This window comes from Symbioplanes lichenis (genome assembly GCF_030709675.1).
GTDB classification, from domain to species: Bacteria; Actinomycetota; Actinomycetes; order Mycobacteriales; family Micromonosporaceae; genus Actinoplanes; species Actinoplanes lichenis.
Window position 1 is genome coordinate 57672 of record NZ_JAUZQD010000006.1, and the last position, 57671, is coordinate 115342.

Annotated in this window: 47 protein-coding genes (2 of these 47 cut by a window edge); 27 read left to right on the forward strand and 20 right to left on the reverse strand. The window is 72.2% G+C overall.

The genetic code is table 11. From position 1 onward, the window contains the following. The 3 genes from RAN62_RS15605 to RAN62_RS15615 form a co-directional block, all read left to right on the forward strand. A protein-coding gene (locus tag RAN62_RS15605; protein ID WP_305785360.1) for a GlxA family transcriptional regulator crosses the window boundary here: on the forward strand, positions 1 to 881 show its 3' portion. Its footprint begins 73 nt before the window's first position; only the last 881 of its 954 coding nucleotides appear in the window; the start codon falls outside the window, past its left edge; it ends in the stop codon at positions 879 to 881. Positions 882 to 944: 63 nt separating this feature from the next. After that, entirely contained in the window at positions 945 to 1940 is a 996-nt protein-coding gene (gene gap, locus RAN62_RS15610; protein WP_305785361.1) for a type I glyceraldehyde-3-phosphate dehydrogenase, read from the forward strand. A gap of 126 nt (positions 1941 to 2066) precedes the next feature. Next, positions 2067 to 3158, forward strand: a complete 1092-nt coding sequence (locus tag RAN62_RS15615) for a hypothetical protein (RefSeq protein ID WP_305785362.1) — start codon at positions 2067 to 2069, stop codon at positions 3156 to 3158. Here RAN62_RS15615 and RAN62_RS15620 read toward each other — a convergent pair. Continuing rightward, positions 3145 to 4059, reverse strand: coding sequence for an SDR family oxidoreductase (locus tag RAN62_RS15620; protein WP_305785363.1), 915 nt, complete (start codon positions 4057 to 4059; stop codon positions 3145 to 3147). The genes RAN62_RS15615 and RAN62_RS15620 overlap by 14 nt on opposite strands. Before the next feature lie 80 nt (positions 4060 to 4139). Between RAN62_RS15620 and RAN62_RS15625 the strand changes: the two genes are divergently transcribed. Beyond that, entirely contained in the window at positions 4140 to 4706 is a 567-nt protein-coding gene (locus RAN62_RS15625; RefSeq protein WP_305785364.1) for a TetR/AcrR family transcriptional regulator, read from the forward strand. A gap of 24 nt (positions 4707 to 4730) precedes the next feature. Then, positions 4731 to 4922, forward strand: coding sequence for a hypothetical protein (locus tag RAN62_RS15630; protein WP_305785365.1), 192 nt, complete (start codon positions 4731 to 4733; stop codon positions 4920 to 4922). Positions 4923 to 4955: 33 nt separating this feature from the next. Here RAN62_RS15630 and RAN62_RS15635 read toward each other — a convergent pair whose 3' ends face one another. Beyond that, positions 4956 to 8069 carry a S8 family peptidase gene (locus RAN62_RS15635; protein ID WP_305785366.1) on the reverse strand — a complete coding sequence of 1038 codons (3114 nt, stop codon included), beginning with the start codon at positions 8067 to 8069 and terminating at the stop codon, positions 4956 to 4958. 204 nt (positions 8070 to 8273) lie between these two features. On the opposite strand from RAN62_RS15635, the gene RAN62_RS15640 reads away from it, so the two are divergent. The 5 genes from RAN62_RS15640 to RAN62_RS15660 are packed head-to-tail and all read left to right on the forward strand — an operon-like array spanning position 8274 to position 12235. After that, positions 8274 to 9170, forward strand: a complete 897-nt coding sequence (locus RAN62_RS15640) for a DMT family transporter (protein ID WP_305785367.1) — start codon at positions 8274 to 8276, stop codon at positions 9168 to 9170. 4 nt (positions 9171 to 9174) lie between these two features. After that, positions 9175 to 10179: an SMP-30/gluconolactonase/LRE family protein gene (locus RAN62_RS15645; protein ID WP_305785368.1), complete on the forward strand. Its 1005-nt coding sequence runs from the start codon at positions 9175 to 9177 to the stop codon at positions 10177 to 10179. A gap of 36 nt (positions 10180 to 10215) precedes the next feature. Then, positions 10216 to 10830 (forward strand): TetR/AcrR family transcriptional regulator, encoded by a 615-nt coding sequence (locus tag RAN62_RS15650; RefSeq protein ID WP_305785369.1) that lies wholly within the window; start codon positions 10216 to 10218, stop codon positions 10828 to 10830. Further along, positions 10827 to 11486, forward strand: a complete 660-nt coding sequence (gene lexA / locus RAN62_RS15655) for a transcriptional repressor LexA (RefSeq protein WP_305785370.1) — start codon at positions 10827 to 10829, stop codon at positions 11484 to 11486. Before RAN62_RS15650 ends, lexA begins: the two co-directional genes overlap by 4 nt. 44 nt (positions 11487 to 11530) lie before the next feature. Continuing rightward, a complete protein-coding gene (locus RAN62_RS15660) occupies positions 11531 to 12235 on the forward strand; it encodes a hypothetical protein (protein WP_305785371.1) in 705 nt (234 codons plus the stop codon). An 18-nt stretch (positions 12236 to 12253) separates the two neighbouring features. Here the strand turns inward: RAN62_RS15660 and RAN62_RS15665 are convergent, their stop codons facing one another. Together RAN62_RS15665 and RAN62_RS15670 are read right to left on the reverse strand one after the other, a co-directional pair. Then, positions 12254 to 13654 carry an RICIN domain-containing protein gene (locus RAN62_RS15665; RefSeq protein WP_305785372.1) on the reverse strand — a complete coding sequence of 467 codons (1401 nt, stop codon included), beginning with the start codon at positions 13652 to 13654 and terminating at the stop codon, positions 12254 to 12256. Further along, complete coding sequence (locus RAN62_RS15670) at positions 13651 to 14976, reverse strand: pectinesterase family protein (RefSeq protein WP_305785373.1); 1326 nt, start codon at positions 14974 to 14976, stop codon at positions 13651 to 13653. The genes RAN62_RS15665 and RAN62_RS15670 overlap by 4 nt, the downstream gene beginning before the upstream one ends. Positions 14977 to 15175: 199 nt before the next feature. Here RAN62_RS15670 and RAN62_RS15675 point away from each other — a divergent pair, with 199 nt between their 5' ends. The 3 genes from RAN62_RS15675 to RAN62_RS15685 all read left to right on the forward strand — a co-directional run bounded on the left by RAN62_RS15675 (position 15176) and on the right by RAN62_RS15685 (position 19281). After that, positions 15176 to 16183: a hypothetical protein gene (locus RAN62_RS15675; RefSeq protein WP_305785374.1), complete on the forward strand. Its 1008-nt coding sequence runs from the start codon at positions 15176 to 15178 to the stop codon at positions 16181 to 16183. A 73-nt stretch (positions 16184 to 16256) separates the two neighbouring features. After that, a complete protein-coding gene (locus RAN62_RS15680) occupies positions 16257 to 18011 on the forward strand; it encodes a hypothetical protein (RefSeq protein ID WP_305785375.1) in 1755 nt (584 codons plus the stop codon). Positions 18012 to 18264: 253 nt separating this feature from the next. Then, positions 18265 to 19281 (forward strand): alpha/beta hydrolase, encoded by a 1017-nt coding sequence (locus tag RAN62_RS15685; protein ID WP_305785376.1) that lies wholly within the window; start codon positions 18265 to 18267, stop codon positions 19279 to 19281. Between the two features lie 34 nt (positions 19282 to 19315). On the opposite strand, the gene RAN62_RS15690 is transcribed toward RAN62_RS15685, so the two are convergent. Then, positions 19316 to 19690 (reverse strand): hypothetical protein, encoded by a 375-nt coding sequence (locus RAN62_RS15690; RefSeq protein WP_305785377.1) that lies wholly within the window; start codon positions 19688 to 19690, stop codon positions 19316 to 19318. A 207-nt stretch (positions 19691 to 19897) separates the two neighbouring features. Here RAN62_RS15690 and RAN62_RS15695 point away from each other — a divergent pair, with 207 nt between their 5' ends. Further along, positions 19898 to 20599, forward strand: a complete 702-nt coding sequence (locus RAN62_RS15695; protein WP_305785378.1) for a GTP pyrophosphokinase — start codon at positions 19898 to 19900, stop codon at positions 20597 to 20599. Positions 20600 to 20722: 123 nt separating this feature from the next. Here the strand turns inward: RAN62_RS15695 and RAN62_RS15700 are convergent, their stop codons facing one another. The 12 genes from RAN62_RS15700 to RAN62_RS15755 all read right to left on the reverse strand — a co-directional run bounded on the left by RAN62_RS15700 (position 20723) and on the right by RAN62_RS15755 (position 34348). Further along, the gene (locus RAN62_RS15700; RefSeq protein WP_305785379.1) at positions 20723 to 21115 is read right to left on the reverse strand and encodes an MmcQ/YjbR family DNA-binding protein; all 393 of its coding nucleotides are present in this window, start codon (positions 21113 to 21115) and stop codon (positions 20723 to 20725) included. 157 nt (positions 21116 to 21272) lie between these two features. Beyond that, complete coding sequence (locus tag RAN62_RS15705) at positions 21273 to 21683, reverse strand: rhodanese-like domain-containing protein (protein WP_305785380.1); 411 nt, start codon at positions 21681 to 21683, stop codon at positions 21273 to 21275. Positions 21684 to 21744: 61 nt separating this feature from the next. After that, a complete protein-coding gene (locus tag RAN62_RS15710; RefSeq protein WP_305785381.1) occupies positions 21745 to 22755 on the reverse strand; it encodes a helix-turn-helix transcriptional regulator in 1011 nt (336 codons plus the stop codon). A 9-nt stretch (positions 22756 to 22764) separates the two neighbouring features. After that, positions 22765 to 23682: a hypothetical protein gene (locus tag RAN62_RS15715; RefSeq protein ID WP_305785382.1), complete on the reverse strand. Its 918-nt coding sequence runs from the start codon at positions 23680 to 23682 to the stop codon at positions 22765 to 22767. Further along, on the reverse strand, positions 23679 to 25307 hold the full coding sequence (locus RAN62_RS15720) for an ABC transporter ATP-binding protein (RefSeq protein ID WP_305785383.1): 1629 nt from the start codon (positions 25305 to 25307) through the stop codon (positions 23679 to 23681). The genes RAN62_RS15715 and RAN62_RS15720 overlap by 4 nt, the downstream gene beginning before the upstream one ends. Next, entirely contained in the window at positions 25297 to 26946 is a 1650-nt protein-coding gene (locus tag RAN62_RS15725; RefSeq protein ID WP_305785384.1) for an ABC transporter ATP-binding protein, read from the reverse strand. The genes RAN62_RS15720 and RAN62_RS15725 overlap by 11 nt, the downstream gene beginning before the upstream one ends. Further along, positions 26939 to 28552, reverse strand: a complete 1614-nt coding sequence (nikE, locus tag RAN62_RS15730; protein ID WP_305785385.1) for a nickel ABC transporter ATP-binding protein NikE — start codon at positions 28550 to 28552, stop codon at positions 26939 to 26941. The genes RAN62_RS15725 and nikE overlap by 8 nt, the downstream gene beginning before the upstream one ends. Further along, positions 28549 to 29427, reverse strand: a complete 879-nt coding sequence (locus RAN62_RS15735) for an ABC transporter permease (protein ID WP_305785386.1) — start codon at positions 29425 to 29427, stop codon at positions 28549 to 28551. Before RAN62_RS15735 ends, nikE begins: the two co-directional genes overlap by 4 nt. Continuing rightward, on the reverse strand, positions 29424 to 30380 hold the full coding sequence (locus RAN62_RS15740; RefSeq protein WP_305785387.1) for an ABC transporter permease: 957 nt from the start codon (positions 30378 to 30380) through the stop codon (positions 29424 to 29426). The genes RAN62_RS15735 and RAN62_RS15740 overlap by 4 nt, the downstream gene beginning before the upstream one ends. Before the next feature lie 7 nt (positions 30381 to 30387). Further along, on the reverse strand, positions 30388 to 32025 hold the full coding sequence (locus RAN62_RS15745) for an ABC transporter substrate-binding protein (RefSeq protein ID WP_305785388.1): 1638 nt from the start codon (positions 32023 to 32025) through the stop codon (positions 30388 to 30390). An 8-nt stretch (positions 32026 to 32033) separates the two neighbouring features. Beyond that, positions 32034 to 33170, reverse strand: a complete 1137-nt coding sequence (locus RAN62_RS15750) for an acyl-CoA dehydrogenase family protein (RefSeq protein WP_305785389.1) — start codon at positions 33168 to 33170, stop codon at positions 32034 to 32036. Beyond that, complete coding sequence (locus RAN62_RS15755) at positions 33167 to 34348, reverse strand: LLM class flavin-dependent oxidoreductase (protein ID WP_305785390.1); 1182 nt, start codon at positions 34346 to 34348, stop codon at positions 33167 to 33169. Before RAN62_RS15755 ends, RAN62_RS15750 begins: the two co-directional genes overlap by 4 nt. Positions 34349 to 34505: 157 nt before the next feature. On the opposite strand from RAN62_RS15755, the gene RAN62_RS15760 reads away from it, so the two are divergent. The 3 genes from RAN62_RS15760 (at position 34506) to RAN62_RS15770 (ending at position 35771) form a co-directional block, all read left to right on the forward strand. Then, positions 34506 to 34985, forward strand: coding sequence for a DUF7919 family protein (locus RAN62_RS15760; RefSeq protein ID WP_305785391.1), 480 nt, complete (start codon positions 34506 to 34508; stop codon positions 34983 to 34985). Between the two features lie 79 nt (positions 34986 to 35064). After that, the gene (locus RAN62_RS15765) at positions 35065 to 35541 is read left to right on the forward strand and encodes a hypothetical protein (RefSeq protein ID WP_305785392.1); all 477 of its coding nucleotides are present in this window, start codon (positions 35065 to 35067) and stop codon (positions 35539 to 35541) included. Positions 35542 to 35621: 80 nt separating this feature from the next. After that, positions 35622 to 35771, forward strand: coding sequence for a hypothetical protein (locus RAN62_RS15770; RefSeq protein WP_305785393.1), 150 nt, complete (start codon positions 35622 to 35624; stop codon positions 35769 to 35771). Positions 35772 to 35807: 36 nt separating this feature from the next. Here the strand turns inward: RAN62_RS15770 and RAN62_RS15775 are convergent, their stop codons facing one another. Then, entirely contained in the window at positions 35808 to 40358 is a 4551-nt protein-coding gene (locus RAN62_RS15775; RefSeq protein ID WP_305785394.1) for a glycoside hydrolase family 2 TIM barrel-domain containing protein, read from the reverse strand. Positions 40359 to 41143: 785 nt separating this feature from the next. Beyond that, positions 41144 to 41602 (reverse strand): MarR family winged helix-turn-helix transcriptional regulator, encoded by a 459-nt coding sequence (locus RAN62_RS15780; RefSeq protein ID WP_305785395.1) that lies wholly within the window; start codon positions 41600 to 41602, stop codon positions 41144 to 41146. Positions 41603 to 41712: 110 nt separating this feature from the next. Between RAN62_RS15780 and RAN62_RS15785 the strand changes: the two genes are divergently transcribed. Next, on the forward strand, positions 41713 to 42780 hold the full coding sequence (locus RAN62_RS15785) for an alkene reductase (RefSeq protein ID WP_305785396.1): 1068 nt from the start codon (positions 41713 to 41715) through the stop codon (positions 42778 to 42780). On the opposite strand, the gene RAN62_RS15790 is transcribed toward RAN62_RS15785, so the two are convergent. Further along, complete coding sequence (locus RAN62_RS15790) at positions 42762 to 43439, reverse strand: copper resistance CopC family protein (protein WP_305785397.1); 678 nt, start codon at positions 43437 to 43439, stop codon at positions 42762 to 42764. The genes RAN62_RS15785 and RAN62_RS15790 overlap by 19 nt on opposite strands. 140 nt (positions 43440 to 43579) lie before the next feature. Here RAN62_RS15790 and RAN62_RS15795 point away from each other — a divergent pair, with 140 nt between their 5' ends. From RAN62_RS15795 to RAN62_RS15835, 9 genes are all read left to right on the forward strand, one after another. Further along, positions 43580 to 44452: a dioxygenase family protein gene (locus RAN62_RS15795; protein ID WP_305785398.1), complete on the forward strand. Its 873-nt coding sequence runs from the start codon at positions 43580 to 43582 to the stop codon at positions 44450 to 44452. 54 nt (positions 44453 to 44506) lie between these two features. Then, complete coding sequence (locus tag RAN62_RS15800; RefSeq protein WP_305785399.1) at positions 44507 to 46693, forward strand: PEP/pyruvate-binding domain-containing protein; 2187 nt, start codon at positions 44507 to 44509, stop codon at positions 46691 to 46693. 71 nt (positions 46694 to 46764) lie between these two features. Continuing rightward, the gene (locus RAN62_RS15805) at positions 46765 to 47757 is read left to right on the forward strand and encodes a LacI family DNA-binding transcriptional regulator (protein ID WP_305785400.1); all 993 of its coding nucleotides are present in this window, start codon (positions 46765 to 46767) and stop codon (positions 47755 to 47757) included. An 18-nt stretch (positions 47758 to 47775) separates the two neighbouring features. Next, positions 47776 to 48972: an MFS transporter gene (locus tag RAN62_RS15810; RefSeq protein WP_305785401.1), complete on the forward strand. Its 1197-nt coding sequence runs from the start codon at positions 47776 to 47778 to the stop codon at positions 48970 to 48972. Continuing rightward, positions 48969 to 51839, forward strand: coding sequence for a glycoside hydrolase family 2 TIM barrel-domain containing protein (locus tag RAN62_RS15815; RefSeq protein WP_305785402.1), 2871 nt, complete (start codon positions 48969 to 48971; stop codon positions 51837 to 51839). Before RAN62_RS15810 ends, RAN62_RS15815 begins: the two co-directional genes overlap by 4 nt. Before the next feature lie 131 nt (positions 51840 to 51970). Continuing rightward, positions 51971 to 53170, forward strand: a complete 1200-nt coding sequence (locus tag RAN62_RS15820) for an MFS transporter (protein ID WP_305785403.1) — start codon at positions 51971 to 51973, stop codon at positions 53168 to 53170. An 11-nt stretch (positions 53171 to 53181) separates the two neighbouring features. Then, a complete protein-coding gene (locus RAN62_RS15825; protein ID WP_305785404.1) occupies positions 53182 to 53577 on the forward strand; it encodes a hypothetical protein in 396 nt (131 codons plus the stop codon). A 70-nt stretch (positions 53578 to 53647) separates the two neighbouring features. Beyond that, entirely contained in the window at positions 53648 to 55891 is a 2244-nt protein-coding gene (locus tag RAN62_RS15830) for a glycoside hydrolase family 15 protein (RefSeq protein ID WP_305785405.1), read from the forward strand. 258 nt (positions 55892 to 56149) lie between these two features. After that, positions 56150 to 57671, forward strand: partial view of an NAD(+) synthase gene (locus tag RAN62_RS15835; RefSeq protein ID WP_305785406.1) — the 5' portion only. The gene runs 518 nt beyond the window's last position; 1522 of the gene's 2040 nt are visible here — the first part of the coding sequence; its start codon is at positions 56150 to 56152; the stop codon falls past the right edge of the window.

Genomic DNA, 57671 nt, shown 5'->3' on the forward strand with positions numbered 1-57671 from the left:
CGGCTCAGGTGTTCACCACGCGCGCCAGCATGCCGTACGAGGTCCGCGTCTGCGGCGCCGCGCCGGGCCCCGTGACGGGCGGTGACGGCCTGTCCTACCACGTGGCGCACGGGCTGGACGCGCTCGACTGGGCGGACATCGTGTTCCTGCCCGGATATCGCTTCCCCGATCGGGAGGACCCGCCGCCGGCCGTGGTGGACGCCTTGCGGGCGGCGCACGACCGGGGCACCCGCCTGGCGGCGATCTCCACGGGCGCCTTCGCGCTCGCGGCGACCGGGCTCCTCGACGGGCGGCGCGCCACGACACACTGGCACTACACGCGGGCGTTGCAAGCAAAGCATCCGCTGGTACGGGTGGACGAGAACGTCCTGTTCGTCGACGAAGGCCGGGTGCTCACGTCGGCCGGCGCCGCCTCGGGCATCGACTTGTGTCTGCACATCCTGCGCGGCGACCTGGGCGTGGCGGCCTCCAACCATGCGGCGCGGCGGCTCGTCGCGGCCCCGTACCGCAGCGGTGGCCAGGCCCAGTACGTGCCGCGCAGCGTGCCGGAGCCGCTGGGTGAGCGCTTCGCGGCGACCCGCGAGTGGGCGCTGCACCGCCTCGGCAAGCCGCTGACGCTGGAGATGCTCGCCGAGCACGCGGCGGTCTCCGCCCGGACCTTCTCGCGGCGCTTCGCCGAGGACACCGGCTACACCCCGATGCAGTGGATCCTGCGCGCCCGCGTCGACATGGCCCGCGAGCTGCTCGAACGCTCCGAGCGCAGCATCGAGCAGATCGCCGCCGACGTGGGGCTGGGCACCGGCGCCAACCTGCGGCTGCACTTCCAGCGGGTGCTCGGCACGACCCCGAGCCAGTACCGCCGCACCTTCAAGCTGGCGTGATCCTTGCGAACCGTGGCGCTCGCGCCGCTGTCCGCCCGGCCCGCCGGCCCGCAGGCTGGTGACATGACTCGCATCGCCGTCAACGGATTCGGCCGGATCGGGCGCAACGTCCTGCGGGCCCTGCTCGACCGGGACAGCAAGCTCGACCTCGTCGCCGTCAACGATCTCATGGACATCACCACGATGGCGCGCCTGCTCGCCTTCGACTCCACCGCGGGCCGCCTCGGCCGCCCGGTGTCGGTGGACGGGGACACCCTCGTGGTGGACGGGCGCCGCATCAAGGTGCCGGCCGAGCGCGACCCCGCCGACCTGCCCTGGTCCGAGCTGGGTGTCGACATCGTCCTCGAGGCCACCGGCCGCTTCACCGCCGCGAAGGCCGCCCGCGCGCACCTCACCGCCGGCGCCCGCCAAGTGCTGGTCGGCGCCCCGTCCGACGGCGCCGACGTGACGATCGCGCCCGGCATCAACACCGAGGCCTACGATCCGTCCGCCCACACGATCATTTCCAACGCCTCCTGTACGACCAACGCCCTCGCGCCCCTCGCCAAGGTCCTCGACGACCTCGCCGGCATCGAGCACGCGTTCATGACGACGGTGCACGCCTACACCCAGGAGCAGAACCTCCAGGACGGCCCGCACCGGGACCCGCGCCGCGCCCGGGCCGCCGGCGTCAACATCGTCCCGACCACCACGGGCGCCGCCAAGGCAATCGGCCTCGTCCTGCCCGCGCTGGCCGGCAAGCTCTCCGGCGACTCGATCCGCGTCCCGGTCCCGGTCGGCTCGATCGTCGAGCTCAACGCCACGGTCGCCCGCGAGGTGACCCGCGACGACGTCCTGGCCGCCTACCGGGCCGCCGCCGACGGTCCCCTGGCGGGCATCCTCGAGTACTCCGACGATCCGCTGGTCTCCTCCGACATCACCGGCAACCCGGCCTCGTCCATCTTCGACTCCCTCCTGACCCGCGCCGACGGCCGCCACGTCAAGGTGGTCGCCTGGTACGACAACGAGTGGGGCTTCTCGAACCGCGTCGTCGACACCCTGGAACTCCTCGCGGCATAACCACTTCCGAGGTACGCCGTCCCGCCCGTCAGGAACAGCCGGACGACGCGGGACGGCATCCGCGTTTGCCATCCGTTTTGTCCGATAATGAGAGGGTTGAATCCACCCCTCCCCAGGAGCCCGTACGTGTCCGTCAGGCGCATCAGCAACGCAGCCGCCGGTTGCCTCCTCGTCCTCGCCACCACAACCGCCTGCCGCGCAGAAGACGCAGCTCCCCAGGAGGCACCGCCGGCCGCCGGCACGCCCAGCACCGGGATCGACGGCTCCGGGCTCCTGATGGCCTCGTGCGACACCGACGGGGTCCAGCTCACCCTGCTCGATCCCGGCACAGGGTCGCCCAGCGCCCGGCTCGCCGTGCCCCGGGCGATGAACTCGGACACCGCGGGCATCGTCAGCAGCGCCCTCACCTGCAAGCGCGACACTGCCGGCACTTACTCGGACGACTGGCGCTACGTCGTGGCCCAGGGGCAGGACAACTTCGGCACCAGTCACCACGTCGGCGTCATGGACCTGCGGGACGGCGGCTTCCTCGACGTGACCGCGCTGACCGAGCCGACCGGGTTCTCCGCCGTGTCCGCGTACGACCAGGAGCCCTGGCTCAACGGCACGGTGCTGTCCTGGGTGCGCAACCGCTCCGAGATATGGCGCTACGACCTCGCCTCGGGCCGGGCCGAACAGCTGCCCGGCGTGCCGGATCTGGAGCCGAAGACCAGCGACCAGGTCATCGAGTACTCCGCCGACGGCACGCACGGCGCCTCCGCCCGTTGCCCGGTCGGAGACTGCGACACCGGCGGCAACCTGTTCGTCTTCCCCGCCATGCCCCCGGACGACTCGGTGGTCCAAGCGCTGGAGCTGACCGGGCACGAGGGCACCACCGTGTCCGTCGGCCCGTGGGTCGACGACCGGCGCCTCATCCTGGGCGACGGCAGCGGCCAGGTCATCGAGATCACCGACCTGGCCGAGCACCTGAGCCCGGCCGGCTCCAACGTGGCCGCGACGGACGTCACGCCGCTGATCCCGCCGAACAACCACCTCAACTACGACGTCACCCCGGCCCCGGACGGATCGGCGGTCGCCTTCCTGTCCCGCGACGACACGGGCACCGTCACCGCCTACCAGGCCCCCACCGACGGAAGCCGCCGGCTGACGGAAGTCCCCGTGGGCGCCGCCGTGGCCGCCGGGGCCACCGGAATGCCGCGCCTGGTCAGCTGGCGTTAGCAAGGGCGGCGGCCATGGCCTCTCGATAGCCGATCGGCGGGCGGGACAGCAGCGACCGGATCGGTGACGCGTCGCCGACCAGGTCGGCGTCGGAGCCGGGGCCGACGAAGCCCGCGACCGCACCCTTGGGCATGCCGGCCGCCCGCTCCAGCACCGGCGCCAGGGCGGCGACGGCCCGGCGCGGGAGGTAGAGCTTGAGGGGCGGGCGGCGGCCCAGGTGGGCGGCGGCCTCGTCGATCATCTGGCCGACGGTGAGGATGTCGTCGGAGCCGACGTCGAAGTGCCGCCCGTGCGCGCGGGGCTCGTCCATCAGCTGCACCAGCGCGCCCGCCAGGTCGTCGACGGCGACGGTGCGGAAGCGGGTGCGGCGGCCGGCCATGATCATGGCGACGGGGGTGCGGGCGCCGCGTTCGATCATGCCGAAGCCGTCGCCGCCGTGGCCCACGATCATGCCGGGGCGCAGGACGGTGACGTCGAGGCCGCTGGCGAAGAGCATCTGCTCGGTGCGGGCCCGGCCGCGGCCCCAGCTGCTGGCGGCGTCCGGGGCGGTGCCGATCGCGGTGAGATAGAGCAAGCGGCGCACCCCGTGGCGGCGGGCGGCGTCGACCACGTTGCGCAGGCCGGCCTGCTCGACCTCCATGAAGTCGACGTCGCGCCGGGACTGCCGGGACAGCGTGTGCACCAGGAAGTGGACCGCGTGCACCGACTCCGCCGCCTGCTCCACCGCAGCCGCGTCGAGCATGTCGCCCTGGACCAGCTCGACCCGGTCACCGGCCAGGTCCCGCGCGCGCTGTGGGTCGCGGACCAGGCAGCGCACCCGGTGATCGGCCGCCAGCAGCGCCGCGACCAGCCGCCGGCCCACGAATCCGGTCGCTCCCAGCACCAGCACCGGTTGTTCCATGACAGACCCCAAACGCTTGACGACATTGCGTGTCGTCACTCTGCCTGATGACACTACATGTCGTCAACTAGACTGGGGGCATGAGCCGATGGGAGCCCGGAGCGGCGGAACGACTGCAGGCCGCGGCGCTGGAGCTGTTCGTCGAGCATGGCTTCGCGGCCGTCACGGTGCCGCAGATCACGGCCCGGGCCGGGCTGACCACGCGGACGTTCTTCCGGCACTTCGCCGACAAGCGCGAGGTGCTCTTCGCGGGCGAGGACGCCGTGCCGCCGGTCATCACGCGGTTCTTCGCCGAGGCGCCGGCCGGCCTGAGCACGATGCAGCTGATCGAGCGCGGGCTGTGCGAGGTCGTCGCGCCGCGCTTCGCGGGGATGCGCGACCAGCTCCGCGTACGCCGGGAAGTGGTCCGCTCCGACGAAGGCCTGCGCGAGCGGGAGCTGCGCAAAGGGGCGCTCGTGGCGGAGGCCGGCGCCGCGGGCTTCCGGGCGCGGGGGCTGGGCGAGCTCGAGGCGGCCGTCGCCGCGCAGCTCGCCGCCACGATCATCGGCACGGCCGTCGCCCGCTGGCTCGACGAGCCCGAGGAGCGGCCCCTGACCGACATCGTCCGGGAGACGATCGCGGCGCTGAAGGATGTGGTGCAACACTGACGCCGCGGGCAGCGTCCAAGAGGTATGGGCGACGAGCAGCACCACCTCGCGGAAGCACTGCGCACCGCGGTGCCGTTACGGCAGGCGCCGACCCGCGGCCAGCTGGAGTTCTTCGTCGCCGCCGGGCGCCGGCGGGTGCGGCGGCGCCGCGCGTGGTTCGCACTGCTGCTCGTCGCGGCGGCCCTGAGCGGCCTGGTGCTGGGGACGACGCTGTGAGGCCCCCCGCACAAGCGAGGGGCCTCACAAGCGTCAGCGCAGCGGGATCAGCTGCGCCTCGTCCTTGCTGCGGTTGTCCGGCGTGACGACCATCCAGCCCCGGGCCGGGCTCTTCGCCAGCTCGGCCTTCGAGACGGTCACCGTCGTGGTGGCCCGCCGGTTCGGGGCGACCGGGACGACGGCGCCGGTGTTGACGGCCGGCGTGAACGCGTTGAAGGACGCGGTCCCGGCGATCTCGTCGTCCTGACCGTCGATGATGCCGAACGTCGCGGCGTGATACGTGAACCGCGGGTTCGTGGCCGACAGGCACGGCGACCCCGGCTGACACAGCTGCGAGACCAGCACGGGCAAGGTCACGGTGCTGCTGTCGTACGGAGCCTCGGCGAAGAACTCCAGCGTCATGTCCTCCGTCCGCAGGTCCACCACGGCCGTCACCAGCTGCCCGGTGAGGTCACCGGTGGTCAGCAGCCCGTAGTCGACGCCGACGACGTTGTAGTCGTCCACCTTGTCGCCGTCGACGTCCACGTAGACGTCCCACTCGTTGCGGGCCGCGTTGCCGAAGCGCCCGTGGGTGTTGAGCGCGAAGGCCAGCGTCCCGTCCGGGCGGCGCTGCGCCCCGACGGCGCGCAGGTCGGCGGCGCCGGCCCCGGCGTCCTTGGCGTCGCTGAGACCCCACGCGAAGATCTCGGCCGTACCGCTGATGGCGCCCTTGACGTTGGTGAGCGTGGCCGTGGCCTTGCCCGACTTCTGCAGCGCCCGCCGGTCGAGCTGGGTGCTGACCTTCGAGACCGACTGCGGCACCAGATAGTACGGAACCCGCAGCGCGACGCCCTTGTTGCTGCCCGCCACAGGGGCGAGCTTGATCAGGCCGGCCACGTCGTGGAAGGCGCTCGCGTCCCCGGCCGTCGCCGCCGGCACCGCGAGGGTGACGGCGACCGAGACCGATTTCCGCGCCGGGACGGTGATCTTCTTGGTCGACGGCTTGACGGTGTGCGGGCTGCCGGCCGCGCGCTCGGTGCCGACGGTGAAGGTCGCGGCCTTGGCGCCGAGGTTCTTCACCGTGACGGTCTTCGTCGTGCGGTAGTTCTTGTCCAGCTCGCTGAAGCCGTAGTTGAGCGTCGCGGTTCCGCTGTCACCGAGCGCGACGACCTGCGTGTCCACCGCGCCGGGCGCCTGGATCAGGCCGGCGCCGTTGACCCGGGTGGTGTAGCCGGTGACCCGGGCCGGGTCGGACGTGTTGACCATGGCGGCCTTCAGGTCGGCCACCTTGGACCAGCCCTTGTGCGCCTGCTTGACCAGTGCGGCCTGCCCGGCGGTCATGGGCGCGGCCATCGAGGTGCCGGACATGGCGACCGGGGCGGTGCCCGTGCCGACGGCGGCGGAGAAGATGCTGACGCCCGGGGCGGTGACGTCCGGCTTGAGCCAGCTGTCACCGGTGCGCGGGCCGCCGGAGGAGAAGCTGGCCGTACCCAGGAAGTTGGGGTTGGTCAGGTTCTTGTTCGTCAGCGTGACCGTCGAGCCGTCCGCCGCCAGCCACGTGGCAGCCGAGGTGTTGGGCGTGCCGAGGAACGGGATGGTGACGTTCGCCGGGGCGCCCGTGTCGGGGTTGCTGGTGATCGGACCCTCGTAGGGCGGGTAGTTGGCGTCGTTGTTGACCTGCACGACCGCGGCGGCGCCGGCCTCCTGGCCGTAGATCGCCTTGGCCACGCGGCCGCAGGTGCCGCGGGCGACCACAGCGAGCTTGCCCTGCACGCCGGCCGCCTGGAACTCGGCGGTGCTGCAGCCGAGCCCGATGCCCCCGGCGCCGTTGCCGACCACCTTGATCGGCAGCGTCGTCCCGTCGGTGAAGGTCGCGCCGTTGGCGTTGATCGCGTCCAGCGTGGCCCCCGTGCCCAGCGCGAGCGACGCACCCGGGAAGGCGGACGTCGGGTCGCTGGCGGCGACGCTGATCGTGCTGGTCGCGGTGGAGGGGCTGCCCACCAGGTACGGGGCCGGGCCCGAGTTGCCCGCGGAGGCGACCACGATCGTGCCGTCCTTCGACGCGTTGTCGGCGGCGACCGACTCGGGCGCGTCCTTGGTGCCGAACGGCGAGCCGAGCGACATGTTGATGACGTCCATGTCGTGCTCGACGGCCCAGTCGATGGCGTCGACGGTCATGTCCGTCGAGCCCTCGCAGCCGAAGACGCGCACCGCGTACAAGTCCGCCTTCGGCGCGACGCCCGGGCCCACGAGCCACTTCCCGGAAGCGATCGTCTTGCTGTCGTACGCGCCGCTGTAGGTCTTGCCGTCCGCAGTGACGCCGTAGCCGGCCGTCGTGCCGGCGACGTGCGTGCCGTGGCCGCCGCAGTCCAGCGGGTTGCTGTCGGGGTGAGGCACGGGCTGGTAGTCCGCGCTGGCGGGGTCGGCGTTGTAGCTGTCGCCGACCAGGTCCACGCCGCCCTTCACCTTGGCCGCCTTCGGGCCGAAGAGCGCCGGGTCGGCCGCCGTCGTCTCCGCGGCGTGCGCCTTCTCGTACGCCGCCGGGGTGCCCGGCCCGCCGAAGTCCGCGTGCGTGTAGTCGATGCCGGTGTCGATGACGGCGACCTTGACGCCCTCGCCGTGCAGCTTGTCCGAGCCGCCCCACACCGCGGGAGCGCCGATCAGCGGGACGCCGTTGGTGTTGTCGGGCTCGACGGCGCGGACCGGGTGCACCGCGACCACGGCGGGCTGCGCCGCGAGCGTGTCCACCTGGCTGCGCTTGATGCGCACTTTGACGCCGTTGTAGGCGTGCTGGTACGAGCCGAGCACCGTGCCGCCGAGCTGCCGGGCCTTCTGCTCGACGGGCGCCTGCGCCTGGTCCAGGGCCGCCGCCTTCTGCTTCTTCTGCGTGCTGGTCAGCGGGGTCGCGGCGGCGACGTCGGCCACCGCGACGGGGTCGCCGCCGAGCTCCAGCAGCACGGTGACGGGCTCGTCCGCCATGCTGGGCGGCAGGTTGACGGCCTTCGAGCCGGCCGGGACGGGCGTGAAGCCGTGGCCCGCGCCCGCCGGGGCGGCCGACGCCGCGGACGGGACGGCGACCGCGCCCAGCGCGGTCAGCAGGATGCCTATGCCGGCTGCCCGGGTGAGCCGTGTACGGCTGCCCCCGGTCCGGCCCATGGTGTCGCCCACGAGGGCTGCCTCCTTGTTGTCACAGTGCCGCGCGTCCCGCGCCGGGCCGCCACTGTGGAGGCGGGCACGAACACATCGTCGGCGGCCGATCAACAAGGGATCTTGCAGCAGCCGTGTTTCCGGCACCATCCCCTACGGGCATCAATTTCCACTCCTGAACACATGCGCTTACGTGCATGACTTGTGAAAGTTAAGATCATCGCTGTGAGAGCGCGCCTGGCCGCCGAGTCGGCCGCCCAGGTCCTGCTGCTGACCGCGACCTGGCTGGTCGTCGACAGCGCGCTGCGCGGGGCGAGCAGCGGGATCGTGTCGGCTGGCCGGACGGCGTTCACGGTGATCGGGCTGCTCGTGCTGACGCGCTTCTCCCGGTCGCCGGCGGCCGGTGGCTATCGGTGGGGGCAGGTCGTGCTGCTCGCGGGGACGGGCGTCACCGCGTACACCATGCTGTCGACAGTGGCCATCGCCCAGGCCGGACCGGCGCTGCCCAGCCTGGTGCTCGCGCTGGCCCCGGCCGTGGTCCTGGCCGCCGAGAGCGTGCTGGGCCGCACCTGGCCCCCGCTCGCCACGATCGCCGGCACGGCCGTGGCGATCATCGGCGCCATCCTGTACGTGCTCCCGCGGCTGGCCGGCTCCCTCGGCGGCGGCGTGGTCCTGGGCACGGTGTGCGCGGTCGCGGCGATGCTGTCCATGGCGTGCTACGGGCTGGCGTTCGCCCGCGTGAACAGGGGTTACTCCGGACCGACGGCGCCGCGGATCCTGCCCGTCTTCGCGTGGGGCACGGTGCCGCTCGCCCTCTGGGCCGGCGGGGACGTGACGACGGGCGAGCGCGCCGGCTGGGCCGCGATCGGGCTGCTCGCCTTTCTCGGCATCGTGATCTACGTGCCGGCGTACCTGGTGCAGCACCGCATCATCCTGGCGGCCGGGGCGGCGTACTCGGCGCTGCTCGGCCTGGCCGTGCCACCCCTGGTCGGCGTGTCCTCGGCGGCGCTCGGGCTCGGGCCGTGGCCCACATCGCCGCAGGTCGTGGGCATGATCCTCACGCTGGGCGGAATGGCGCCGGTGATCCTGCGCCGCTCGCGTGGCGTGCGGATGCGAGACTGATCGGGTGGGAGCGGCGATCATCGTGAGTACGGTCGCCGCGCTCCTGCTGCCGGCGGCACCCGCCGCCCCTTCCCCGGCCACGGTCTGCACCATCGACGACGACCGGCTCGACGAGCTGTCCGGGCTGGCGGTCACCGCCGACGGTTACGTGGCGGCCAACGACGGCAGCGACCACCCCTCGCACCGGCGCATCTTCTTCCTCGACCGCGAGTGCGCGGTGGAGCGTACGGTCAAGTTCCCGGACGAGCCCACGGACACCGAGGACCTCGCCGTCGCCCCGGACGGGACCGTCTGGATCGGGGACATCGGCGACAACGGCTCGGCGCGCAAGTCGATCGGGCTGTGGCGGCTGGCGCCCGGCGCGAAGAAACCGGTCTACTGCAAGCTGTCGTACCCGGACGGGGCCCACAACGCCGAGACGCTCGTCCTCGACGGCGACGGCACCCCGATCGTGATCACCAAGGATCCGTTCGCGGGCGACCTCTACGTGCCCGCCGGCGAGCTGTGCACGGGCAGGACGACCCCGTTGCGCGCCGCCGGGTCCGTGCGGATCCCGGTCACGACCACCCCCAATCCGTACGACCTGGCGGGCCACTTCGTCCTGACCGGCGGCACGAACGCGCCCGACGGCACCAAGGTCGCGATCCGGACGTACGCCGACGCGTTCGAGTTCCCGGTCGTCAACGGGGACGTGATCGGCGCGCTGACGTCCGGGTCGCCGCGGTCCGTGGCTCTGCCGGACGAGCCGCAGGGGGAGGCGATCGCGTACAGCCGGGACGGGTCTGCCCTGCTCACCGCGTCGGAGGGGACCAGGCCGGAGGTCCTGCGCTACCCGTCGGCCCTCCGGACCACCACCCCTCCGCCCTCACCTGCTCCTGTGTCGCCTTCTCCTGCGCCGCTCTCTGGTCATGATCGTTCCCGGGGTCTTGCCGTGCCCGCCGTCGCGGCTCTCCTCGTCGCCGCGCTTGCCGCCGCGGGCGTCGTCATCGCTCGTCGTCGCCGCACCTGAGCGCCCCGCCGCATCGCCCGGCCGTAAGCTCGGGGCATGGCGTGGGACACCGAGGCGACCCGGCGGCGGCTCAAGGAGGCGGCGGTCGCCGAGTTCGCCGAGCGGGGGCCGGACGGCACGACCATGGCGCGCATCGCCGAGCGGGCCGGCATCAACAAGGAGCGCCTCTACAAGTACTTCGGCGACAAGCAGCAGCTCTTCGCCACCGTCCTGACCGAGGCGCTGGACAACCTCGCGGCGGGCGTCGCCCTGCACCCGGTCGGGCTGCACGACATCGGCGAGTTCGCGGCGCGCACCTTCGACTACCACGCCGAGCACCCGCACCTGTCGCGGCTGCTGCAGTGGGAGGGCATCCAGGCCGGGTTCATCGCCGACGAGGCAAGCCGGACGAAGCATTATCGGGAGAAGGTCGAGGCCATCCGCGAGGCCCAGCGCCAGGGCCTGATCGATCCGGACGTCGACCCCGCGTACCTGACGTTCACGCTGATCGCGCTGGCCGCCTGGTGGCACGGGCTCCCCCAGCTCGCCTTCATGCTGACCGGCGCCGACCCGGCGTCGCCCGGCGAGCGGGCCCGGCGCCGCGCGTTCGTGGCCCAGGCGGCGTCGCGACTGGCCGCCCCGCGCGCCTCCCCCCACTCTGACCTGGAATGAGTCAAGATCTGGAGATGATGCCCGAGGATCTCGACACGTCCACGCTGACCGACCGCCAGCGGAAGATCCTCACCGTCATCCGCGACTGGGCGGTCCGGTACGGCTACTCGCCGTCCACCCGCGAGCTGGGCGACGCCCTCGGCCTCTCCCCCTCGACGGTCGGCCGGCACCTGCGCGTGCTCGAGGAGTGGGGCTTCCTGCGCCGCGGCCGGACGGCGTCGCGCCCGGTGGACGTCCGCATGTTCCTGGGCACCGACGGCGACGGCGAGAAGAGCGCGCCCGACACGGTCGGCGTCCCGCTGGTCGGCACGATCGCCGCCGGCACGCCCATCCTCGCCGAGGAGACGGACGTCGAGACCCTGCACCTGCCGCGCGAGCTGGTCGGCCGGGGCACCGTCTTCTGCCTGCGCGTCCAGGGCGACTCGATGATCGACGCGGCCATCTGCGACGGCGACACCGTGGTGGTCCGCCAGCAGCAGGACGCCTACAACGGCGACATCGTGGCCGCTTTGCTCGACGACGAGGCGACCGTCAAGGTCTACCGCCGCCGCGGCGGCCACGTGCTCCTCGAGCCGCGCAACCCGGCGTACGAGCCCATCGACGGCGACCACGCGGTGATCTTGGGCAAGGTGGTCTCGGTGCTTCGGCGCATCTGAATTAGCATGGCCGGGTCCTGGATTCGGCGGCGAGACGAGGCGGCATGCGGTTCTTCGGGCTGGGGTCGCGCAAGCGGCAGGTCGAGCACGATCCCGATCGGCAGCGGGCGCTGCTCGCGGAGGCCCGGCAGCGCTTCGGCCGCCAGGCGCGCGTGCCCTTCCCCGACCAGTCGGCGGAGCTCCAGCGGCTGCTCACCGGCGACGACGGGCTCGCGGTGGCGGCGCACATCATCCACGAGGCGGCCGACACCGCCCACGCCGACCTGCGCAGTCAGGTCGCGGAGCTGCACCGGCGCACCGGGCACGCGCTGACCGTCGACCGTCGCAACTACCGTCCGTTGTGGTCGGCCGCCGGGGGTTACTTGCGCTGGTCGCTGTTCGAGCTGCCCCTGCATCCGTACGCCCAGATCGCCGCGAGCGTCGCGGTGCTCGACGCGGACGCCAAGCGGGCGGTCCGCCTGGCCGACCCGGAGCCGCTGCTCGCGCGCATGTTCGAGCTGCTCGACCTGACGATCGCCGGCTGGGAGTTCGGGCGGGTGCGCGTCGACACCGATGCCGCGTCGCTGGCCGAGGGGCTCATCTTCGCGACCCGCACCCTGCGCGACGCGATCGACCCGCCGCCGCTGCCGCCGCCGGTGCGCGAGCTGATGCGCCGCAACAACACCGTCACCGTGTACGACACCACCTCCGAACGGGTCGCCGGCGGCTTCAACCCCGGCAAGACGATGCGGGAGTGCCTGCTGGCCTGATCCCCTTCCCGTTCCCGGTCAGCTGGTGCGGGTCCATTGCTGATTGGTGCCGCTGCCGCACGTGTACTGCTGCACGTCGGCGCCGTCGGCCGTGGACGCGTTCACCACGTCGAGGCACTTGCCGCTGTGCCGGGCGCGCAGCTGGTAATAGCTTCCGGTGGCGACCCATTGCCATTGCTGATTGGTGCCGGTGCCACACGCGTACTGGATGATGTTCGCGCCGTCCGCTGTCGAACTGCCCGCAACGTCGAGGCATTTGCCACTGTGCTGGGCGACGATCTGGACGTAGCCGCCGCCGGCGTCCCGGAACTCGAAGCGCTGGTTCCCGCCGCTGTTCCAGGCGTACTGCTTGACCTCGGCATTGTCGGCCATCGACGCGCTGACCACATCCAGCACCTTGCCGCTGCCGCGGTTGGTGACGCGGTAATAGGTGGCCGGATTGCCGGTGACCGTGCCCGCGGCGGCGTCGATCGTGATGGTGGGATACCACGTCAGCGACATCGACGTGCTGCTCGGGAAGCCCATCGGCAGCCAGACGTAGCGCGAATCGTTGACCGGACCCGACCACGCCCCGGCCCACCGGTCGCCCATGTAGAGAAACGCGTTGCCCACCTGCAGCACATAGGCCGGCTGGGAGCCGAACGTGGTCGAGTCGCCGACGTTGGTCCAGCCCGACCAGGGCCCGCCGATGCTGGTGGCGGTCGCGTACCTGGCCTGGTTCGGGTTCCAGCCGGAGGTCCCCGACGTCAGCATGAAATAGACGCCGTTGCGCTTGAACAACGCCGGCGCCTCGCGGGTCGCGTTGTCCCAGAAATTGCCGACCAGCGCGGCGATCTGGAGATAGTCGGCGGTCAGGCGATAGATCTGCAGGTCCCGGTTCTCGTCGGCCGCCGAGATCATGTAGGCGGTGCCGCCCTCCTCGTACAGCGTGATGTCCCGCGACATGTGCTGATTCAAAGGCCGGAAACTGCCGTGGTACGTGTAAGCGCCGTCGATGGTCGCCGACGACGCGACCGCCGCCCGGGCCTCGCCGTAGTCGGTGCCGTTCTCCTTGTGCATCCACATGACGTACCGGCCGGTCGCCGCGTTCCAGACCACCTTCGGCCGCTCGATCTTCGCACTCGCCAGCTCGCCCGCCGAGGACGACGTCAGCACGTTGTTCCGGAACTCCCACGTCCGCAGATCGCTGGAACGGTAGACGGAAACGGCCCGGAACGTGTCATCGGCGTTCCGGTTCTCCCCGAACCAGTACCAGTAGGCGCCGGCCTTGAGCACCCCGCCCCCGTGCGCGTGGACCCCGGCGCCGGTCGTGTCCGTGAACTGCACGCCGTTCGTGATCGTGACCGGCGCCGCCTGAGCCGGGGCCGGCAGCAGCGCCACGATCAGGGCCGTCACCACGGCCGTCACAAGTGTCTTCACGGGTGCACCTTTCCTGCCGGGCGCGTCGCGTACTCCCAGAGGCGGTTGTGGGTGGGGTCGTCGAGGTCACGGCCGGGCTCGATCGGCGCGGCGAAGGGGCGGCCCGTCGTGGCGGCCGGGGCCCACGGCGCGTCGGCCACGAAGCCCGGGCCGATGCGGCTGTCGCGGAGGACGAGCTGGCCGTTCGGGCTCGTTCCGGGAACGTAGCCAGTTGTGCCCGCGCCCTGGTCCCACGCCCGGCCGAGGAAACCGGTCGGTGCGGCCTGATAGCCCGCGTCGGCCGTGATGAGCGAGCGCGTGACCAGGAACCCGAAGCGCCACTGCGGGAGTGTGCTCGGGGCGAAGATGATGCCGCCGCTGTCCTTGCGCGTGGAAACGAGGTGGAATCGGTTCCGGTCGAACACCGCGCTCGCCCGCCCGAAGACGAAGTCGGTGTCCCCCTCGAGGTAGCTGTCCCGCACCACGACCCGGGCGATCCGCGTGGCGTCCTCGGCGTTCGCGTAGAAGGTGTCCTGCCGCCCGATGAGCCGCACGCCCTCGAGCAGCGTGCGGTCGGCATCGGTCCGCACCGCGAGCGCCTGGTGCGTGCCCCGGTCCACCGTGTCGAGCAGCGTGTTGACGACGGTGAGGTTCTTGAGCTGCAGGTCGGGGGCCTGCGACCAGAGCACGGTGGCGCAGAGCCCGGCCGTCGCACTGGTGCGGGTGGCACACGACTGGAACATGGTCCAGGCCGGGTCGCCCTCGGCATAGCGCCCACCGGCATTGACCAGCGCCGCCCAGGCCGCCGGGCTGATCGTGGCGTCCACGCTGAACTCCAGTCGCACCTGCCCCGGCGCCCCGGCCCCGTAGACGGTCAGCGGCGGCGAGCCGGCCGGGATGAAAACGGTTCCAGTGTACGTACCAGGCAGCACGGCGATGGTCCGGCGAGCGGTGCCGCCCTGCTGGTAGGCGCGGTTGACCGCCTCCTGGATCGTGCGGAAACCGATTCCAGCTCCCGTCCCACCGCTGCCCGCGCCCACCCCTCCGGTCCCCGCGCCCACCACGAAGTCCGGCCGCCCGGTCCGGATCGGTCCGGGCCGCCAGGGATTCTCGACGGGCGCCGCGTACGTACCCGACCACCGCAGATAGTTCTCCGCCACATAGGGCGCCGCCTCGGCCGCCGACAACACCGGCCGCGTCACCGTCCCCGGCGGCGGCCCGGGAACCGATTCCACCGCCGACCCGGCACCGACCGCCGCCGGCACGGGTGCGGCTGCGACCGGCGCAGCCACGGACAGGGCCAGCGCGGCCGCAGCGGGGGCCGTCCAGCGTATGAGCCTCATCGTCGCTCCTCGGCGAGCCTGGTAAGCGCTTACCCGCCGCATCCTACGATCGACGAACATCAATAACAACAGGCTGTTCCTCAGCCGAAGTAGCGGCGATCCGACTGCGTAGAAACGACACACCGATCTCGTCAGAGCCGGTGACACTTCGTCCTTCCGGGGTATCCCTTCCGGCCGCAGCCCCGAGTAGCCAGGAATGATGACCGACCGCACGGGCATGCGCGACACCGGAGAGTCACGGCGCACTGCCATCCTGCTGGTGGCTCTGGCCTTCGTCTTCGTTCCGATCGCGTTCAGCGACGACTTCGTCGAGGCCGCGACCGAGGACACCTCCCTCCGCTACTCCTACCTCGTCCCGATCGACGCAGGCGGCATGATCCTGCTCTTGGGCGTGTCCCTTCTCGTCCACGGGTTCCGGTTGCGCCGAGTGTCGTACCTGTCGTGGGCGGCAGCAACGGTCCTCACCGTGGCATTGGATACTTTCCTCGTCCTCGGACCACACTCCCCGGCCATCGACATCTCTCTGGCATCCTCTTACATCGTCGCGCAGGCACTGGCGCTGAGCGCCGTGGTGCAAGCGAGCCCGGCTCTGTACTGCTCAGGACGGCGCCGCTCAGCCCAGCGTCCCGAATGGCGGCGACTCCGCGGCGGGCTACCTATTCTCGCCGGTACCTTCGCCGCTTATCTCGGTGGTGTCTATTGGGACTGGGGGCTGAGTCAGGGGGCGGTTCGGAGCTGGGAGGACGCCACCAGGGAATACGCCAAGGTGCTCGGACGGCTCACGGGCGGCGACATCAGCACCGTACCGATCGATGCCGAGGTCTTGGGCGTCATCGGCTCGATGTGCGGCGGAGCGATCTCCCAGGAGTACTTCGCGCAGGTCAGCCAGATTATTCCATTGCTCCTCATCGCTCTCGGAGTCGACGCGAAGTTCTTCCAGCGGGCGAAGGATCCCACGGAGCGCGCGATGACGATCGTGGCCGTCGTGGCCCTCTGTGTCGCGGAGGCCATAGCGATTTCCGCGCTACCCACCCCGAACGACCAATGCGACGGCGTGCTGTCCGAGTGGCACGAATACGCCGCCTTCGGGCTCACCATCGCGGCCTGCGTCATTGCACTCGCCACTCTCGGCTGGGCACTGCTGGTGCGGGATGACGCTCCTCGCCGCCGCGCCGGCGACGTACACCGCGGGCGCCCGCGCGAATAGGGGTATGGGGCACGGTCGGCCGCTCGGAGCGGCCCGATAGCCTCGCGGTGCGCACACGAGAGGACCCCGCACCTTGAGCCACACCGACGACCTCGCCCTTCTGCGTGCGTACGAGCCGGCCATTCGTTACACCGACGGCGAGTTCTTCTTTCCGGTGTCGGCCGAGCGTTACGTCGCGTGTGCGAGCCTGTGGCGCGACGAGCCGGGCGGGCCGTCCGCCGAGGTTGTCGCCGCGCAGGAGCTCGATCTGGCCGCGCTCGCCAAGGCGGGCGGCGCCGAGCACGGCCTGCACCATTCGCTGTCGGCCGTCGCGCGCAGCGAGGGCCCGGCACTCATTCCCCTGCGGGAGCGCCCGCCGCACCTGCACGGCGCCAGCCGGTTGGCTTCGGTCGGGCTGACGGCGCGGTTTGTGGACACGCTCAACCGGGCGTCATTGATCGTGCGGGGCAGCGTACCCGGCGGCAGCGCGGCACGGTCTTTCCTGATGCAACGGGACCATCTGGCGCCGGAGCGGCCGACGTATCACGGGCGGGTGCTGCGGGACAGCCCGTGGATCGTCCTGCAGTACTGGTTCTTCTACAGTTTCAACAATTGGCGCTCGGCCTTCGGCGGGGTCAACGAGCACGAGGGCGACTGGGAGCAGGTGACCGTCTATCTCGACGGGACCGGCGTGCGCGACGAGACGGGGCTGCCGCCGGCGCGCTGGGTCGTCTACTCCGCGCACGACGAGACCGGCGACGATCTGCGGCGGCGCTGGGACGACCCGGATCTGACGCTGGTCGGCGGGCGGCACCCCGTGGTGTTCGCGGGGGCGGGTTCCCACTCCGGCGCCTATCTTCCGGGCGACTACCTGATCACCGTACGCCCCCAGCGCCTCAGTGGTCTCGTGACCGTTCTGCGTACGCCCGCCCGCTGGCTCGCCCCCTGGTCGGCGCACGAGGCGGAGGGGCTCGGCATCCCGTACGTCGACTACGCCCGCGGTGACGGCCGCACGATCGGCCCGGGGCAGCCGGAGGGGTGGGACGCCGTCGTGATCGGTGACGACACCGCCTGGGTCCGCGACTACCGTGGCTTGTGGGGCCACGACACCCGCGACCGGCTCGGCGGCGAGCGCGGTCCCGCCGGTCCTCGTTACGAGCGCGACGGCACCGTACGCAAGTCGTGGGCCGACCCGGTCAGCTGGGCCGGCCTCGCGAAGGTCGCCCCCAACCCGGCCGCCGCCAAGGCCCTGATCGCCGTCCGGGCCGACCGCGCCGCCGCCCGCCTCGCCGAGCTCGACACCGAGATCGACGCCCTCGCCGACGATCTGCGCGTCACCGCGGCGGGCCTCGCGTCGTCGGCCCCGGAAGTACGCGCCCTGGCCGGCCGCGAGCAGCACCTGCTCCAACTCCGGATGGAACGGACCCGCCTCGCCGACGAGCAACTGCGTCTCGCCGAAGCACCCGAGCCGGAGCACCCGCACGCCCATCTGCTGCACCGCCGCGTACCCCTGCAGCAGTCCACCGGTCTCCGCGGCCGCCTCATCTCGTGGTGGTCGGTCATCAGCACCCCGCTGATCCTGTGGGCGATCGGCGCGGCGTTCTCCCCGTTCAACCACAAGCTGTCGCCGGCTGACGTCGCCGGCATCTGGCTCGTCCTGCTGCTGACGGTCGAGGGCCTGATCCGCGGCAAGCTCGTCGCGGTCGCCCTCCGCCTGGCCGCGGCCGCCGCCCTGGTCGCCATCCTGATCCTCCTCTGGTTCACCGGCCGCTACGTCTTCACGGTCGGCTTCTTCGCCGCCGCCCTCCTCGTCCTGATCGTCAACCTCCGCGAAGCCCTGCGCCGCTGACCCGACGCGCCGCGATCGCCAACCTCCGAAAAACCGTGCGCGGTCGAGAGAACGAACTGCGAAACGCGGTGCCGCGGAAAGAGCTCGGCGAAGCCCTGCGGCGCCGGCCACGACGCGCCCTCACCGTCGAGCTGGGCGAAGCTCAGCCCTTGAGCACGGCGCCCTCCGAAGCGGCGCGAGACGAGGCGACGCGTGGCGAGGAAGGCGACGCGAGAGGGGGCGGGACGAGGCGCGGGTGGATACCGTGGCGACCATGACTTGGGAGCTTGCGGGACAGCTGCACGAGGCGACGATCGAATCGGAACTGCTGCGGGGCAATCCGCTCGGCGACCCCCATGTGCGGCCGCTGTGGGTCTACACCCCGCCCGGGTACGACGAATCCGACGAGCGTTGTCCCGCGATCTACGTGATCCAGGGCTACTCCGGCGAGCTGGCGATGTGGGGCAACAAGACGCCTTTCCGCACGCCGTTCCCCGCGACCGCGGACCAGGTGTTCGCCGAGGGGCGGGCGCCGGGGTGCATCGTCGTCTACGTGGACGCGTTCACCGCGTACGGCGGCTCGCAATTCGTGGACTCGCCGGGCACGGGGGCCTATCACTCGTACCTCTGCAATGAGGTTGTCCCCTGGGTGGACGCGCGTTTCCGCACCATTCCGGCGGCGGCCTCGCGGGCGATCTCCGGGAAGTCGTCCGGTGGTTTCGGGGCGATGATCACGCCGATGCTGCGCCCGGATCTGTTCGGCGCGCTCGCCACTCACGCCGGCGACGCCCTGTACGAGTACTGCTATCTCCACGAGTTCGCCAAGGCGGCCCGGGCGTTGCGCGAGTACGACCACGACATTCTCGCGTGGTGGAAGCAGTTCCGGGAGCGTGTGGCGTTCACCGAGGACAACGACATGCTGCTGTTGCTCATTCTCGGCTGCACGGCGGCGTTCTCGCCCGGCGCGGACGGCACGCCGCAACTGCCGTTCGACCCGCGCTCGGGCCGGCTGATCCCTTCGCTGTGGGAGCGCTGGCTCGACTGGGATCCCGTACGCATGGTCGAGCGCCACGCCGACGCACTGCGCAACCTGTCCGCGGTGTGGATCGACGCCGGCACGCGCGACGAATGGTTCCTCGACCTGGGCGCCCAAGCGTTCCGCGACGAGCTGGCCCGCATCGGGCTGCCCGACGAGCGCGTCCACTTCGAGCTCTTCAAGGCGGGCCACGGCGGCATCGACTACCGCTACCCCCTGGCCGTCGAATGGCTGGCCCACCGCCTGGCCCGCTGAAGCTGGCACGCCGCCCGGCCGCGCCACGAACCCGTCAGATGTCGAGCGACGCCTCGATGCGGCGCAGCTGGTGGCGCGCCAGGCCCAGGTTCGCCCGGCTCTTCACCAGGGCCACGTAGAGGAACAGGGAGTCGCCACCGCGGGTCGAGCGCAGCGGCCGCAGCAGGTGGTACTCGGTGCTCAGCGTCATGAGGATGTCCTCGATGCCGTCCTCGAGGCCGATCATCTCCAGCGTCCGGAGCTTCGCGCGGACGACGTCGGTGTTGCCCGCCGCGGCGACGGTCATGTCGCGGTCCGGGCCGCCGCCGGCGATGCCGAGCGTGAGGCCGCTGCTCACGTCGACCAGGGCGACGCCGATCGCGCCGTCGATGGTCATCGCGTCGCGCAGGGCGGTGTCGATGTCAGCCATGGTGGTCCTCCCCCGTCTGTTGCAAGATCAGGACCATAGCAGGCCGAAAATGCATCCTTTGATCGAGGTGAGAGAATAACCGCAGCTCACGACCCGTGGTCATGGGGCGCTTACGGGGAGGCGGCACGGCGGGGTGCACCATGCGCATACGGTATGGCGGGGACTGCGCCGTCCCGACACCGACGAACGATCCTGGAGACACGCACCGTGACGACCGAGGACCCCGGGGCCGAGCGGCCCGGGACCGGCGACCGGCAGCTCGCCCGGCAGTTCACCCCGCAGGAGACCCGCGCGTTCCTCTACCCGGGCGACGATCTGACGCACTTCATGATGGTCTACAAGTTCGGGCTGGCCGAGATCCAGACGAAGATCACGATCCTGGCGGAGGAGCTCGCCCACAAGGGCCGGGGCAACCCCATCGAGCACGTCAGCCCCCGGCTCAAGACGGCGTCCAGCATCGCGGCCAAGGCGCAGCGCATCGGCTGCCCGCTGACCTACGACGACGTCCGGTCCCGGATCCGCGACATCGCCGGCATCCGGATCGTGTGCAGCTTCGTCTCCGACGTCTACACGGTCGCCGACATGCTGACCCGCCAGCCGGACATCAACCTGGTCGTCACCAAGGACTACATCGCCGAGCCCAAGCCCAACGGCTACCGCAGCCTGCACCTGATCGTCGAGATCCCGGTCTTCCTCTCCGACCGCGTCGTCGCGGTGCCGGTCGAGGTGCAGCTGCGCACGGTGGCCATGGACTTCTGGGCCAGCCTCGAACACAAGATCTACTACAAGTACGACCCCGACATCCCCGCCGCCCTCCGCGAGGAGCTGGCCGAAGCCGCCGAGGACGCCGCCCGCCTCGACAAACGCATGGAGCGCCTGCACGCCGAAATCCACGGCCCCCGACGCTGAAGCGGCCCGCGCTGAAGCGGCCCAGCACCGCGGCGGCCCAGCGCTGAAACGGCCCAGCACCGCGGCGGCCCAGCGCTGAAACGGCCCAGCACCGCGGCGGCCCAGCGCTGAAGCGGCCCGGCGCTAAGCCTTGTCCAACCTGGCCACTCGCCGCGGCCCGGCCGTGCGGCGGTAACTCGCGTCGAGCAACTCGCCGATCTCACCCCAGTCGGTGCCGTCGCTCAGGTCGACCCCGATCCACCCCGCATGCCCCACGTACGCGGGCACGAAGCACCGCCCCTCCTCCAGCAGCGCCGCCCGCTCGTCCTCGCCGGGCAGCACGAGCAGCGCGCAATCGTGCCGCTCCAACCCGTCCGGCGTCTTGCGCGAGCCGCCGTAGTGCGCGAACACCTTCGTGGTGTAGAACGACGGCCGCCCGTGCGAGATCTTCTCGGCCGCGTCGGGGAACGCCAGCGCGAGCTCCCGCACCCGGCCCAGCAACGGATCGGCGTCGTCGAACATCACCGGGTGGCCCATGCGGGAATCCTACGGCGCGTCTGGCGGATCACGGCGTCGCCGAGGCGAGGCCCAGGTTTCGCGTGGTCCGATACCGGGGTTGTATCGGGCCGCCCGCACCGCGCAGCGAGGCGGAAGCTGGGTCCGCCGCAGGCCGTCGTGATCCGCCAGACGTGCCCTAACGGCGGATGTCGGCCGGTTCGTGGCTGACGGGCAGCCCGGCGGCGAGCCACGCCTCCACGCCGCCGATCATGTCGGTGGCCGCGTGCAGCCCGACCGCTTGCAGGCTGGCCGCGGCGAGGCTCGAGCTGTAGCCCTGGCGGCACACCACGATGACCTGCCGGTCGTACCCGGTCGCCTCGGGAATCCGGTTCGGCGAGGCCGGGTCGAGCCGCCACTCCAGGACCGTCCGGTCGATGACGAGCGCCCCCGGCAGCTCCCCCTGCTCACCGCGCTGCACGTCGGTGCGCGTGTCGACGAGCAGCGCCCCGGCCCGGACAGCCGCCGCGACCTCGTGCGGGCCGAGCCGCCGCAGGCCCTCGCGGGCCCGGCCCAGAACGTCGTCGACCCCGCGCGTCTCCATGATCATGACGCCATGATCGCACGGCGGTGGATGGGGAAACGGTTGTGCCATCTACGGCCGGGAAACACTATTCGGGGGAGAGGGCGGCACAGCGGGCCAGCCGCGCGGCCAGCTCGCGGACATGGTCACGCAACTCGTCCGGCCGCTCCACCGTGAACGGCAGGTCGAGCCCGGCGAGCACGGCCGGCACCCAGTCGAGCCGCTCGGCCCGCAGCTGCACGCGGGTCCGGCCCTCGCCCGCCTCGGACGCGGTGGCCACGCTCCCCGGCAACCGCCGCCGGACCACCTCCACCGGCCCGTCGACCAGGACCGACACCTCGTGGCGGTAGCTCGCCCCGGACGTCACCTGCTCGATCGCGGAGAAGCCGTCCGGCACCGAGAAGCTGCCAGCGACCGCCGACGCCGAGGACACCCGGTCCAGCCGGAACGTGCGTACCTCGCCGCTGGCCGAGTCGGCGCCGGTCACGTACCAATGGCGGTTGTGCGCGACGATCCCGTACGGATGCAGCGTGCGCACCCGCCCGTTGTACTGCATCTCCACGGGCTGCCGGTCGCGCGCCGCCGCGGCGAAGGTGAGCAGCAGCGCGGGCGCCCCGGCCGGAGGCGCCGTGAACTCCATGGCCGCGAGCAGCCCCTCGAGCCGACCGGCGAGCGCCCGCGGCAGCACCCGACGCACCTTCGCCGCCGCCGAAGCAGCCGCCGGCAAAGAAGCCGAAGCAGCCGCGGGCAAAGGTGCCGAAGCAGCCGCCGGCGAAGGAGACGAATCAGCCGCCGGCGAAGGAGACGAATCAGCCGCCGGCGAAGAAAGAAAAGGCGGCGCGAGGCTGACCAGCACGGCCAGCGCCTCCTCGTCGGTCAGCATCAGCGGCGGCATCCGGAACCCCGGCGCCAGCCGATACCCGCCGTACCGCCCGCGTACCGACTCGACCGGCACCTCCAGATCGATCAGGTGCGCGATATAGCGGCGCAGGGTCCGCTCGTCGACGCCCACCCGCGCCGCCAGGTCAGCCGCGGTCCGCGTGCCCCCGGACTGCAGAACCTCCAGCACGGTCAGCACGCGCGCCGTCGGACGAGTCACTACCCCACCCTAGAGGCGACGATCGGAACCCGAGGCAGAGGCGGCGATCGGGAACTCGAGCCGCGTGCTTCCGGAACGCACGGCGATCACGTCGACGCCGAGGTAGCGCTCGTGCGGGCGCGTGACCACCTCGTCGATCCGGGCGCACGGCAGCACCGTACGGGCCATGGAGATGTCGTCGGCGTCGCGGGTGAACCACTCCCGCCGGTGGACGAGCACGATCTCCCGCTCGTCGGTGACCGCGATCCCGGCCTGCAGGTGCAACGGCCGCGCCTTGCGATAGAGCCGTTCCCAGGCCGAGGCCGGGGTCACGACCTGGCGCGAACCCACGTTGAGCAGCCGCATCCGGGGCTCCTGCCGCACCAGGTCGTCGTAGTCGTTGAGCAGCCCGGTGTCCTCGCGGCCGAGCCCCGGCGCCGCGGCCGGTCCCGGCTCCCCGGCGGCGAGCGGCGACCCGGCGGCGGGCGGCGACCCGGCGGCGGGCGGCGACCCGGCGGCGGGCGGCGACTCGGGCAGGTAGGACTCGCGGAGCAGCCCGATCAGCCGCTGCACGGGCGCGCCCGCCGAGCCGTTGTACGGAACCACGACGGCCGGCGCGTCCACGAGGTGCACGGTGAGCCGGCCGTCGAGCAGCCGGGTGCTGTCGGCGAGGGCGGCGATCCGGTCGAGCGGCACCCGGATCGTCTCGTACGCGTCGTCCTGCCGCCGCAGCACGGTCAGCGTCTCGTCGTCCAGGGCGATCAGGTGGTCGTACAGGTGCATGCCGGGGTGGGCGTTGCGCCGCTCGATGTTGCGCGGCACCTTGAGCACCAGGCGGCACGCGGCGGGGTCGATGCCCGCGTCCCGATAGAGCCGGGGCAGGTCGTCGACGGTGCGAACCTCGTCGATCCAGGGCCCGAACGCGTCGAACTCCGCGGTGCTGATCATGGTGAAGAGTATTCGCTTGAAGAGTCAACCTGGTCAACCGCCCGGCCGTCGGCGAACGTCAGGATCCGGTCCGCCGCGGCCGCGGTGGCCGGTCGGTGGGCGATCGCGATCGTCGTGCGGCCCCGCGTGAGCACGGCGAGCGCCCGCTGCACCGCCGCGTCCGTCACCGGGTCGATGCCGGACGTGGCCTCGTCGAGGACGATCAGGTCGGGGTCGGCGAGAGCGGTCCGGGCCAGGGCCACCAGCTGCCGCTCCCCCACCGACAGCCGCTCGCCGCGCTGCCCCGCCGGGGTCTCCAGCCCCCGGGGCAACGCCGTGAACCACTCGTGCAGGCCGAGCCGGTCGAGGACGCCGATCAGGTCCTCGTCGGTGGCGGCCGGGCGGCCCAGGCGGATGTTCGCGCCGATCGTGGCGTCGAAGAGGAACGGGTCCTGCGGCACGCTGACGACCCGCCCGGCCAGCGACGCCGGCGCGAGGGCGGACAGCGGGACGCCGCCGAGCGCCACGACACCGGCGGCGGGCTCGAGGCGGCGGGTGATCAGCTTGGCGAAGGTCGACTTCCCCGATCCCGTACGCCCCACGACCGCCACGTGCTCGCCCGGAGCCACGTCCACGGTCACGTCGTGCAGGACGAGCGGCCCGTCGTAGCGCGCGGACACCCCGGTGAGCCGCACGCCGACGGGACCCTCCGGCAACGACACATCCCCCGACGACGGCGCCGGGGCCGCCAGCGCGCGGGCCCGCCGCCACCCGGTCAGCGCGTTCTGCGCCTCGCCGAGGCTCTGCACCAGGAATTGCAGCGGCCGCACGAAGAACGTCACCAGGAACACCATCGCCAAGATCTGCCCCGCGCTCAGCCGCGGCCGCGCCGGATCGCCGAGGACGGCCCACCACACCCCGCCGACCAGCACCGCCACGGTCATCGTGGAGATGGCCAGCTCCCCGAGCGACGTGTTCGCGTGCAGCGGCACGAGCGTGCGGACCAGGCTGTCCCGCGCGCGGTCGACGGCGGCGTCCAGCTTTTCCCGCGTACGCGGCTCCGAGCCGGTCGATCGGATCACCGCCGCCCCGGCCAGCGACTCCGCCACGGCCGACTGCAGCCGGGACAGGTCCTGACGCGCCCGGCCGAAGCGGCGCGCGATGAGCCGTTGCAGCGCCGCCATGCCCACGAGCAGCAGCGCGGTGATGACGAGGACGGGCAGCGCGAGCTGCCAGCTGTACGCCGCCAGGATCACCGTGGCGATCACCAGTTGCGCCGCGTTCGTGAGGAACTGGATCCCGCCGCCCTGCAGGAAGGTCGTCACCTGGTCGACGTCGCTGGTGAGCCGGGTGACCAGGTCGGCGCTGGGCGTCCGGTCGAAGGTGGCGGCGGGCATGGCGTGCACCTGGCGCAGCCCGGCCCGGCGCAGGTCGGCGAGCGCCTGTTCCACCTGTCCGTGCAGCCGCCGGTTGAGCACCGACGAGGACACTCCCGCGACCACGACGGCCCCGGCGCCCACAGAAACAGCCACCCCGGCGGTACGCAACCCCGAGTCGACCGCGTACTGGATCGTCATGGGCGCGACGATCCGCCCGGCGCCCGCGATCAGGGCCAGCAGCCCTGTCAACCACGTCCTACGCGGCACGGACACCACCGGACAGCTCGACGGCCTGATCGGCGAAGTGCACAGCATCCGGCCGGCTCGTGGCGAGCAGCAAGGTGGGCCCGCCGTCGTGCACCAGGGCGGCCAGATTGCCGAGCACCTGCCGCTCCACCCCCGGGTCCAGCGCGGACGTGGCGTCGTCGAGCACCAGCAAACGCGGCGCCCGCAGGATCGCCCGGGCCAGGCAGATCCGCTGCCGCTGCCCGCCCGACATGGTCGCCCCGCGCTCGCCCACGACCGTATCGAGCCCGTCGGGCAGCCCGCGCACGATCTCGTCGGCCACCGCGACGCGCAGCGCCCGCCAGATGCTCAGCTCGTCGCGGGCCCCGGACAGCGTCAGGTTGTCCCGGATCGACTCGGCGAACAGGAACGGGCTCTGCGACACCACCGCCACGGTCGCCGGCACCACTCCTCGCGCCAGCTCGCGCACGTCCACACCGTCGAAGAGCACAGTGCCCTCGGTCGGCGTGGCCTGGCCCCCGGCGAGGTCGAGCAGCGTCGACTTGCCCGCGCCGACCAGGCCGGTGACCACGGTGATCGAGCCGGGTTCGAGCACCAGGCCGGTCGCCGGAAGCCGGCCGGCCACTCCGGCGCCGCGCAGTTCCACCCGCAGCGGGTCGCCGGAGCTCAACGTCGCCGGGCCGAAACGACCGACTGCCTCGGACAGCACCGCCTGCACCCGCGCGAGCCCGGCCGAGGACATCGGCAGCATCGAGAGGAAGCGGCTGATCACGTTGAGCGGGATGGCGATGGTGATGAGCAGGTAGACCACGCCGACCAGGTCGCCCACGCCGAGCGCCCCGGAAGCCACGCGCGGGGCGCCGACGGCCAGCACGGCGAGGACGGCGACGGTGGGCAGCAGCTCGAGCATCGGGTCGAAGACCGAGCTGACCCGGGCCATCCGCAGATCCGCCGTGCGCAGGCGCTCGACGACGGCGCCGAACCGCGCGTCCTCCACCGCCGCGAGCCCGAGGCTGCGGACGACCGCGCCGCCCTCGACCGACTCGTGCGCGACCGCGCCGACGGCCCCGCGCGCCGCCTGCGCTTCTCGTGCCCGGGGGGCGAGCTTGCGCTGGTACGCGACGTTGAGCGCGAGCACCCCGGCGACCAGCACCGCCCCGACCACCCCGAGCAGCGCGTCGCGCAGCGCCAGTTGCGTGAGCGCCAGCAGCAGCATGAAGACCATGCCCAGCGCGAAGTAGGCGAACTGCATGGGTGACCACAGCGCGTCGACGTCCGAGACGGCGTGGGCGAGCAGCCGGCCCGGCGACCGGCTGCGGTGCCAGTCGAGGTCCAGATCGAGATAGCGGCGGACGACGGCGCGCCGGGTCTCGGCCTGCGCCCGGTACTGCACGCGGCCGGTTGCCACGCCGCGCACGAAGATGGTGCTCCACCGGACGGCCGAGATGCCCAGGACCAGCCCGGCGCTCAGCCACCACGCGCGGCCCGGCACCGCCTCCCCGGCCAGCGCGGGCACCACGAGGTGGTCGGTGGCCCACCCGACCGCCTCGGCGCCGGCCACCATCGTGGCGCCGTTGAGCAGTCCGGTGACGGTGGCGAGCGTGGCCGGGCCGGGATGGGCGCGGGCGGCGGAGAACTGGGCGGCCAGCGCCTCACGCACCGGCGTCCCCCGCGGGGACGGCCCGGCGGCCGGGGATCGCGTCGATCAGCTCCCGCGTGTAAGCGCTCGCCGGCGCGGTGAAGACCGACGCGACCGGCCCCTCCTCGACGACCTGGCCCCGGCTCAGCACCGAGACGGTGTGCGAGATCTCGGCAACCACGGCGAGGTCGTGCGAGACGAAGAGGTACGACAGCCCGAGCTCGCGTTGCAACTCGGCCAGCAGCCGCAGGATCTGCTCCTGGACCAGCACGTCGAGCGCGGACACCGGCTCGTCGAGCATGATGAGGTCCGGGCGCAGGGCGAGGGCCCGGGCGATCGCGACGCGCTGCCGCTGGCCGCCCGACAGCTCCGCGGGCAGCCGATCGAGGTACGCGGCGGGCAGCGCGACCTGATCGAGCAGCTCCTTCGCCCGGGCCTGGCGCCCGCGCCGGTCGCCGAGGCCGAAGGACACGAGCGGCTCGGTGATCGACTGGCCGACGGTGAACTTCGGGTCGAGCGTGGCGAACGGGTCCTGATGCACGAGCTGGACCTTGCGCCGCAACGGCCGCATCCTGCCCCAGCTCAGGCCCGCGATCTCGGTGCCGTCGAGCCGGATCGAGCCCGCCGTCGCCGGTTCGAGCCCGAGCGCCACCCGCAGCGCGGTCGTCTTGCCGCTGCCCGACTCGCCGACCAGCGCGTGCGTCCAGCCCCGGGGCACGGTCAGGCTGACGCCGTCCAGCGCGGTGAAACCCCCGGGAAACGTTTTCCGTACGTCGGTCAGTTCCAGGATCGGTGCGGGCACTGCCTTGTCGCGTACGTCGTGCCGGGGCACCACGTGACCCGCGTGCGCGAGCCTCGGCGCCGCCGCGATGAGCTGCCGGGTGTAGGGCTGCCGCGGCGTGCTCAGGATCGTGGCCGGATCGCCCTCCTCGACCTTGCGGCCGTGCTGCAGGACGACGACGCGGTCCGCCCGGTCCGCGGCGACGGCGAGGTCGTGCGTGATGACGAGCAGCGAGATGCCCTGGTCCCGGACGAGCCCGCCGAGATGGTCGAGGATCCGCTTCTGCACGGTCACGTCGAGCGCGCTGGTCGGCTCGTCGGCGATGATGAGCTTCGGGCGCCCGGCCAGCGCGATCGCGATGAGCACCCGTTGCCGCAGGCCGCCCGAGAGCTCGTGCGGATACTGGCGGGCCCGGGCCGCCGCGTCCGGCACGCCCGCCTGGTCGAGGAAGCCGACTGCTTCGGCGTACGCGGATCGCTTGGGGATGCCCCGCAGGCGCACGGCCTCCGCGATCTGCTCGCCCACCCGCTTGGTCGGGTTGAGGCCCACCATCGGGTCCTGCGGGATCAGGCCGACCACCGAGCCCCGCAGCCGGCGCAGCGTGCGCTCCTTGGCGCCGGCCGTCTCCACGCCGTCGATGCGCGCGGATCCGGCGGTGATGCGGCCGTTGGCGGGCAACAGCCCGATGAGCGCGTTGGCGGTCGTGGTCTTGCCCGAGCCGGACTCGCCGACGAGCGCCACGACCTCGCCCTGGGCCACGGTGAGGTCGAGCCCGATGACCGCGGGCCGGACCGTGCGGTGCCGGACGTACCCGGCGTCGAGGCCTTTGATCTCCACCAGCGTCATCGCGCGAGCTCCTGGAACGTCTTGGAGATGTGGTTGAGGCTGAGCACGAGCAGCGCCACGAACAAGCCCGGCAGCAGGCTCAGCCACCACGAGGTGACGAGGTAGTTGCGGCCGTCGGCGATGAGCGTGCCCCACTCGGCGGCGGGCGGGGCGGCGCCGAAGCCGAGGAAGCTCAGCGACGCGATCGCGATGACGGCCACGCCCGCGTCGAGCACCGCGAGCACCGCGACGGGACCCCACGAGTTGGGCAGGATGTGCCGGATCAGCACGCGGCCCCAGCCGGCGCCACCCGCGCGCGCCGCTTCCACGTACGGGAGCGTCTTGACCCTCAGCACCTCGGCCCGCGTGGTGCGCGCGAAGCCGGGCACGATGCCCACGCCGACGGCCACGGCGACCGGGATGGTGCCGTAGCCGAGCGCGGTCACGATGGAGAGCGCGAGCAGCAGGCCCGGAATCGCCAGCAGCACGTCGATGAACCGCATGAGCAGGGCGTCGGTCACACCGCCGAAGAAGCCCGAGACGATGCCGAGCGTCAGCCCGACGACGAGGGCGATGGCCAGCGCGATCAGCGTCGCCTTGATGGTCAGCGGCGAGCCGTAGAGCACCCGCGTCCACAGGTCGCGGCCGTAGATGTCGGTGCCGAAGAGGTGGCCGGCTCCCGGCCCCTGCATGGCCGAGGCCGGATCCGTCTGGTACGGGTCCCGCGACGTGAACAGGCGCGGGAAAAACGCTGACACGAGCACGAAGACGACGTAGAGGCTCGCGATCAGGAACAGTGGCTTCCGGGTGAGCTGCGTCAGGTGAGCGCCCCGGCGCACGGGCTTCTCGGCCGGTGCCGGAACAACGGCAACCGGTTCCAGGAGTTGTGCGGTCACATCGCTCCCTTGTGGACGAGATGGGAGATTCGCGGATCCAGCAGCGGATAGAGCAGGTCCACGATCAGGTTGACCGTCACGAACACCGTGGCGGCGAGCGTGACGACCGCGAGCACGACCGGCACGTCCTGCGCGAGCACCGACTCCTGGGCCAGCCGGCCCACGCCCTCGCGGGTGAAGACGGTCTCGACGACGATCGAGCTGGTCACCGTCACGCCGACGATGACGCCGAGGATGGTCATCGCGGGCAGCGCCGCGTTGCGGAAGGCGTGCTTGAGGTGCACTGCCGAGCGCGACAGCCCCTTGGCCCGGGCCGTGACGATGTAGGGCTGGCGCAGCGTCTCGTCGAAGCTCTTGACGAGCACCTGGGCGAGCACGGACGAGGCGAGCACCGAGATCGTGACGACCGGCATCACGAGCGACGACGGGCCCTCGTTGCCCAGGGCCGGGAACCAGCCCAGCTGGAACGAGAAGAACTGGATCAGGAACAGCGCCACGAAGAACTGCGGGAACGACGCCCCCACCGCGGGCAGCCGGGTCAGGGCCACCCGCAGCGGGTTCCAGCGGAAGAACGTGGCCAGGTACGCCAGCGCCGAGCCGGCCACCAGCGACACCACCGCGGCGGCCGCACTGAGCTGCAGGGTCGGGCCGATGCGCTGGGCGATCAGCTCGGTCACCGGCACCCGCTGGGTCAGCGAGGTGCCGAGGTCGCCGTGCAGCAGGCCGGTCAGGTGGTGCCAGTACTGCGCCCCGATCGACCGGTCCAGCCCGAACTGGGCCTTCATCGCCGCGACCTGCTCGGCGGTCAGGCTGTCGGGCTGGATGCCGGCCGCCGCGAGCTGCAGCTCCATCGGGTCGCTGGGCAGCAGGTAGAGGATTGCGAAGGTCAGCGTGTACGCCGCCCAGAGCACGGCCACGGCCTGGGCCACGCGACCCGCCACGTACCTGGTCACGGGCGGCTCACCCCTTCCAGACGTCGTTGAGCTTGAGGAACGCCTCCGAGGTGAACGCGAACCCGTGGACGTCCTTGCTGACGCCGGCCTTCTGCACCCGCTCGAACAGCGGGATCATGAGGGCCTGGTCGATGAGGTAGTCCTGCAGTTGTCCGTACGCCTGCTCGGCCTGCTTGGTGTCGGTGGTGCCGACCGCCTGGCCGAAGAGCTCCTGCACCTTGGCGATGTCCGCGGCCGAGCCGAAGCGCTGCGCGAGTCCCTTGGAGTTGGCGACGTCCGGGTTGAGGATGAACTGCAGGGCGCCGGGGTCGGCCCGGGTGAAATAGGTACCGGTCAGGTCGTACGTGCCCTCGGTCAGATAGGTCGCCGACTGGGCCGTGGTGAGCTGGCGCAGCTCGAGCTTGATGCCGACCTCCTTGAGCTGGGCCTGCAGCAGCTCGGGACCGCCGCCGGCCGCCGTGGTCAGCGGGTAGTCGAGCACCAGCTGCTTGCCGTCCTTGGCCCGCACGCCGTCGGCCCCGGGCACCCAGCCCGCCGCGTCCAGGATCTGCTTCGCGCCGGCCTGGTCGAAGGCGATCTTGTCGCCGAGCGGCTTGAAGTAGGGCGTGGTCGTGTCGAAGAGCCCCTGCACCACCGGGTAGTCGGCGCCGAACAGCGTCGACGCGTACGTCTTGGCGTCGATCGCCTTCACGATGGCCTTGCGCACCGCGGGGTCGCTCAGCGGACGGCCGGCGCTCGTGTTGGCGTAGAGCGCCGAGGCGGGACCCGGCAGCGAGCGCTGCTCGATCATGTCGCCGGACTTCTCGATCAGCGTCTGGTCCTGCGGCGAGAACGGGTTGCGCGGCCACGCGATGTCGCTGGCCCCGCTGACCAGGTTGCCGGTGCGGACGCTGTCCTCGGCCACGTAGTTGAAGATGACCTTGTCGAGCTTCGCCTCGCCCCGGTTCTGCGACGTCTCCGAGCCCCAGGTGTAGCCGGGCCGCTTGGTCAGCACGGTCTCGACCTTGGGCGTGTAGTGGTCGAGCTGGAACTGCCCGGAGCCGACGACGCCCTTGCCGGTGCACCGCTCGGCCGGCTGTTCGCCGAACGCGGCCGGGTCGACGATCGCGAGGTTGGTGGTCGAGGTGGCCTGCAGGAACGACGAGTTCGGCTTGCTCAGCGTGAACTGGACGGTCGTGGCGTCGACGGCTTTCGCACCGCTCAGGCCCTGGATGTACGAGGCCCCGTAGGCGGCGCCGTTCGTCTGCTTCACCGTGTCGATCCAGCCGAGCGCGTTGTCCGCGACCGCCTGCGCGTCGAGCGGCTTGCCGTTGGCGAAGGTCACGCCGTCCCTGAGGTGGAACGTGTAGGTCAGCCCGTCGGCGCTGATCTCCCACTTCTCGGCCAGCCAGGGCACGATCTTCCCCGTCTCGGGGTCCTGGTCGGTCAGCGAGTCGGCGAAGTTGCGGATGATCGACCGGTGCTCGATCCAGTAGACCTGGAACGGGTCGATGCAGGAGAAGTTCGCGTTGTCGGGCCAGAAGCTCACCTTGAGGGTGCCGCCGGCCTTCGGGGTGCCGCCGCTCGCGTCCGCTCCCCCGCCGCCGCAGGCAGCGAGGCTTCCCGCCAGGGCCAGGGCGGCGGCTGCTGTCACGAAACGTCTCATGGGGTTCCTCACTGGTTGAGCACACGACGACCGGCTGCGAGCAGCGCGGCGTCTTCCTGGGGCGGGTGGACGCGGATGCAGAGCGCGTCGCGCAGATGACGTTCGAGGGAGTGGTGCCGGGAGAGGGCCGGGTTGCCCAGCGCTGCCACGGCCGTCTGCGTCGCCGCGATGACCGCGCGGGCGATGGCGACCTTGATGACCGACAGCTGCAGGTTCACGTCCTGGTCACCGGCCTCGATGCGCAGCAGGGCGCCGTGGAGGAGAGTTTCGGCCTGCGCGATCTGCAGGTCGATCTCGCCGGCGACGGTTTGGATGCGCTCGGTCTCGGCGATGGGCTTGCCCAGGGCGGCGGGCACGCGGGTGCGGGCGAACTCGGCGAACGCCTTGCGTGCGGCGCGAGCCACGCCGGTGTAGAGCGCGGGGTGCCCGAAGCTGCCCGGTCCCGCCGCGGCGGCCGGATCCCGGTAGACGCCGTCGGCGCCGCGCGGGATCTCGGTGAAGGCGTCTCCCGGAACGTGCACGTCGTCGTAGATGACGTCGTGGGTGTTCGACGCGCGCAGACCGAGGTGGTCCCACGTCTCGATCCAGGTGATGCCCGCCGCGTCGCCCGGGACGACGATGTGGCCGACCTGGTCGCCGGCCGTCACCCACACGACGTGGTAGGCCAGGCCGGCGCCGCCGGTCGCGTAGGCCTTGCGGCCGTTGACGACCCAGCCGTCCGCCGTGCGCGTGGCGGTGGTCTTCGGCAGGCCGCCGCGGGCCGGGGCCCCGAGCTCCGGCTCGGCGCGGATGGCGTTGGCGAGCGTGGAACCGGTTCCCGACCGTTCCAGGAACTCCCGATAGGTGGCGGCGGGCCACGTCGGGTTCTTGGCCTGCCCGGCGTGGGTGATCAGCGTGTTGGCGGCGAGGAGGGCCACCGAGGCGTCGCCCTCGCCGAGTGCGGTCAGGATGCGCGCGGTGTCCCGGGCGTTGACTTCGGGCCCGCCGAACTGCCTGCCCACTGTTGCGGTGAGCAGCCCGGCGCGATGGGCGGCGTCCAGCCCCTTCTCGGGGAAGGCGCCCGTCCGGTCGTACTCCGCGGCGGTCTCCGCGATCTCGGCCGTGACGGCGGCGAGGGCGCCGTCGCTCAGGTCGGGGGTGATCATGCCTGGGCCAGCCGGGCGTACTCCGGGGCGTAGTTGCCGGGGTGCTCGGCCTGCAGCGTGCCGCGCTGCCCGGTGGCCTGGCGGTGGGCGAGCTCCTGGCGGACCAGCGGCAGGATGAAGCGGCCGTAGTCGACGGCGTCGGCCAGCGTGTCGTAGCCGCGGATCGAGACCAGCGACGCGCCCTGGTCGATGTAGTCGAGGATCGCGGCGGCGACGGTCTCGGGCGACCCGACGAGCGCGGTGCTCGCGCCCGCGGCGTTGGTGACGGCGGCGGTCCGGGTCCAGAGCGCGCGGTCGTAGAGCTCGGCCCGCTCGGCCTGCCGCAGCGCCCGCTGGGAACCGACGTTCTGCGGCGTGGCACCACCCCAGCGCGGGGCCTTGGCGTGCGTGGCGGCGACCCGCTCGACGTACTCGTGGGCCTTCTTCCAGGCCAGCTCGTCGGTGCGGGCGATGATCGGGCGGAAGGTGACCCAGATGCGGGGCAGCGTGGTGCGGCCGGCGGCGCGGGCGATGGCGTGCACCCGGTCGATCTCGCTGCGCAGGTCGGCGAGGGGCTCGCCCCAGAAGCTGAAGATGTCGGCCTTCTCGCCGCCGACCTGGAACGCCTCGTCGGACTGGCCGCCGATGGAGATGGGGATGGGCTTCTCGTACGGGGCGAACCCGGGGCCGAACTCGTCGAACTTGTAGAACTCGCCCTCGTGGCTGAACGGCCCCGGCTCGGTCCACGCGCGGCGCAGCAGGTCGATGTACTCCGACGTGCGGGCGTACCGGCGGTTCTTCGGCAGGTAGTCACCCTGGCGGGCCTGCTCGGCGTCGTTGCCGCCGGAGATCAGGTGCACGACCGCCCGGCCCTCGGTGAGCTGGTCGAGCGTCGCCAGCTTCTGCGCCCCGACCAGCGGGAACGTCGTGTTGGGGCGGAGCGCCACGATCGGCTTGATCCGCTCGGTCAGCTGCCCGACCGCGCTCGCCGTGACGAACGAGTCCGCACTGCCGGCGCCGTAGGGCAGGAGCGTGTAGTCGTAGCCGCCGTCCTCGAGGGCTCGCACATACTTGCGGAAGTAGGCCAGGTCGATGCCCCGGGACGGAACCGGGTTCAGCTCGGTCGACGGGTTCAGGTGGGACAGGCTGATGAACTCGGCCTCCGGCGCGGCGGTGGCCGGAATGCTGGTGTCGGTCATGGGGATCCTCACTGTCAGCCCCGGGATTCGCAGGGAACGCGGCGCCGGATTCCCCTCATTGCCCATCAAGCTAGTAGGCTTTTGGCCCCGGGTCCAATGACGGATCACGATCACGCCCGATCACGAATCCTTATCGGAGCCGTGCTAGACCTGATCGGTGACGCATTTCGAGGATCTGGCCGCCTACGCGTATCAGGACGAAGAGACCCTGAGCCTGGACGACGGCTACCTCGTCTACCGGCCGCGTTATGCCCGGCTCGCCGTGGGCTGGCTCGACCCGGCCTTCCCCTTCCCGACCGGCCCGGCGCCGGAGGGCTTCGCGGCCGCACTGCTCGACATCGTCGCCGGCCGGCGCGTCAACGCCATGCGCGGCTGGCAGGACTGCCCCTTCTGCCCGGCGCCGTCACCCCGCCGGGCCGTCGAGGCTCCCCACCCGTCGGGCCCGGTGTTCCTGGGCAACGCCGAGATCCGCGTGCCGGGCGGCCCCGGCAAGATGTACGCCGCGCCGAACCTGATCTGGCACTACGTGACGGCCCACGACTACCGGCCGCCGGAGGTCTTCGTGGCCGCCGTCGAGCGCTACGACCCGGCCTGGACGTCCGGCGCCTGGATCCCCGACGACGCCGAGCGCGAATGACCTCTCACCCTCCGGCCGGCGGCGTTAGGTTTTTCGTCCGAGTTGACCCTCGACTTCGTGGAGGGTCCATGCTGGGCCCATGCCGGACGACGACATCATGACCGCGGTCAGCGCCGCCCTCGCGCAGGGCCAAGCGGGCGACCGGGCGGGCGCCAGGCTCGCGCTGGAGACCCTGTGGGACCGCACGGGTACGGACGGGGACGCCCTGCACCGCTGCACCATCGCGCACTGCCTCGCCGACCTGCAGGAGTCGGTCGCCGACGAGCTGGCGTGGGACCAACGGGCCCTCGCCGCGGCCGGCGTGCTCACCGACGAGCGCGCGCAGCAGCAGGACCCGCGCTGGACCGTCCAGGCCCTGCTGCCGTCGCTGCACATCAACCTCGCCGACGCGTACCGCCGCTCGGGCCGCTTCGCCGAGGCCCGGCCCCACCTGACGGATGCGGTCGCCGCCACCTGCGCGCTTCCCGACGACGAGTACGGAGCCACGATCCTGATGGGCATCGACAAGGTGCGCGCCGCCCTCGACGCCGGGTCCACCGCCCCGCTGCAGCCCTGATATGTCCGGCTGGGCTCCCGTCCTGCTCCTCACGTCCCGCGCCGAGATGCGTCTACGCCGGCGACTCCCCGGGCGACGCCGTGGCCGCCGCGGGTGCGGGCATCCCCTTCATCGCCTGCCTCCGGAGCGGCGTCCGCCGCCTCGGCGACTTCGACCCCCGCCACGTCGCGGCCGTCATCGAAACCTTCCCCGACCTCCCCACCGCCGTCGACCGCCTCGACCGCAGCTGAGCGGCATCCGCCGACGGCTCGCCCGGCGGGCTGCGCTCAGTCGCAGGAGAGGCGAGCGGCGGCCCAGTCGGCGTGGTCGTTCCCGTTGCCGTCGCCGGCGTCGGTGACCTGAAGGCGCAGCGTGCGGGCACCCGTCACGTCCAGGTCGAAGCGGTGCGCCAGGCCCGTCCCGCGCATGGTCGGCGACACCGCCGCCCGGACGCCGTCGAGCCACACCTCGAAGATCACCGAGCCGCCGCTGCCGGTCTCGTCGTCGACGCCGGTATCCGCCCGGAAACGGTTGCAGTTACCGTCGATTGGCACGTCCACGGTGGACAAAGCGTGGACGCCGAGGCCCTTCTCGTACTCCACGCCCGCGATCGTCAGCGTGTCGCCGTCGCCGGCGGCCTGCTCGCCGTTGCTGCGGTCCTTCTCGACCGGGCCCCAGCCGTTGGCCACCGAGGCGAACGCCCGGTCGCTGAGCCAGCCGTAGCCCGGCGGCAACGGCGTCCGCACCACGGCCGTCGCCGTTGTCGACGTCGGGAACGTGCCCCCGGCGTCCACGGTGGCCGTCAGCCGGTGCGTGCCGATGTCGGTTCCGGGCGGCGCCGTCACCGTGAAGGACGCGGTTTCGGTGCCCGTGACGGCGCCGAGCTCGACGAGCGCGGGGCTGACCGTCCAGCCGTCCGGCGCCGCCAGGCGTACCGTCGCGTCGGTCAAGCCCGAGGCGCAGCGCGAACTGACATCGACTGAAACCGGTTCCGGCGTTCCCGGAACGGCGGTGCCGTCGGTCGTGACGGTCACTCCGGGCGGGCACGGCGCCGGCACGTCGGAGTCCGGGACGCCGCCCGTCCGGGCCTCCGCGGCGGTCAGCGGACGCAGGACCAGCTCGTGCCGGTAGGTCTCGGTCGGTGCGAGGCGGAACGGCGCGAGAACCGAGTTCGGCGTCTCGCCCATGCCCGTCTCGCCCGCCTCGGCGTGCAGCGTGACCCAGCCGCGGTTGCGGACCAGGTCCAGCTGGTGGTCGTACTCGGCGCGGTCGAGGTCGTCCCAGGCGGTGACGCTGACGTCTTCCATGCCGCCGACGAGCAGCCCGGCGCTGCCGTCGGTCAGGGCCGCCCACCGCGCGTCGTGGTGGTTGCCGTACGCCTGCGGCCGCGAGTACCGCACATACTGCTCGTTCACCGTGCTGCGATAGACGCCCAGCGGGGCGCCGCTCTGCCGGTCGTTGTAGTTCTCGTGGGGCCCGCGGCCGTACCAGGCGAACTTCTGCATCCGGTCCGGCAGCTGCAACGACACCCCCACCCGCGGCAGGTACGGGAGAACGGCCGCCCGCGCGTCCGGCACCACCTCGTGCGTCAGCGTGATCGTGCCCCGCTTGTCGATGCGGTACGCCATGGTCTGCGCGAACGACACGCCCTTGCCCGCGACCGTGCTCTCGACGTCGACCACCACGGCGTTCCCCTCGGTGCGGGTGGTCACGCCGGTGACCGTGGTCGTGAGGTCGTCGAGGCCCAGGTCGTGCCAGATGCGCCGGTCGTCGGTGCCCCAGTCGTAGGTCTCGTTGCTCGTCGGCGGCCGGTAGACGTCGAGAACCGGGCCACCGTGCAGGAGTTCGCGTCCGCCGGCCCGCATCGACGCCAAGGTGCCGTTGGTGAAACGGTAGGTGAAACCGGTTCCCGAGATTGTCAGTTCGTTCCCGTTGGTCGCCAGCCGCGGCGCCCCCGGCACCGGAACAGGCAGGATGCCGGGAACAGCCTGACCTCCCGCGCTGAACTGGTCATAGCCGAGCACCCAGTCGCCCTTCGCGGCTGACACGTTCAGGAACCGTTCCCGGTCGTTCGGGTTCGCCGGCAACGGGCCGGTGTCGAGCTCGACGGTGGCGCCGGGAGCCAGCCGCACGTGCCGGCTACCGCTCCGCAGCGTCCGGCTCTGTTCCTTGAGCGACCAGCGCACCACCACGTCCAGCGCGCCCGCCTGCTGCTCGTTGAAGGCGCGCACCTTGGTGCCGTCGCGCGTGAACCGGATCGGCGCCTGCGCCCACGCCATCTCCGCCGTTTCCGGCTGCACATAACGGTCCGAGCCGACCAGGCCGTCGGTGCCGGACAGGCTGATGCCGAGGCTCAGGAAGTCGCCGCGGCGAGAGTAGCTGTCGAAGTCGAGCGCCAGCACGGCGTCGCCGGCCGGATCGCGGGCCAGCTCCGGGGCGGACAGCGCCCGGGCATAGACGCGGGCGTCGTCGATCAGGCCCCGGCCGGTCCGGATGCTCCACAGGTCGTTGTCCTGCTGGGTCTCGGCATTGCGGCCGAGGTTGACCTCGAACAGCCCCGGGTCCACGGCTCCGGTGCGCGGCGTGGTGGCCACCTCGGCGCCGTCGATCGCGAGTTTCAGAGCGGTTCCGTCGTAGGTTCCGGTGACCCGGTGCCAGGATCCGCCGTACCAGTTCTCCGGAACATCCGCGGCCGCCGTGGAGTCGCCGATGCGGAACTCGAGGGTGTTCTCGTCGCGCATCTGGAGGCCGTACGCCTGACCCTTGGTGAGAATCGGGAAGCTGCCCGCCCATTCGCCGGGCTGGACCCACGCGTCGAGGGTGAGCGGACCGGTCAGATCCAGGCGCTCGTCCCGGAACACGTCGACGAAATCGTCCAAGCTGGACAATCGGACGGCCTGGCCGCGGCGGCCCGGTGCGGGCGCCGGCTTGCCCACGAGGAACGTCTGGATTCCGCTCGCCGAGTCCGGGGTGAGAATCAGCGGCTGCCGCAGATTCTGCTCGGCCCAGTCCCAGATGAAACCGCCCTGCAGTTCCGGATACTCGCGGGCCAGCGCCCAGAACTGGTCGAAATTGCCGAGGCCGTTGCCCATCGCGTGGGCGTACTCGCCCATGACGACCGGCTTGGTGCTGCTCTGCACACGGCTCTCCAGCCGGGCCGGCGTCGGATAGCGCGGCCCGTCCACGTCGGCGAAGGGCGCGTCGCCGTCGGGGTTGTTCGACTGGTGATAGAGCAGCCGGGTCGGCTCGTTCGCGTCGGCCCACGCGGCCATGGCGTGGTGCGCGGCGCCGAGCCCGGCCTCGTTGCCGGTGTCCCAGAAGATGACGCTCGGATGGTTCTTGTCGCGCTGAACCATGGCCTGGAACCGGTCCGCGAACGCGGCCTGCCATTCCGGGCGGTCGGCGAGACAATTGTCCGGGCACGTCTCGTGGCTGTGCGTCTCGATGTCGACCTCGTCGTCCACCCACAGGCCCTGCCGGTCGGCGAGGTCGTAGAGGTAGGGGTCGCTCGGGTAGTGCGACGTGCGGACGGCGTTGAGGTGCAACCGCTTCATCAGGGCCACGTCGTCCCGTTGCTTCTGCCGGGTCACGTGCCGCCCGGTGTCGGGATCCGTCTCGGCGCGGTTGGTGCCCTTGATGAGGATCCGCTTCCCGTTGACGAGGATCTGCCGGTCGCGTACCTCGATCTCGCGGAAGCCGACCGGCTGCGCGGTGGTGTGCAGCGGTTTCCCGCGCGCGTCGAGGAGTTGCAGGACGAGGGTGTAGAGGTTCGGTTCCTCGGCGGACCACTTCGCCGGGTTCCGGACGACCGCGGTGAGGTCGCCCGGGCCCGACATCGTGGCCACCGTCCGGCCCTTCGCGTCCAGCAGAGTGCCCCGGGAAACGGTTCCACCTTGTTTCAGTACGGCGACATGCAAGGTGGCGTCCCGGTAGGCGGCGTCCAGATCCGTGGTGATGGCGGCGTCCTGCAGTCGCGCCTCGTTCGTGCGGTAGAGCCACACGTCGCGGAAGATGCCCGAGTAGCGCCACTGGTCGACGTCCTCGAGGTAGGCGCCGCTCCCCCACCGGTGCACCTGCACGGCGATCGTGTTGCGGCCGGGGCGCAGCCGCTCGGTGACGTCGAACTCCGCCGGGGTGTAGCCGCCCTGGTCGTACCCCGTGTAAGCGCCGTTGACCCACACCAGGTAGTTGCTGGTCACGCCCTCGAAGCGGAGGAACACCCGGCCGCCGGCCCAGCTCGCGGGCAGGTCGAAGGTCTTCACGTACGCCCCGGTGGGGTTGACGTCGCGCGGCACCTTCGGCGGATCGTCCGGGGCGATGTCGGACGGGATGTTGCGGAACATCGGGTGGTCGATGAAGTCCGACTGCCACGTGTGCGGCACTTGCGCGGTGGGCCAGCCCTTCGTCGCCGCCCCGCCGGCCCGGAACGCGTTGGGCACGTCGTCGGGCCGATCGAAGATCTTGAGCTGCCACGGCCCGTCGAGGCTGCGGGTGTACGGGTTCGGCCGGTCGTGCCGGGTCACGTCCGCGGCGGCGGCGCGCGCGTCCGGATAGGGGCGCAGGTCGGCGTGCGGCTGCACCTGGCCCTCGCCGGTCAGCCCGGGATCCTCGAGATAGCGATAGACATCCGCCACCGTCTGCGGCCCGTCCCCGACCGCCCGCGTCACATCAACCGTCGCCGCAGCCCCCACCCCGGCGCCGGTCGTCGCGGTGCCACCGGCGCCACCTCCGGCTCCGGCCGTTGCGGCGCCGGCCGGGAGCTGGCCGGGATGAGCGAGAAGCAGAGCAAGCGCGGCACTCGACATCCACGACACCGGGGACTCCTTCGTTCGCCTCATCGAACACAATCAATGTCGGCGCCCGGTGTCAACCACTCTCAGCGGAAAGCGAAGAGCCGCGGCGGCAACAACGCCGCCCTCCCCGACCCGGCCAAGCGACCCATCCCCACCCGGAACCGCGCGTCCCCCGGCGCGGCAAAGGCAAGCTCCTCGAACCCGTGCCGGGCAAACACACCCCGGACCGCGAGACTGGGATCCACCTCGCCGCCCCCGCCCCCGGGTCCAGATCACGTATCCACCGGGTACCAGCAACGCGGGCAGGGCGCCGATCGTCGTCTCGACGTCCCCGGCGCTGATGTTGCCGAAGACGCCGCAGGCCAGCAGCACACGCGCCGGGCCCGCACCGCGATAGCTCTCCGCCCGCCCGGCATCCGCAGTCCGCACCTCGACGCCCGGTCGACCACCGACAACACCCGGCCCGGCCGCCGACCGCGCACGGGCGCTCAGTGAGGGATCCAGCTCCACCAGAACGGCACGCACTTGCCCGCCCCGGGGATGCGATGCGAGCACAGGCAGCACATCCCGCCCGTCACCCGCGCACATGCTGACGAGCCGCCGTCCACCGTCCGGGTCCATGGGCGCCTCGTCCAGCGCCCGGCGCAGGTAGCCCTGGACCACCGCCAGCCGGCGGGACAACGAGGAGTCCGGATCGGCATAGTCGGCGTGCCATCGCACCCAGTCCGTCGCCATGGCGTCATCCTGCCATCGCCCGCCGCCGGCAAGAGCGGACGGAAGGAAGAGGCCCGCGCCACCCGCGCCCAGGGGAAGGCGGAAGGAGGGCTAAATCAGCAGCGCTCACCGGGCCCGGCACCGCCGCAGGCCAGACCCGGGACATGCGCGGCGGCGACCGCGGTGGCGAGCCGGCGCAGGAGCTGCTGATCCTCGGCACTCAGGCTGTCGGCGATCCCGGGCAGCCGCTCGGCCACGTCGGCGTAGAGCGACTCGGCGATCTTCCGCCCGGCCGGCGTGAGGTCGAGGGCGATCACCCGCCGGTCGCGCTCGGGGCTGGACCGCTCGACCAGGCCGCGGCGCTCGGTGCGGTCGACGAGCTGGCTCAGCGCGTTTTTCGCCATGTCCATCGATGCCGCCAGCTCGGCCATACGGTAGGGCCGGTCCTTGACCGTGCACAGCAGCTGCGCCTGGGCCGTGGTGAGGTCGTGCTCGGCGCAGATCTGCGCGTAGCGGCGCTGAATCACCAGGGCGAGCCAGACCAGCATGTCGCCGAAACCCTCGTGCTGCGCCACGTCCGCGTCTCCCTCGTCACATCGTCGCGGGCCCAGTCTACCTTGCAGAGATTCACACCATGAACTACTTTGGTTCACGCCATGAACCAAACGAGCGAGGGACGACGGCAATGACGACAGCTTTCGATGCGTACGACCTGAGCGGCCTACGGCTGGCCAACCGCATCGCGATGGCTCCCATGACGCGCAGCCGCGCCTACGGTCCAGGGGCCACCCCGACCGAGCTCATGGCCACCTACTACGCGCAGCGGGCCGGCGCGGGCCTGATCATCACGGAGGGCACCCAGCCGTCGGTGGTCGGGCAGGGCTACACCAGCACCCCCGGCCTGCACTCCGAGGACCAGGTGGCGGCCTGGCGCGTGGTCACCGACGCCGTGCACGCCGCGGGCGGGAGGATCTTCGCGCAGCTCATGCACAGCGGCCGGATCGGGCACCACAGCCTGCTGCCCGGCGCGCTGACGCCGGTCGGGCCGTCCGCGGTCAAGCCGGCCGGGCAGGTGTTCACCGATCAGGGCCTGCTGGAGATGGAGACGCCGAAGGAGCTGACCGGGGCCGAGATCGCCGAGACGATCGCCGACTTCGCGACCGCGGCCCGCAACGCGATCGCGGCCGGCTTCGACGGAGTGGAGCTGCACGGGGCGAACGGCTATCTGATCCAGCAGTTCCTGTCCTCCAACGCCAACCAGCGCACCGACGGCTGGGGCGGGGACATCGCCGGCCGCATCCGCTTCGGCGTCGAGGCCGCCACGGCCGTCGCGGACGCGATCGGCGGCCACCGGGTCGGCTTCCGGATCTCGCCGAGCGGCACCAACGGCGACATCGTCGAGCAGGACACCGATGAGCTCTACAGCGCCCTGGTGGCCGGGCTGGCGCCGCTCGGCCTGGCCTATCTGCACCTGGTGGAGAGTGCGGACCGCGACCTGACCCGCCGGCTGCGCAAGGAGTGGCCGGGCACGCTGCTGCTCAACCCGTTCACCCATCCCGAGCCGACCGGCCCCGAGGCGCTGAGCCTGATCGAGGACGGCACCGCCGACGTGATCACCTTCGGCGCCCTCTTCCTGGCCAACCCGGACCTGCCCGCCCGCCTCGCGGCCGGAGGCCCGTTCAACCAGGCCGACCGGGCCACCATGTTCGGTGGCGACCACCGCGGCTACACCGATTACCCCACCTTGGACTGACGCTCGCGCACCGGGCCGCCGGCGGGTTGGCGGCCCGGCCGCAGCAGGAGGTACGCGAGCCCGGCGGCCACGAGCAGCAGGACGGGTACGAACCACGCCCACATGTCGTCGTACCAGTGCTGGGCAGCCGGCGCCGGTGCCGCCTCCGTCTCCGCCGCCGCGAGCAGCTCGGGTTTCGGCCGGTCGGACGGGGGCTGCCAGCCGGCCGGGGCCGCGGTCGGCGCCCCGGTGTAGCTGAAGCTCATCTCGCCCTTGACCAGGTCGCCGTCCGACGCGACGGTGTGGTAGCGGACCACGTACGTACCCGCGGCCGGCCAGTGCGCCACCTTGATCCGCACCGGGAAGCCCGTGCGGTACTCCATCGGCTGCCAGACCCCGTTGACCTCCTGGAACTCGCGGGCCGGCGTGGCCAGCGGCATCGGCTGCGCGTGCGACCAGCCGTCGTCCACGCGGGCGCCGCCGGGGGCAGTGACGGTGAAGTACGCGTACGGCGCCGGCTTCTCGGTGAAGGTGAGCGACACCGCGTCGACGGGCTGGGCCGAGGCGCTGCCCTGCGGCGGAGAGGAGCCGACGAGTCCGCCGTGGGCCGCGGCGGGCAGGGGCCCGAACAGCGCCCCCGCGAGCGAGCCGGCGAAGAGGACCATGAGCAAGCGCCGCATCGACGAAGGGTAACCCGTGGCGCCCGCCGCGGAATAGGACCCGTTCGATATGGCGGCGCCGAGATCACCCACAGGTCATTCATAGACATCGATGCTTGGCTGCGTCCTTCACCGATCGCCACAAGCGGGAAGGAATGCTCATGCCTCACGATCAGGACAATGCGGCGTACGTGCGCCGCGTCCACGACAAGGGACTCGCCTTCGATCTCGGCACCATGTCCCGGCGCCGGATGCTCACCGTGCTCGGCGGAACCGGATTCGCCCTCGCCGGCAGCGCCCTGTTAGGCCGGTCAGCCGAAGCGGAGACGGTCGCCGCCGCGTGCCTCGAGGAGGTCGAGTCGGAGACGGCCGGACCCTACCCGGCCGACGGCTCGAACGGCCCCGACGTGCGCACACTGGACGGTGTCGTCCGGCGCGACATCCGCTCGTCGTTCGGGACGTCGGACACCGTCGCGGGAGGCGTACCGCTGGATTTCTCGCTCGTGGTGCAGGACCTGGACTGCGCTCCCCTGGCCGGGGCCGCGGTCTACGCCTGGCACTGCGACCGCGAGGGGCGTTACTCGCTCTACTCCAGCGGCGTCACCGACGAGAACTACCTGCGCGGCATCCAGGTCACGGACGCGACCGGGCTGGTGACCTTCACCAGCATCTTCCCGGCGTGCTACTCGGGGCGGTGGCCGCACATCCACTTCGAGGTCTACTCGTCGCTGGAGGACGCCACGACCGGCGCCGGGCCGATCCGCAAGACGTCGCAGATCGCGCTGCCCGAGGACGTCTCGGACACCGTCTACGAGCAGGCCGACGGGTACGAGCAGAGCGTCGTCAACATGAGCCGCATCTCGCTCGCCACCGACATGGTGTTCCGCGACGACCTGGCCGCGCGGGAGATGGCCACGGTGACCGGGGACATGACCGGCGGCTACGTCGCGACGCTGACCATCACCGTGGATCCGGCCGGCGAGGAGACGGGTGGCGGTGGCCCGGGTGGCCCGCCGCCGCCTCCGGCCGCCTGACCGGCGATCTTCTCCCGTTTCCAATACACTCGTATTGGAAACGGGAGGGAAGCCATGGGTGGAAAGGCAACAGGGCTGGCGCGGCTGGCCGCACTCGGTGAGCGCGTGCCCGAGTTCTTCTGCGTAGCCCCGGACGACGGACCGGCGGCGATCCTGGCTGGCTACGAACGACTGGGATCGCCGCCGGTCGCGGTGCGGTCCAGCGCCACGGCCGAGGACCTGCCGGACGCCGCGTTCGCCGGACAGTACGACACCGTGCTGAACGTCTCCGGTCCCGAGGCACTGCTGGCGGCGGTCGAGACGTGCCGGGCTTCGCTGCACAGTGCGCGCGCGGTCGCGTACCGGGAAGCTCGTGATCTGCCGGAAGGCCGGATGACAGTCGTCGTGCAGCGCATGGTCGACGCTGTCGTTTCGGGTGTGCTCTTCACGGCCGATCCGGTGACCGGTTGCCGCACCACGATGCGCAGCGAGACCGATCCGCTGCCGCCCGGGCTGGCCGAGATCGGCGCTCGCGTGCAAGCCGCGTTCGGATGCCCGCAGGACATCGAGTGGTCGGTCGACCGGCAAGGTCAGCTGTGGCTGCTGCAGTCGCGGCCGATCACGACGCTCTTCCCGGCGCCGCCGCCGTCCGCCGAGCCGCGCGTGTACGTCGAATTCGGTCACGTGCAAGGAATGCTGCGGCCGGTGACGCCGCTCGGGCTGTCCACGCTGCGCGACCTCATCGCCGGCATGCTCGCCCCGCTCGGCCTGCGCCCGGACATCGTGGACATCGGCGGCCGGCTCTACGGCGACCTGACCGACCTGGCCCGGCATCCCACCGCGCGCCGGCGCCTGGTCGATCTGCTCGCGGTCGACTTCGGCCCGCGGGCCCAGGCGGCGATGCGGCACGTCCTCGCCGACCCGCGCTTCGCGCCCCGGCCCGATGCGCCGCGGCGGCCGCCGTTCCGGATGCCGCCGGGTGCGATCACCGGCATTCTGCGGGCTCTGGCCCGGCCCCGGGATGCACGCGCGCGGGTCCGGGATACCGTCGAACGCTTGCGGGTCGCGTCGCTGCCACCTTCGGGCGATATGTCCGCGGCCGAGCGGCTGGACTGGATCCACCACGCCGAGGACCCGCGGGCCGGCGATCTGATGTGGCCGATCGCCGCCGGGATGCTGGCGTCGGCGCTGCCGGGCAAGCTCACGCGCGGCCGGATCACGCCCGCCGGGATCCACGCCACGCTCGCCGGGATGCCGCACAACGTCACCATCGAGATGGACCTCGCATTGTGGCGGCTCGCGGCCGGCGCCGGCGAGCACCGGGCGTTGCTGCGGGACACCGAGCCACGCGAGCTGGCCGATCGTCACGCGCGCGGGGCGCTGCCGGACTTCGGGCTGCGGGGCTTTCTCGACACGTACGGCCATCGGGGTCCCGCCGAGGTCGATCTGGGCGTTCCGCGGTGGTCCGAGGATCCCACGCCGGTGTTCGCGGCCCTGGCCGGCTATCTCCGAGTGACGGACCCCGAGCAGGCCCCGGACGTCCGGTTCGCCCGGGCCGCCGCCGACGCCGAGCGGGCGTTGCGCGCCGTCCGGGGGCCGAGCCGGTTCCTGCTGCGGCGGGCGCGGGAGCTGGCCGGGCTCCGGGAGTCGGGCAAGTTCGCCGGGCTCTACCGGCTGTGGGCGATGCGCGAGCAGTACCTGCTCATCGGGGCCGACCTGGCCGCCGAGGGCCTGCTCGACGCGGCCGGCGACATCGTCTTCCTGACCCCGGACGAGGTGCGCACCGCCGTCCACGAGCGGGCCGACCACCGGGCCATGGCCGCCGCCCGCGCCCGGGCGCACCGGCGGGAGCTGCGGCGCCGGCATGTGCCGGTCGTGCTGCTGTCCGACGGTACGGACGTCGAGGCGACCCTGCCCGCGCCGGCTCCCCCGGGCTCCCTGGTGGGCGTGGGCGCCTCCGCCGGCCGCGCGTCGGGTCCCGCCCGGGTCGTCACGGATCCCGCCACGGCCCGGATCGAACCCGGCGAGGTGCTGATCGTATCCACCACCGATCCGGGCTGGACGCCACTGTTCCTCACGGCGGCGGCGCTGGTCACCGAGACCGGCGCGGTCATGGCCCACGGCCCGACGGTCGCCCGCGAGTACGGCATCCCGGCCGTCATCTGTGTCCCGGACGCGACCCGGCGGATCGTCACGGGCGACCTGGTCACGGTCGACGGCTCCGCCGGCACGGTGAGCCTGGGCGAAACGTTACGCGCATAGCCCTGGTATTCGGCGCCAGGACGTTTTACTCTCGAAAAGAAACGTTTCGCTCTCTCTCGAGGAGGTGGCCGGTGTCGTCGTACAAGGACATCCAGCGCCTGACCGGGTTGTCGCTGGCCACGATCTCGAAGTACTTCAACGGCCGCACGGTGCTCGACGAGAACAGGCGGGCCATCGAGGAGGCCGCCGAGCAGCTCGGCTTCCGGCCCAACACGATCGCGCGCAACCTGCGGTCGGGGCGGTCGCGGACGGTGGGCGTACTCCTGCCGGCCCTGACCAACAACTTCCACCTGACGATCATCGCGGGTGTCGAGAAGGCGCTGCACGACGCCGGCCTGAGCGTGCTCGTGGCCGCCAGCCCCGAGCCCGGCGACGCGGTCGGCCTGCTCATGAGCCGGATGGTCGACGGCATCATCACCGTCCCGCCGCCGCACGACGTCCCGGCCCTGGCCGCGGCCGCCGCCGGCATCCCGGTCGTCCAGGTCGACTGGCAGGCCGACGGGCTCGCGACCGACGGCGTCTTCCTGGACAACCGGGGCGCCGGGGCCCTCGCGGCGCGCCTGCTGATCGACCACGGCCACCGCCGCATCGGCCTCGTCGGCGGCACACCGGACGTCTCCACCCACCGTGAACGCTCGGCCGGCTTCCGCGCGGAACTGGCCGCCAACGGCATCACCCCCGACGACACGCTGCTGACCGCCGGCGCCTGGACCGTCGCCGGCGGCCAGGAGTCGATGCGCCACGTTCTCGCCGCCCGCGACCGGCCGACTGCGGTCTTCTGCGCGAGCCACGAGCTCACCCTGGGGGCGTTGATCGCGCTCAACGACTCGGGATTACGGCTGGGGCGGGACCTGTCACTCGTCGGCTTCGACGCGCGGGAGCTGGCCATGGCGACGCTCCCGCGGCTGAGCATCGTCGAACAGCCGACGCACGAGATCGCCGCCCGGGCGGCCGAGCGGCTGCTGGCGCGGCTGGCCGACCCCGGCGCCGACCCCGAACCGGTCCTGGTCACGGTCGATCCGCACTTCGTGCCCGGCGCGTCCGTCGCTCATCTCGACGGCTGACCAGAAAGAAGACTTCCTGTGGCGACCCTGCTGGCGCCGGCCCCCGTGCGGCCGGTGCACTACCCCCGTGCGGCCCTGACCGCCCTCGCGCTCGGTGCCTTCGGCATCGGCATCGCCGAGTTCGCCGTCACCGGGCTGCTGCCGTCGATCGCGGCCGGGTTCGGCTCGAGCGAGGCGAGCGTCGGCACGGCCATTTCCCTGTACGCCCTCGGCGTCGTCATCGGCGCCCCGCTCATCACCGTCGCCGGCGCCCGGGTCCCGCGGCAGCGGCTACTTCTTGCAACCGTGGCACTCTTCGCGGTCGGCAACGGCGCGGCGGTCGTGGCTCCGAGCATCGTGGCCTTCGACGCGGCGCGGTTCGTCGCCGGGTTGCCGCACGGGGCCTATCTGGCACTGTCGGCGGCGACCGCGGCGTCGCTCGTCGAGCGGGAACGGCGCGGCCGGGCGACCGCGTTCGTGGCGATCGGGCAGACGATCGCCAGCATCCTGGGCGTACCGCTGGCCATCGGGCTGGGCCAGGCAGTGAGCTGGCGGGCCGCGCTCGCGCTCGCCGTGGTCGTCTTCGTCGTGGCGTTCGGGGCGATCCTGCGGCACGTGCCCTCCCGGCCGGAGCCGGCCGCCGCCGGACCGCGGGCGACGGTGCGGGCGTTGCGGAACCCCGTGCTGTGGTCCGGGTTCGCGATCACCGCGACGGCGTTCGCCGGGATCTACTGCGTGTTCAGCTACATCGCACCGATCACCACCCAGACCGCCGGGCTGGCGGCCGGGGCGATCCCGTTCGTGCTGATGGCGTTCGGGGTGGGGCTGACGCTGGGCGCGGTGGCCGGCGGCCGGCTCGCCGACTGGGACGTCGTCCGCACCGTGCCGCTCGCCTGCCTGGCCGGGGTCGTCGTGCTCGCGGGCTTCGCCGCCGTGATGAGTGAGCCGTGGGCGCCGTTCGCCGGGGCGTTCGGGCTGGGCCTCGTGCTGCAACTGCTGTTGCCGTCGTTGCAGCTGCGGCTGATGGACGCGGCGCCCGCCGTCCCGGCCGTCGCGGCGGCGGTCAACCAGGCCGCCATCAGCTTCGCGAACGTGCTCGGCACGGCGACCGGCGGCGCGCTCACCGCGGCCGGGCTGGGCCACGCGTCGCACGGCTACACGGCCGCCGCCGTGGCCGCCGCCGCAGCTGTGCTCTCTTACCTGCTGCGCCCGCGTGTGCGAGGCTTGGTTTCATGATCAACGAGCTGCTCGCCGATCCCCGGCCCGGCCGTGGCGCCCTCGCGGCCCGCGCGCACCTGCACTCGGACGCGCCGCGCCAGTCGCTCGACGGCACCTGGCAGATCCGGCGGCACCCGACGCCGCGGCACGTGCCGGACGACGGCTGGCAGCAGCCCGGCGCCGCCCTGACCGCCGCGGACTGGTCGCCGGTCGAGGTGCCCGGCCACCTGCCGCTGCAGGGGTACGGCTCCCCCGTCTACGCCAACGCCGACTTCCCGTTCCCGCTCGACCCGCCGCACCCGCCGGACGACAACCCGGTCGCCGACCACCGCACCGAGTTCGAGGCCGCCGCCGAGGTGCTCGCCCACCCCGCGGTCCTGCGCTTCGAGGGCGTCGACGGCGCGGCCACGGTCTGGCTCAACGGCACCGAGCTGGGCACCCTGCGCGGCAGCCGGCTGACCACCGAGTTCGACGTCACCGGATTCCTGCGCGCCGGCGGCAACGTCCTCGCCGTGCAGCTCGCGCAGTGGTCGGCGCACAGCTATCTCGAGGACCAGGACATGTGGTGGATGCCCGGCATCTTCCGCGGCGTGACCCTGCTCGCCCGGCCCGAGGGCGGCATCCGCGACGTCTTCGTGCACGCGAGCTACGACGCCGGCGCCGGCACCCTGCGGATCGAGGCCGACCCCGCCACCGCCACCGTCGACCTGCCCGAGCTGGGCCTGCACGACGCCGCCACGGGGGTGGACCATCACCTGCCGGCGGTCCAGCCCTGGAGCGCCGAGACCCCTCGCCTGTACGCCGCCCAGGTGCGCACCGCGACCGAGACCGTCGACCTGCGCGTCGGCTTCCGGACCGTGCACGTGGAGGACGCCACGCTCAAGCTCAACGGCGCTCCTCTGCTGCTCCGCGGCGTGAACAGGCACGAGCACGACCCGCGCCGCGGCCGGGCGGTGGACCTGGCTACCGCGCGCGCCGAGCTGCTGCTCATGAAGCAGCACAACATCAATGCCGTACGCACGTCGCACTACCCTCCGCATGCCGGCTTCCTCGACCTCGCCGACGAGCTCGGCTTCTACCTGATCCTCGAGAACGACCTGGAGACCCACGGTTTCGTCGTGCAGGACTGGCGCGGCAATCCGTCCGACGATCCGGCGTGGCGTGACGCCATCGAGGACCGGATGCGCCGCACGGTCGAGCGCGACAAGAATCACCCCAGCGTCCTGATCTGGTCCCTGGGCAACGAGGCCGGCACGGGCGCCAACCTCGACGCGGCGGCCCGGTGGACCAAGGACCGCGACCCGGACCGCCTGGTGCACTACGAGGGCGACCGCCGCTCCCGGCACGTCGACCTCTACTCCCGCATGTACGCCCTCACCAGCCAGGTCGAGGCCATCGGGAAGTTCGAGGACACCGACGGCGACGAGCACCGCGACTCCCTGCCGTTCATCCTCTGCGAGTACGCCCACGCGATGGGCAACGGCCCCGGCGGCCTCAGCGAGTACCAGGAGCTGTTCCACACGTACCCGCGGCTGGCGGGCGGCTTCATCTGGGAGTGGGTCGAACACGCCCTCGACGGCGGCACGACGGCCGGCGGGCGCCCGATCCAGCTCTACGGCGGCGACTTCGGCGAACGCGTCCACGATGGCAGCTTCGTGGTCGACGGGCTGGTCCACGCCGACAAGACCCCCGGCCCGGCCCTGGCCGACGTCGCCCGCGTCTTCGCGCCGGTGTCGCTCGACCTCGCCCCGGACCTGTCCACCCTGACGGTGACCAACCGCCACCACGCCCTCGACCTGTCCCACCTCGAAGCCGTGCTCACCGTGGACGAGGTGGCCGTCCCGCTCGACCTGCCCCCGGTGACGGCGGGCGCCACCGCCGTCGTCGCGCTCGATCTGACGCTGCCCGCGACTTCCCTGCGGCAGGTCGTCACGGTCTCGCTGCGCCGCAGGGAAGCCGGCGACGGATGCCCGGCCGGGCACAAGGTCGCCTGGACCCAGCACCTCGGCGACCGCAGCGACTCGTTCCGCGCGACCGGCGACGGCCGGCTCAGCTCGCTCGGGGACGGGCTGCTGCGTTTCGGCCCGGCCCTGTTCGACGAGCGCACCGGGATGCTCGTCCAGCTCGACGGTCTCCTCGTGCACGACCTGGCGGTGAGCCTGTGGCGCGCGCCGACCGAGAACGACCGGGGCACCGGCTGGGACGAGCGAAATCTGCCGCCCATGGCCGTACGCTGGGCAAATGCTCGTCTCCACGACCTGCGGACGCGTCTGATCGACATCACGACCGACGGCGACGCGCTGGTGGTGCGCACCCGCAGCGGCCCACCGGTGATCGGCGCCGGCGTGGACGTGACGTGGCGCTGGACCACCGACGGCGCCGCCACGACGCTGGACCTGTCCCTGACCCCGTACGGCGAGTGGCCGTGCGACTGGGCGCGCGCCGGGATCGACCTGCGCCTGGACAAGCCGGCCACCGAGGTGCACTGGGACGGCTGGGGACCCGGCCCGCAATACCCGGACACCGGCCAGGGCGCCCGCTATGGCGCGTTCACCCTGGACCGTGACGCCTTCGCGGAACGAACGATCCGGCCGCAGGAGCACGGCGCCCGGCGGGTGGACGTGGCCCTCATCCGGCTCGCCGGCCCGCCCTCCCTGGTCGTGAGCGGCGATGCGGTGCCGCTGACCGTCCGCCCGTGGAGCCGGGACGTGGTGGCCGCCACCGCTCACGACCACGAACTCCCCGCGGCCACCGAGACGTGGGTGTCGCTCGACGCGGCGTCCAGCGGCGTCGGCACCGCGTCGTGCGGCCAGGGCGTCCTGCCGGAGTACCGCCTCACGCCCTCGCCCCAGCGGCTGGTGGTGACCCTCCAGGCCACCGTTTGATCGCTTTGCGCAACGGCCGCTCCTCGGCTGGCCCTCGCCCCGGACCACGCCCACGGGCAGTGGCAAGCGTTCGACTGAATGGTGGTCCAGAGGCGTACCGCAGTGGGCCGGGAACGCGGTGAGATAGATGTATGCCGCTGCTTCCCGAGCCCGGGCCGATCCGCGTACTCGCGTGGGCGACGCTGGTCAACACTGTCGGCACCGGACTGTGGATGGCGTCGAGTGCGCTCTTCCTGACCCGGTCGGCCGGGCTGTCGGTGGCGCAGACCGGGCTGGCGCTGACGATCGTGGGGCTGGCCGGGCTGGTGACGAGCACGCCGGCGGGCTATCTGGCGGACCGGCTGGGCCCGCGCGGGGTGGCCGTCGGCTGTCTCGCCGGGACCGGCTTGTGCGAGCTGGGGCTGCTCGGCGTCCGGTCGATGGCCGGGTTCCTGCTGGTGGCGGTGCCGATCGCGGTGCTGGACATGGCTCAGCGCGGGGCGCGCGGGGCGATCCTCGGGCGCGGGGTGCCGGGCGACCGGCGGGTGTACGCGCGGGCCTACCTGCGGTCGGTCACCAACGTGGGACTGACGGCGGGGGTCGGGATCGCGGGCATCGGGCTGGCCGTGGACACGCGGGCGGCGTACCTGGCGCTGATCGTGGGCGACGCGGTGACGTACCTGGTGGCGGCGGCCCTGCTCACCCGGCTGGCGCCGCTCGCGCGGGTGGCGCGTACGGGATCGGGGCCTCGGCTCGTCGCCCTGCGGGACCGGCCGTTCCTGGCGTTCGTCGCGCTGGACGGTGTTCTTGCTCTCAACTTCAGCCTGCTCGAAGTCGTGCTTCCCCTGTGGATCGCGGTGCGCACCGACGCGCCGCGGTGGATGGTCTCGGTGCTGTTCGCGGTGAACACGGTGGCCGTGGTGCTGCTGCAGGTGCGCCTCGCCCGCGGCACCGACTCCGCCGGCGGGGCAGCCCGGGCTTCGCGACGGGCGGGGTTCGCGCTGGCCGCGGCCTGCGCGCTGCTGGCGCTGACGGAGGGTACGGCCGGAGGGGCGACCGTCGCGTTCCTGCTCGCCGCCGCCGTGGCGCACGTGACCGCCGAGATGTGGTACTCGGCGGGCGGCTGGGGCGTGTCGTTCGCCCTCGCCCCGGAGCACGCGCACGGGCAGTACCAGGGCGCGTACACCATGGGTCAGCAGGTGGGCGCCGTGATCGGCCCGGTGGCGATCACCTGGCTGACCGTCGGTCACGGGGTGCCGGGCTGGCTGGTCCTGGCTGTGGTGTTCGTGGCGGCGGGCTGCGCGATCCCGCCCGTGGTGCGCCGGGCGGCCGCGGTTTGCCTCGTGCGCTGAACCGGGTAAGAATGCCGCTCGTGCTCATCGCCCTGCTGCTGGATCTCGCCAACATCGTCGGCGGTTTCCTGCTCGCCATCGCCCTGCTGCGCCGGCTGCCCCGGGTCGGCGACGATCTCGCCCGCGGGGCCGCGAAGGTCGCGCCGCTGGGCTGGGTGGTCGGCGTCGTCGCCCTGGTGACCGGCGGCTACTACCTACTCAGTCACCTCTTCTCGGGGCAGGGCCTGTTCATCTTCGAGATCGTCGGCATCGGCGTCGGGCTGGCGCTGCTGTGGGACCGGCTGACCGGCCGGGGCGGGCGGCCTTCGCGGGAGTCCGGCCCGTCGGGCGTGGGGTTGCTGCTGGCCATCTTCGGCCTGCTCGCGATCATCGTCGGCATCCAGGGGCTGTTCACGCCCGACGGATGATCCAGGTGCCTCGATCGGTGGGGCGGTGTATACCTCGGACGGACGGCTCGTTCTCTCCGGGAGGCGCATCGTGGCGTACGTACAGCTGCTCTCCGCCGGTGTCCTGACGCTCGCCCTGGCCGGGGTGCCCGCCGCCGGATCCGTCCAGCAAGCGCCCGGCGCGCCCGGCGTCGACGAGCAGTACCTGCCCGCGGACAAGTCCGGCATCGGCACCTCGCACACCCTGGCCAGCAAGGTGTGGTTCACCGTGCAGAAGGAGGGCGGCCTCGGCGAGATCTACTTCCCGACCGCCGACGCGCCCAGCGCCCGCACGCTTGACTTCGTCGTGAGCGACGGCCGGACGGCAGCCCGGGCCGCGACCGCCGCCGACGTGCGCACCACGATCACCGACGAGCGCAGCCTCAGCTTCCGCCAGACCTTCACCGAGCGGCACGGCCGCTGGCGCCTCACCGCGACCTACGCCAGCGACCCCGCCCGCGCCACCGTGCTGGTCGACGTGAATTTCGCCGGGCGCGACCGCTACGACCTGTTCGCCGTCTACGACCCGGCGCTCGCGAACACGCGCGGCAACGACAGCGGCCGCACCGCCCGCGACACCCTGCTCGCCACGGACGGCGCCACGGCCAGCGCCTTCGTCGCGAAGTCCAGCGGCTTCCGCGGCACGAGCGACGGCTGGACCGATCTCCTGGACAACGGCCGCCTCGACCACCGCTACACCTCCGCGGGCGCCGGCAACCTGGTGCAGACCGCCGCCGTACGCCTCCACCGCGGCCACGCGACACTGGCCCTCGGCTTCGCCTCCACCGCCCTGCCGACCGCCCCGGCAACGTCCCCCGCCCCGCGACCAGCCCGTGTCGCAGCCACAACGCCCGGCGCGGCGCAGAAGTCAGCGACCGGAAGCAATGCGCCGAAAGCCGGCGTGACGGCGGGGCCGACGAGCGGGGACGCGGCGGCGATGGCAGTGACCACGGCGACGGCGAGTTTGCGGCGCGGGTTCCCGGCGATCGCGCGCGACTATGCGTCCGGCTGGCATGCCTATCTGGACGGCCTGAAGCGCCCGCCGGCGACGCTGCGCACCGACCGGGAGCGGCAGCTGTGGCGCACCTCGGCCCTGGTGCTCGCCGCGGCGGAGGACAAGACCTATCGCGGAGCCTTCGTGGCCGCGCCCGCCATGCCGTGGGCCTTCGGCACCGACGACCCGTCCGGCCCCTATCACCTCGTGTGGTCCCGTGATTTGTATCAGGTCGCCACCGGCCTTGTCGCCGCCGGAGACGTCGCCGGGGCGAAACGGGCCCTGGACTACCTCTTCCAGGTACAGCAGGCTGCCGACGGCTCCTTCCCGCAGAACTCGAAGGTCGACGGCACGCCGTTCTGGGGCGGCCTGCAGCTCGACGAGGTGGCCCTGCCCATCGTGCTCGCCCACCAGCTCGGGCGCACCGACGGCACCACCTGGGATCACATCCGGGCCGCCGCCGACTTCCTGGTCGGCTACGAGCAGGCGCCCTGGTCACCGCAGGAGCGCTGGGAGAACCAGTCCGGCTGGTCGCCCGGCACGATCGCGGCCGAGATCGCCGGACTGGTGTGCGCGGCGGACATCGCCCGACGCAACGGCGATGCCACGCGCGCGGAGCGCTATCTGGCCACGGCCGACGACTGGCAGGCTCGCGTCAAGGACTGGACGCTCACGACCACCGGCCCGTACTCGGACCGGCCCTACTTCCTCCGGCTCACCAAGGACGGCAACCCCGACGCGGGTACGACCTACACCATCGGTGACAGCGGCCCGGTGAACGTGGATCAGCGGCGCGTCGTCGACCCCAGCTTCCTCGAGCTGGTCCGGCTCGGGGTGCTGCCCGCCGACGACCCCGACATCGCGAACAGTGTCCGCGTGGTGGACGCCCAGCTCGGCGTCCGAACCCCGAACGGCTTCTTCTGGCACCGGGCATCGTTCGACGGGTTCGGCGAGCAGGCGGACGGCTCCCAGTGGGAGTACGGGCAACCGGACGGCTCCCTGCTCAGCCGGGGCCGCCTGTGGCCGCTGCTCAGCGGTGAGCGCGGCGAGTACGAACTCGCGCTCGGGCAGCCCGCGCAGCGCCGCGTGACCGACATGGCCCACGTGACCGGCCCCGGCGGCATGCTGCCCGAACAGGTCTGGGACGACCAGCCGCCGCGCGGCAAGATCCCCGGCACGCCCACCTACTCGGCAACGCCCCTCGCCTGGACGCACGCCCAGTTCCTCCGCCTCGCCCGCGACGCGGCAGCCGGCCGCATCCTCGAACAGCCCGCAATCGTGGCCGACCGCTACGCCCGCTGACCGAACGCGCAAACCGCTCAGTGCCCGATTGAGCGCTCGCCCCGGCCGCCGCGAGGAGCCCGGCCGGCAGGAGACGCGCCCGCGGGCGGACGTCTCCGCTCAGCTGAGCACGTCACCGAGGCGGCGGGGTAGATCGCGGGTCAGGTCGTCGCACCCGTGGGAGCTGAGCGCACGGACGTGAGCGAACGAGCAAACGCGCACCGCGCGGAATGAGCGACACGCGCGTTAGCCCGGCCGCGATTGGGAGATCATGGGTGGGTGAACTTCCGATCGATCTACCAGCACGGGTTCGCCCGCATCGCCGCGTGCACCGGCCACACGACCATCGCCGACCCGCCCGCCAACGCCGCCGCGATCCTGCGGCAGGCCCGGGCGCTGGACGCCGAGGGGGTGGCGGTCGCGGTCTTCCCGGAGCTCGGGCTGTGCGGCTACTCGATCGAGGACCTGCTGCTCCAGGACACGCTGCTCGACGAGGTGGAGACCGCGCTCGGCGAGGTCGTCGCCGGATCGGCCGGGCTCATGCCCGTACTCGTCGTCGGCGCGCCCCTGCAGCACCGCAACCGGCTCTACAACTGCGCGGTCGTCGTGCACCGCGGCCGGATCCTCGGCATCGCCCCTAAGTCGTACCTGCCGAACTACCGCGAGTTCTACGAGAAGCGGCAGATCGCGGGCGGCGACGACGAGCGCGGCGGCACCATCCGCCTTTTCGGCACCGAGATCCCCTTCGGCCCGGACCTGCTGTTCGCCGCCGACGACGTGCCCGGCCTGGTCGTGCACGCCGAGGTGTGCGAGGACATGTGGGTGCCCGTGCCCCCGAGTGCCGAGGCCGCGCTGGCCGGCGCCACCGTGCTGCTCAACCTGTCGGGCAGTCCGATCACGATCGGCCGCGCCGAGGACCGGAAGATGCTGTGCCGGTCGGCATCGTCGCGGTGCCTGGCGGTCTACGCCTATGCGGCCGCCGGTCTGGGCGAGTCCACCACGGACCTGTCGTGGGACGGGCAGACGATGATCCACGAGAACGGCGTGCTGCTGGCCGAAAGTGATCGGTTTCCGCAGGAGGACCGGGCCGCGATCGCCGACGTCGATCTCGATCTGCTGCGGCAGGAGCGGCTGCGGATGGGGTCGTTCGACGACAACCGGCGTACGCACGCCGCGCGCACGAGCGATTTCCGGCGCATCGCGTTCCGCCTCGACGCGCCCGACTCCGATCTAGGGCTGCGCCGGCGTGTCGAGCGGTTCCCGTTCGTGCCCGCCGACGTGCAGCGGCTCGCGCAGGACTGCTACGAGGCGTACAACATCCAGGTCGCCGGCCTGCAGACCCGGCTCGCGGCGATCGGCAACCCCAAGGTCGTCATCGGCGTGTCCGGCGGGCTCGACTCGACGCACGCGCTGCTCGTGGCCGCGCAGGCGATGGACCGGGCGGGCCGGCCGCGCACCGACATCCTCGGCTTCACGCTGCCCGGCTTCGCCACGAGCGAGGGGACGAAGTCAAACGCGCATTCGCTCATGCGTGCACTGGGCATCACGGCCACCGAGCTGGACATCACGGACACCGCGCGGCTGATGCTCAAGGAGATCGATCACCCGTTCGCGGCGGGCGAGCCCGTCTACGACGTGACGTTCGAGAACGTGCAGGCCGGATTGCGTACGGACTATCTGTTCCGCCTCGCGAACCAGCGCAACGGCATCGTGCTCGGCACCGGCGACCTGTCCGAGCTGGCGCTGGGCTGGAGCACGTACGGCGTCGGCGATCAGATGAGCCACTACAACGTCAACGGTG

Bases quoted from the DNA above. Each gene is read 5' to 3' on its own strand.
- gap (WP_305785361.1), top strand. From the start codon at position 945: ATGACTCGCATCGCCGTCAACGGATTCGGCCGGATCGGGCGCAACGTC.
- RAN62_RS15620 (WP_305785363.1), bottom strand. From the start codon at position 4,059: ATGGAACAACCGGTGCTGGTGCTGGGAGCGACCGGATTCGTGGGCCGG.
- RAN62_RS15625 (WP_305785364.1), top strand. From the start codon at position 4,140: ATGAGCCGATGGGAGCCCGGAGCGGCGGAACGACTGCAGGCCGCGGCG.
- RAN62_RS15630 (WP_305785365.1), top strand. From the start codon at position 4,731: ATGGGCGACGAGCAGCACCACCTCGCGGAAGCACTGCGCACCGCGGTG.
- RAN62_RS15650 (WP_305785369.1), top strand. From the start codon at position 10,216: ATGGCGTGGGACACCGAGGCGACCCGGCGGCGGCTCAAGGAGGCGGCG.
- lexA (WP_305785370.1), top strand. From the start codon at position 10,827: ATGAGTCAAGATCTGGAGATGATGCCCGAGGATCTCGACACGTCCACG.
- RAN62_RS15660 (WP_305785371.1), top strand. From the start codon at position 11,531: ATGCGGTTCTTCGGGCTGGGGTCGCGCAAGCGGCAGGTCGAGCACGAT.
- RAN62_RS15670 (WP_305785373.1), bottom strand. From the start codon at position 14,976: ATGAGGCTCATACGCTGGACGGCCCCCGCTGCGGCCGCGCTGGCCCTG.
- RAN62_RS15675 (WP_305785374.1), top strand. From the start codon at position 15,176: ATGACCGACCGCACGGGCATGCGCGACACCGGAGAGTCACGGCGCACT.
- RAN62_RS15685 (WP_305785376.1), top strand. From the start codon at position 18,265: ATGACTTGGGAGCTTGCGGGACAGCTGCACGAGGCGACGATCGAATCG.
- RAN62_RS15690 (WP_305785377.1), bottom strand. From the start codon at position 19,690: ATGGCTGACATCGACACCGCCCTGCGCGACGCGATGACCATCGACGGC.
- RAN62_RS15700 (WP_305785379.1), bottom strand. From the start codon at position 21,115: ATGGGCCACCCGGTGATGTTCGACGACGCCGATCCGTTGCTGGGCCGG.
- RAN62_RS15705 (WP_305785380.1), bottom strand. From the start codon at position 21,683: ATGATCATGGAGACGCGCGGGGTCGACGACGTTCTGGGCCGGGCCCGC.
- RAN62_RS15715 (WP_305785382.1), bottom strand. From the start codon at position 23,682: ATGATCAGCACCGCGGAGTTCGACGCGTTCGGGCCCTGGATCGACGAG.
- nikE (WP_305785385.1), bottom strand. From the start codon at position 28,552: ATGACGCTGGTGGAGATCAAAGGCCTCGACGCCGGGTACGTCCGGCAC.
- RAN62_RS15745 (WP_305785388.1), bottom strand. From the start codon at position 32,025: ATGAGACGTTTCGTGACAGCAGCCGCCGCCCTGGCCCTGGCGGGAAGC.
- RAN62_RS15750 (WP_305785389.1), bottom strand. From the start codon at position 33,170: ATGATCACCCCCGACCTGAGCGACGGCGCCCTCGCCGCCGTCACGGCC.
- RAN62_RS15755 (WP_305785390.1), bottom strand. From the start codon at position 34,348: ATGACCGACACCAGCATTCCGGCCACCGCCGCGCCGGAGGCCGAGTTC.
- RAN62_RS15765 (WP_305785392.1), top strand. From the start codon at position 35,065: ATGCCGGACGACGACATCATGACCGCGGTCAGCGCCGCCCTCGCGCAG.
- RAN62_RS15775 (WP_305785394.1), bottom strand. From the start codon at position 40,358: ATGAGGCGAACGAAGGAGTCCCCGGTGTCGTGGATGTCGAGTGCCGCG.
- RAN62_RS15785 (WP_305785396.1), top strand. From the start codon at position 41,713: ATGACGACAGCTTTCGATGCGTACGACCTGAGCGGCCTACGGCTGGCC.
- RAN62_RS15790 (WP_305785397.1), bottom strand. From the start codon at position 43,439: ATGCGGCGCTTGCTCATGGTCCTCTTCGCCGGCTCGCTCGCGGGGGCG.
- RAN62_RS15795 (WP_305785398.1), top strand. From the start codon at position 43,580: ATGCCTCACGATCAGGACAATGCGGCGTACGTGCGCCGCGTCCACGAC.
- RAN62_RS15800 (WP_305785399.1), top strand. From the start codon at position 44,507: ATGGGTGGAAAGGCAACAGGGCTGGCGCGGCTGGCCGCACTCGGTGAG.
- RAN62_RS15815 (WP_305785402.1), top strand. From the start codon at position 48,969: ATGATCAACGAGCTGCTCGCCGATCCCCGGCCCGGCCGTGGCGCCCTC.
- RAN62_RS15820 (WP_305785403.1), top strand. From the start codon at position 51,971: ATGCCGCTGCTTCCCGAGCCCGGGCCGATCCGCGTACTCGCGTGGGCG.
- RAN62_RS15825 (WP_305785404.1), top strand. From the start codon at position 53,182: ATGCCGCTCGTGCTCATCGCCCTGCTGCTGGATCTCGCCAACATCGTC.